The following is a 56,966-nucleotide window of genomic DNA, read 5'->3' as shown; positions in this document are numbered from 1 at the left end:
AAATCCAGGACGGCCCGCTGCAGTCTCCTTGTCTTTAACCTCCACCAGTGTTACCTGTTCCTTGACTTCCTTACCGTCCCGCTGCAGCACGACTTCTACCTGATCGCCAACCTTGCTTGAGGAGAGCAGTTTAGAGAGCGCAGTGGGATCAGGCACAGATTGCCCCTGAACACGGATGATTTTGTCGCCTATTTGAAATTGCTCCTGGCTGCTTTCCTCCGGAATCGAGAATACATACAGATAGTCTACAACATCCTCATAAGGAATGCCCGCAGCATGATAGGCCGCCTGAACGGAAGAAGACTGGGAGCTGCTCATATAATATACCTGCTCAGCCGCATATTCCTGCTCACTCTTATCCCCTAGCCTTGCCTCTTTCAATACGACTTCCGCATTGGAATTAAACGCAGAAGCCACTAATAGGGCAACATTGGCGTAGCTCGCAGATACGGTCGTCATCATGAATGTGCCCTGCTCCTGCGGATCAGCATTCTCCACCTTGATCATCGGCGCCACCTCTGAGGCACTGCCCGGCTGATACACGAGATATGGAGTATTCATAAATACTGCCACATAGAGTATAACCACAAAAGTAAACAAGTAGGCTATGGCGCGAACGCCTACCCGGCGTTTCAGTTGCCTCAATGCAATTCCCTTCTTTCCCCGCGGCTCTATGCTTATGTCTCCAAATAAACTTCGGAGCTGTATCCTCTCCGCTGTGGCATGATGGTTGTCTGCCCTGCATAAATTGATAACAGTCTCAGCCCATGTCCTAAGTTATGAAGAGGTGATGCTCATAATGAATAACTTTAAAATACGCCGGTTCACTTCAGCCTCGGTTCCCTTTCTGTCCGGGGCCGTTGCCATTGTGCTCGCCATTGCGATTATCTTATCGCCGGAGTCCTCCTTCCAGGCTTCCCTTCAGGGTCTGAAGCTCTGGTGGACACTTGTCTTCCCGGCGCTTCTACCCTTTCTGATGTTATCAGAAATGCTCACAGCCACGGGATTCGTGCATGGACTCGGAGTACTGCTGGAGCCGGTGATGACCAGGATTTTCCGCCTTCCGGGGTCCGGAGGCTGGACACTCGCACTCGGAATGACCGCCGGTTTCCCGGCTGGAGCAGGCGGTGTGCAATTGCTGCATAAGCAGGGCAGCATTACGGACAAGGAGGCCGGACGCCTGGCTTCCATCGCCCACTTCGCCAGTCCGGTTACACTGCTCATTGTAGTCGGCGTTGCTTTTCTGCACAGTCCTGCCGCCGGATATACCCTGCTGGCCATCCACTGGATTTCGGGACTTGCCGCAGGCGTAACCGCGACCCTGCTCACAGGTCAGCCGAAAACCGAAGCTCCGACGGTAGTTCCATCACAGCGCAAAACGGCTTCATTGCCCAGACGGATTCATCAGGCTGTATCAGAAGCCCGGGCAAGAGATGGCCGCGGATTTGGCAGGCTGCTCGGGGAATCCGTCTCAACTGCCGTTCAGAACCTGATGGTCATCGGCGGGTACATGATTATGTTTGCTGTTGTCATAAATATTGCTATTTCTCTAATACCGCAGCTGCCTCCTGCTTTGGCGGCAAGTTTTCTGGAGATTCATCTCGGAGCAAATGCTCTGACCTCAGAACTGACAGCACCTCACGACTTTAGTTCCATGGGGATCACAGGCCTGGCCCTGCTATCAGCCGCTCTCGGCTGGAGCGGAATTTGCGGCCAGCTCCAAGCACTTACCTTGCTAAAAAGGGCGAAAATCTCTTTCCTGCCTTATGCCGCCGTCCGCTTGCTGCATGGAGTATTTGCCTTTGCTTTTACCCTATTATTATGGAACCCGCTGATGAATCTCCGTGAAACCGTACTGCCGGCAGTGGCGGTTCCCGAGGTTGCCGAATCGACCGCAACACTGGGAGCATTGAACGTATGGAGCGTTGTCCCCCAGCTGCTTGGCCTGCAATCGCTGCTGCTGATGATGATCATCGCTCTGTCTGCCGCTGTATCTGCTGTTACTTGGCTCCGCCGTCTAAACGGCTGAATTTAAGCTTCATTGCCTGTTCTACCTCAGGGGTCACAAAATCCGACACATTCCCGCCAAAGTGGGCGATTTCCTTGACCACACTTGAGCTAAGGTAGGAATATTTCGGATTGGTCATCATAAAGATCGTTTCCGCTTCAGGGTCCAAATTATGATTAATGGATGCATTCTGCAATTCATATTCAAAGTCGGTAACCGTGCGGATGCCGCGGACAATGACCTGAGCATCCTTTTGGCGAAGATAATTTACCAGCAGATCGCGGAAACTGTCAACCTCCACATTCGGAATATCCGCAGTGGCCTGCCGCAGCAGCTCCGTACGCTCTTCTACCGAAAACATCGGATTCTTACTTAGGTTGTTAAGCACGGTAACAATCAGTCTGTCGAATTGTTTGGCTGCACGCCGGATAATATCCATATGTCCCATCGTAACCGGATCAAAGCTCCCGGGATAGATGGCAACACGTTCTTTTCTAATTTGCAGACTCATCATTACCCTCCTTACCACTCACAGCCTCTTCACGCAGAGCGGATTCATACTGATAAATTGAAATTGTCGTCTCGCCGTATACGGCCTGTCTGGTTCTATAGAACCCCGGAATATCCTCCGGATAGGCATAGCTTGATTCATGCTCCAGCACGATGACCGCGTCTGATCTGAGCAGACCTTTTTGCACCATCGCCATCATCAGCTCATCCCCATGCTTCAGCCTGTACGGCGGGTCCAGGAACACAAGATCAAACGAACGTCCCCGCTTCTCCAGCGCGCTAAGGGCTCTGCCGGCATCATTGCGGTAAACCTCAGCTTGCGCTTCCAGCTTAGCCGCCTTCAGATTGGCACGCACTGTGTCGATGCTTTTCTGCTCCATATCCACAAATACCGCACTGTCCATCCCTCTGCTCAAGGCTTCAATACCTAGACCGCCAGTACCTGCAAACAAATCAAGCGCTGCTCCACCCTCGAAATAAGGACCGATCATACTGAACAACGCTTCTTTTACCTTGTCGGTTGTAGGCCGCGTTCCGCTGCCCGGAACACTCTTCAGGGGCCTCCCCTTTGCACTTCCCGATACAACTCTCACCGATTATCCACCTGCTCTATGTCTCTATTTATTATGCCGATTGAGGCACAAGTCCAAGCCTATAGTACCACAATTGTCTATTGAAATAAAAAGATTGTCTACCGTTGTCACATGAGGCCGGCAGATTTTTTTAACGTACACAGGTATAAGACTGGAGCAACCGGGACATCATGTAACTATCGACATCACAAAATGTCGTAGACAACCGCGGAGCAGGCTTACGTTTCCCCATAAGCTCTTCGTCCGGTTTCTCCTCTCCCATGAAAGAGGCTCCCGAAAGGGAGCCTCGATTTTTGTTTTATGAACCCCATACCTACGCGATTTTCATGATCAACACATAACTATAATTTTAGGCTTACCGCATCAATAATGCGAAAGGGTGGTAAACGGGGTGGTAAATATCAGAATTCTGTGCAGCGGGGCAAGATATTGTATCACACTGTTTTTTCTATTATAGAAGCCACCGGTCTGTTTCATAAATAAACCCCTGCTGGCCATTACGGCCAGTAGGGGCTTTTTGCTCATATCATCTGCTCTTTTAAGACATCGCCGAGATCAGCTGTGTATCGAGTGAGCCTTAAGCTGATCTCAGTACGCATTACGTCACGAGTCATGCCAAAACGCTCTTGATAGCCGCGAAAGTAGATCATACTATATGTAATGAAATCATCCTGGGTATCCTCGATCACTTTGATGTTCCGGCGTTTAAGTTCTTGCCTCAGTCGGTAGACATCCTGCACAACTCGCTTCTGAACATAGCGGCCAGCCAATAGGTATGATCGGCTAAGGATGTTACCCGAGTGTTGAATTTCTTTCATGCTCTTGCTGACCATCGTATCTATGTAAGGGAGCAATATTAAGTCCCGAACCATTTCCCTCTCTTCATTCGTGAGCATCTTTTCGCCAGTGTTCACGCCCATAACTATCGCCTCCATGAGCTTATTTTATGCGAACACACGTTCTTTTATCCACAAAAAAAGCCCGCCGACAAGTTTTAGATTGACGGGCTTTTGAAACTCAATCGATACTCCAGAATAGGTAACAGGACCAAATTACGTGGAGTACGCAGAGTTATAGATCGCCTTTAGTCTCTTTGCTCTTGTTTTTTCAGTACATTTATCCAAGTCAACGAAAATTGAACTATAATTAAGATAGGAATAGCCATCACTAGATGTGTAAACAATTCTAGTACTACGCCAGCGCCAACTCCGACACCAGAACAACCAGGTGATCGAGCTATACTGGTGATTACGATGACAAATGGAGTAGAAAAGGAATACGATCTCCCGATCGCTGAAGTAGATGCATTCTTAACCTGGTATGATGCCCGTGATGCAGGTAGAGGCCCTGGGATGTATGCAATTGATAAACATACCAACAACAAAGGCCCCTTCAAAAAGCGTAAAGATTATGTCGTATTTGATAAAATACTTACCTATGAAGTAAGTGAATATACAGCATCAGAATAATCCTTACCATCACTTACCTCCTCTTTCCCTTATAGCCAAGCGCTATAATTGGATAGAGGAGGTTTTTTATGTTTATTTCCCCTATGTTATTACAAACTGCTGCTGGTCCTTTTAGCCACAGTGAATATATATTCGAACCAAAGATAGACGGGCATCGGCTGATCTATTCCCAACAAGGCGACAAAGTACGGCTATACACTAGACATGATAACGACTGCACCCGGCAGTACCCGGAACTGCAGCTTCCGTTTGATGACGATATAATCTTAGACGGTGAGGTCGCCTGCATAGATCCGGCAACCGGCGTATCTGATTTTGAGTCCGTCATGAGTCGATTTCAGTCACGGCGGGCAGACAAGATTCAGCAACTCACGGCCACGCTTCCGGCTTATTACGCTATCTTTGATATCCTGCAATACAAAGGTAAGGATCTGCGCGGACTACCGCTGCTGCACCGCAAGGAGATACTAACAAGCTTATCCCTCCCCTCTGGGAGTTACGGCGTTGTGCCGCATATAAACGGTGCTGGCGAGGCTCTGTTTAAGGAGATCAAGGCACGAGGTATGGAGGGTGTGGTGGGCAAGCGAAAGAACAGCACCTATGAGGCTGGACGCCGATCCCACGCATGGCAGAAGGTCATTAACTGGACCTATGCAGAGGTTTATATCACTGGCTACCGCAAACAGGAGTTTGGCTGGCTTGCCGCGGTCCCGTCCGGCACGTCCGGTAAACTGCGCCCGGCGGGGATTATTGAGTTCGGAGCATCCCCGCTTCACAAGCAAGCATTTCGTGGAGTAGCCCAGCAGCTTGTGAAAGGCGAAGACAAAGAGTTTATTCATCTGGAACCGCGACTGCGGGCAAAAGTTAGAATGAGGAACTGGACCAAATCAGGAATGTTGCGAAGTCCAGTATTTACGGAGTTTATCATATAAGCAAAGACACACTGACCTTAAGCCCTTTTTTCTTTCCTCCTGTCGCTTATTAGTTTGTTTCATCATAACGTGATGATAAGACACACCGAAACTAGGAGGAATGCTGGGTGCCAAGGATATCTGTAATTATGCCTGTCTACAATAGCGCTATGTATTTACAAGAAGCAGTTACCACAATCTTATTGCAAACGCTAAACGACCTAGAATTGATAATAATCGATGACGGATCGACAGATGGATCAGCGGGAATTATACATGAAATAATGGACACTAGAGTAAAAAAGATATTTCATAGTGAAAATATGGGGATTGTCACTTCGCTGAATCAAGGACTCGATCTGGCCCAAGGTGAGTACATCGCCCGTATGGACAGTGATGACATTGCCGCACTAAATCGCTTGGAAGTGCAGGCTTATTTTATGGACACTAATCCCACCATAGATATTTGCGGAACAGGATATACAACGAACTACCTCGGGCCCGTCAAGTTAAATCCTATGCATCACGAAGAAATTAAGGTCTGGCTGTTATTTTACAGTTGCATTCTACATCCTTCTGTTATGATGCGCCGAAGTTCTATAGATCAACTCGGGATTCGTTATGATTATAATTACCCTCATGCAGAGGATTACGAATTGTGGAACAGGCTTTCCTCAAGCGTGAAATTCGCAAATCTCCCTCACAATTTAATGTACTATCGGCCTCATGAAGGACAAGTGTCCAATAAACACCGGGTAATACAAGATGATTCTGCACGAAGAATCCGTCAGAGACAACTTTCTCAACTAGGCATTCAATTATCTGATGAGGAATACGCAATAATGATTAAATTAGCTGAATATGGGGTTAATTCTGAAGATTTCGCTAACTATCGAACAGCCGCAGGTTTTGCGAATTGGCTGCTTGATCAAAATCGACAATACCAAGTATTCGACCACGATATATTCAGAATGGCTCTATCCAGATTGATATCAGGAGTTCCATACTAATATGTTGCCAACTTCGTCAAATAGTTGATGCCTTCAAAAAAGGTGATGGCAAAAAAGAAAATCCCGCCGGCCCGGCGGGTTATTTTATGTATGCTCTAAATTCAAATCGTTCCCTAACGAAGTAAGCTCCGGCAATTTTAACAGACTCTGGTGAGTATCCCTCAACGATGCCGCCATAATCCATCAAATGGCCCGTTTGTCGCAACTTCCTTTTGCCAGTCCCTTTGTGTCATTGGGCTTCCTCCCCTACCCTAGTCTCCTCTTTGCTTAAAAAAGCTAAATTATGCCTATACACTGCAACTTGTGGCAATAATTAATCTGAGGTGATTTTGGTGTTATTAAATATACTTTTGGGATTCATTCTTCCTTGGTTGTTTGGGCTACATTTGCTTAAAAGGAATCAGCCTTTTGTAATACAAGCTAGCATAATTGGTGCACTACTCGCCTTCCTCTTCAATGATGTTGGATTCCATATGAATTGGTGGTACGTTACACCTAAAGATTACAGCACTATATCCTTTATTCCTTACAATTTCGGGATTTTCGCAGTGTTTTCTGTCTTCACGCTACACTTGACAAATAAAGTTGGAAGAGCCTGGATTGTTATCCCTGTAGTAACATTCGTAAAAACTGTCCTTGAAAGCGCTCTTGTTTTTACAGGGAAAGTTGTTTATCAAAATGACTGGAACATAGGCTTTACCTACGTTTCGTACCTCATTGCCTGTACAGCTAGTTATGTGATTTATTCATTCTTGAAAAACAGGACAACTTGATTATATTGATTCGCTAAATGCGTCTACTCTCCGGTACTCTCGTTCTACGCATTAACTGAATGTCGGAGCAATGACGCTATTGTTTTTAGCTTGGTCGGAGGTAATCACAAAATCATCCACAATGCTATCATCTTCATCAAGCAAATCAACTACTCAATCAGGCTCTCCCTGGTTCTCTGCAAGCTCCGCTTTGATCTGGTTAAATACCTTTCCGAGCCTTGGCTTCGGAACCATTGTTCAAAGCCAGTAATGTTTTAAATTCATTTTCTTCAGTATCGATTTTCACGAATTGTAATCCCCATGTGTTTTGGGTCATTTCATTCATCCCTTTCTTCGCTATATGAGTCTACCGCCAGTGTTTTCGCACTGCGCAACAATCACTATGTCTCTCCATGAAAAAGCTTCTTTAAGCTAGCGGGCAGGATAATATGGTAGCCACCTTGAAATAATTTTAGAGATAAATTTATGACAGGGGCTGAATAGTATGGTAAATGGGAGAATCTTAGGAATCGCCTACAATGTAATTCCGGTTAAAAATGCAAAAAAATCTGCAGAGTGGTTTGTCAGACACTTTGGTTTTAACATCAGAAACGATAGAGGGAATTATATAAGTTTATTTAGGGATAACCGTCCAATAATTGATTTAATTGAATCTGATAATGATACAAGAGCAGTTTTTGAAGTAAACGGACGGTCACGGTGGGTTGTAACATTTTTTACAGATGACATTGAATCATTACACATGAAACTAACATCTGAGGAGGTTACGACTAGACCTATTAGCAATGAAGGCATTTACGGCAAGTTTTTTGTTTTTGAGGACCTAGATGGAAACTTATTTGATGTATGGGAGCATAAGGATTGTCAGTTAATCTTTTAAAAAAACAATCTAAGCTAACGTGAAACGTTAGTTCAACAACACAAATGAGGAATTCAGCCCAAGGGGAGCGAAATGATAAACTTTCCGGAATGATGAACGAGGGCATAATCAAATGTTCCGACAAATGTACTGGGAATTAACAGGACATGAAATGACAGGAGTTAGCAGCGAAGTTCCTGAACATGTTAATTTGTATATTGCCGGGTTGCAAAAAGCCTTCCAAGGTGAGTTGTCTGCTGTTGAAAAATATCGAAAGATATGGTTCGGCCTTCCATACGGCGTTTATAAGGATGCTTTGTATTGAATTAACCTCGATGAGCAGAAGCATGCAGCGAAGTATAATAATCTATTACTACTAAATTCAGTCGCAACTCCGTACTAATTTTGATAGCCGTTTGCCAATACCGATCCATTCCCCCTCCTGTTGTTGTGCCTTTTCTAGAGCAGCCAGCAGGCACTATAGTGACTGCGGCGGCGACAAACAGGGCATTGTGGGCTCCAACAACCCCTTAAAATAACTGTAGCTGTAACCACCGCCATTTGTGTATCTCTCTATAATCGTATTAATTAAAGTTAGGAGGGATATTTATGAACAAACCAGAATTTATCTTACTCGATTACAATATGGTCTTGCTATAGCCGGATTGTTTTTCATACCTTTTGACTCCAACTTTTGACCATCGATTATTCTATTTGGCTTATCTACACTTGTTAGCACTTCCTGTTTTTTGTTAAAGATAAAAAAGAATAAATTAATAGTTGTCCAGATATTTTTTTGTTTGTACGGCTTTGATTCTTATATTCTATCCAGCTCTTTTATCGTTGTTATATGTAAAGGCCCTGGATATAGGGCCTCGATTTTTGTTCTACTTGGGAAAATTGGGTCGTCCGAGTTACGTCCTGCAGAAGAATTTATTCCTCGCCATCAAAAAGTGGTGTGGACAAGTAGCGTTCTCCCGTATCCGGCAGGATAATAACAATGTTCTTCCCTTGATTCCCGGGGCGTTTAGCTATTTGCGATGCGGCATAAACAGCTGCTCCGGAGGAAATCCCTACAAGAAGGCCTTCTGTTCTGGCCAGACTGCGCGCCGTTTCGTATGCCTCCTCGTTCTTAACCTGAAAAATTTCGTCCACCACGTCTTGGTCAAAATTATCGGGCACAAAATTGGCTCCAATGCCCTGGATCTGATGCCCTTTTGGCTTACCACCAGAAAGGACCGGCGAATCTGCCGGCTCAACAGCAATTACTTGCACGCCCGGTTTTCTTGCTTTTAATACTGCTCCGACACCAGAAATGGTTCCCCCAGTACCTACCCCAGCCACAAAAATGTCCACTTCCCCGCCGGTATCCTTCCAAATTTCTTCTGCAGTTGTGTCGCGGTGAATTTGTGGATTGGCCGGATTGCTGAACTGCTGCGGAATGAAAGAATTCGGGATTGTTGCAGCCAGCTCTTCCGCCTTGGTAACCGCGCCTAACATCCCATCAGCCGCCGGGGTCAAAATAAGCTCAGCTCCAAGTGCCTTCAGCAGTTTGCGGCGTTCCACGCTGAACGATTCAGGCAGCACGATCATCAGCCTGTAACCAAGTGCAGCAGCCGCAAAAGCCAGACCAATCCCAGTGTTGCCGCTGGTAGGTTCAATTAATACCGAATCCTTTTGGATCAGCCCTCTGGTTTCAGCATCTTTGATCATTGCAAAGCCGATACGGTCCTTTACACTACCAGCGGGGTTAAAGTACTCCAGTTTCCCGATAAGCTTAGCTTCAACCCCATGGGAACTGCTGTAATTTGCCAGCTCCAGCAGGGGTGTATTGCCAATCAGATCGGTTAGATTCTTATAAATAGTTGTCACAACAATTCCTCCAATAAATTAATGATACAGCGAATTGTACAAGAATGGGCATCTCACATCCCCATCATACATCTCGGGATAACCGTAGCATATCTCTGCACTGTATGCCATTCTCATAGATCTCTTCAGGATAATGTTTTGTAAAAAAATCCATATCCACGGCTACTATTCTGAAGCCGCATTTCTGGTACAGCGCAAGCTGCCCTATACTTGAATTACCGGTGCCCACTTCCATCACACTGTACCCGTCCCGTCTGGCAGTCTGTATGGCGTGCATCACCATTTGTTTACCTATTCCTCTGCCCTGCTGCTCTTCAGCAACCGCAATATTTACCAGTTCAACCGTAACAGGTCTTGTCGGCAGCAGCACATACACTCCCACAACGTCCTCTTTGTTAACTGCGAGATAACAAACACCTCTTTTTACATAATCCTCCACTTTCGGCAGAGAAGGATCAGCTGACAGCAGCAGCTCCAGCGGCAGACTTTCACCGTTTTTTATTTTCCTGAAATCCATAATGATCTCCTTGTTTCGCCATTATCCTCAAATATAAATGTTTTGGTGCTTTATGTAAATCGGACTAGACCAGAAAAAAGCGCGTCCCCGGCAAAAAGCCCGGGAACACGCCGATGTGCTATCCAGCTTAGATGAAACAGGCACTCAAAATAATGACCAACAGGATATAAAGAACAAGAATTGCACCTGTTGATGTAAAAGGACTTACCGGACAATGTTGAACGCCACCAACATTACCACCGTATCCGCAATCTGCACCCATGAGATTACCTCCTTCATAATGATTACTACAAGGTAGAATATGTATTGACTGGCTTAACAGATTGGGCGAAACGGTCTAAATTTAGGCCATAACAAAAAATAATGTTGAGGCATAGCTTCATCCATATATGGTGTGGCTCCCACCGGTTCTTTTGATATGCACTTCAAACAAAATCTACATCTTGTCATGCCCAATATTACAGGCATGACAAGACACAGTAACCTTAAATTAATCGGAGACCAGAATGCCGTCAAAACTCTCCGGACCGACACGAATCGTGCCGAGCAGGTTGGAACTAACGAAAGCAGTGTACGTCAATTGAGGAGTAATCGGCGGGTTAAAGTCTGCAGCTGAAAACGTGATGACTTGTGGCGCCAAGACGCTAAGGCTAAACGTAGAGGTAGCAGAATATACAACCGGATCGGTACTAAGTGTTCCTCTCACTATTGTAATTGTAATACCAGCAAGCGCCAGCGGAAGCGTCAAAGAGATGGTTCCTTTTAACAATACTCGCGGATTCGTTGTTGCACCTTCGGTGACTAAGCCAATTTGTCCGAACAGCTGCGGAGTATTCAGCAGCAGAATCGGAATCGCAATTGAGTTCGCTATGCTCGCATTCTGCGAGGTTCGAGCATCAAGATAAGTTCCCATGATGAGCACCCCCTTTCCTTTCTTGCATACCACATCATATTAAAAGAGCTTACCGATTGCTTGTACTTATCACCATTAGGTTCAATAATTAATAGTAAATCTTAAATAGATTCGGAAGAATCGTCAGGCAAAGATATTAATCTTTAGTTGTTCCATCCCTTTTGTTAAAAGCCAGTTCAAACAGGCCCGTGGCAGACAATCCTGCCAGTCCGCCTGCCCACAGACGCAGCACCAGATTCATATCTGTAAAAGGATAGGCAATGGCCCCGACTAATAATCCTATTGCCAGGCCAACCGCCGGTACAAGGTTGCGCGGAAGCTTCACGCTATTCTTCACAAGCTGAACAAGAGCCATTACAAACACGGCTAATACCGATGCGAAAGCAAGCACATTGTTAAGCGCATCGTTATACATGATGTTCATCCCTCCTTCAAGGATAACAGCAAACCCGCCGGATGCAGTACTGTTAGAACCCGGTAGAAATCCAAGCTGCCTCCGGTGGGCGTATCCAACAGCCCCGCCGTCACTGCAGCACTGAAAGCCGGCACTGCACATGCCGGTACATTCATCACCATCTGGCCTTCGATTAGGGAAAGGCGGTCAATCACACCTGTGATCGCCCGCCCCTGCTCCTGTACATCTGTCTTCAGCATATCTCTGCTGGCAGTAAGATCGGACAACAAAATCCGCAGCTCTTTCAGCTCTTTTTCCAGACTTGCAAGCTTTTGCTTATCTTCCGCCGACATCTCATCCTCCTCCTTAATTTCATCATATGCGTACAAGTTATAGGTATTCATTATCTGAAACAGCTTTGCCGCATACTTGGGATCAGTCGCATATCCCGCTGCCGCAATATGGCTGCGCTTCATATCTTCGGTTGCTAGGGTATAATTCTGGAAATGAATCCGGTCTCCGTCCTCTCATCACTTCCTCTCCTTATATTAAATGCGCATTCTGCCAAATAGTTTGTGCTTATTCCTATGAATTCAGGATAGCTGTTTAGCTATATGAATAAAGGGGTAATGAATTATCAATTGTTGATCCTACACCATACATAGAGTAACCAGTTTAAAGATAAACGGCCCTGATTTTACCAAAACTTTACCTGAAATTGATAGAAAAGCTATTGTTAGTTACTAAAAACTGGGGTAGTATATAGTGAAAATTAACTATTAAGGAGGGTCTATTGGACTATGCCATCATATTATTTTAAAGAGTTGTGGACACCCCTTAGATGGTTTGGCATTAAATTATTTCATGATGATGAAGGGAGCCTTTGGATCAAATGGTGGGCTTCCCCCCGAAAAAAATTGCGCTGAGGGTTTTACTTACAACTAAGAATCTCATTTGAATAGCAACACAAAAAAACCTTTCTTAGGATACAGCGGCAGGTTAACCGCTATATCTACACAGAAAGGTTTTTTGGGCGTACAGCGCCTATTAGCAAGCGGCTTCAAATGTAATCCGATTTTTCCCGCTGCGTTTAGAAATATATAAAGCCTCGTCTGCCAGCCGCAGAGTTTCGGCCGTGTCCAGACATTCTGGAGTCCATACGGCTGCTCCGACACTGCATCCGACCTGTATGGTATCGCCTCCAATGACGACCGGCAGATTGACTTTGCTGATGATGCGCGCTGCAACAACCTCCGATTCCTGCATGGGTTTGCTTGCAGAAGTATTCAGAATGATCACAAATTCATCTCCGCCCAGACGGGCAACGATTTCATTGTCACGGGTGCACTCCCGCAGCCGCACAGCCACCTGCTGGAGTAGAACATCTCCGGTAGCATGGCCGAAAGTATCATTCACTTTTTTGAATCCGTCCAGATCCATGTATAGAAAACTGAGGGTTGTCCGGTTCAATTTGGCCTTGTTCACCGCGTGAACCAAAAATTCGTTCAATCCGGCACGGTTCGGCAGCCCTGTTAGCACATCGTGCAGAGCCATATCCGACATATAGCTTAGCTTATTCTCTGTTTTGGTCAGATTGCTGACCAGATTCCGCAGTGAGGTTGACAAGATGGCCACATCCTTAAAGCGGGACAAGGCGGGGATTTCCACATTGGCACCCGAGCTGAGCAAATCTGCCGTTTTGGCAATTTGACTCAAGGGACGGGCAATCCACCCGGCAAGCAGCCAGCCCAGAATTCCGAAAATCACGGCAGCTGCCAATCCACTTAATATGATAAATCTTTCGAGCTGGTGTACCGTTGCGAAAGCAACATCTGTTGGCTGACGAACCAGAACTGACCAGCCCAAACCCGGATAATTCAAATAACCGTCCCCGTAAGCGTATCCGGTCAGATAAGCATCTTTTCCGCTGCCGCTGTCCACGATCCATGAATTCCCGCCGTTCCGGGCTTTCTGCAGCGTTTCATTCGGCATTTTCTTTCCCGCCAGCCCAGAAGGCCCAAGCAGTATAGTATCATCCTTCTGGCTGACTACGAAGATTTCCACATCTTTCATCCGTTCTTTGAGCGGGTCTAGAATAGAATTCTCTACCTCACGCGACCACTCCCAGCTCAAATGTGTTGCCAGTACACCATTAAGCATTCCTAACTTGTCGTAGACCGGGACACTCACGTCCACGAATTGCAAGGCTTCTCCGGTTGGATTAGGCAAGAGCTTTGCCAATAACACGGCATCATGCACATCACCCGTGAACAAACCCTTCCGGCCTTCCTGAAATACGGGTCTTTGGCTGATATCCTTTCCAAGGAGAATGTTGTCCGTTGCGGATAGCACAGTTCCCTTCGGGTCAAGGTAACCGACCCAGGTGAACACCGGCAAACTGCTCTTCAATTGATTCAGCAATCCGCTGATTTCTTGAGTGTCCAGCGGCTTCTGGAAAGCGTTAAGCTTGCTCAGCACTTCCACTTCCCCGGAACGCGACCACATGAAATGATCCAGCTTCTCCGACATCTGATATGCCTCTGCAGCAAGCGATCCCCCGATACTTACCTCCACAGATTTCGTAGCTTGATTCCCGATTACATAAATAAGCAGTGCAGTCAGCAAGATAATAATTACCGCAAAGGCACTGGCAAAAAAAGTCCGCAGGTTAAACGTCATGCACATTCTCCCCATATCTTTCGCAGAATAGTGTCGTTAATTTTTTTATCGGATAAAGCCGCAGAAATTATAAATCTTCAATCTTAAAAGCAGCGTAGTAGACAGAGAAACAGCTCCGCCCTTATCTTACAGAGTGGAGCTGTTCGCGTATCCAATATCAGCCGACTTTAGCCCCCAGCGAGCGTGCCAGCAGCACCGCCTGCTCCACATCGAGCCTAACTCCCTTTAAGTCCAGGCTTTTCAGATCAATCCCTTCGAGTTTAGCATCCCTTAGATCCGCTCCCGCAAGCTTGCACTGGGCCAGCTGTACCCGGCTTAAATCTGCACCGCGCAGATCGCTTTTTTGCAAATTGCAGCCAAGCATGTCCGCCTCAGCAAACCGGATGCCGCGCAGGTCCTGCCTGCTGAGGTTAATATGCCGCAAATTGGTGTAAGACCAATCCCCGCTGATCAGCGTAATGCCGTCCATATATGCATTGGAGAAATCGGAGCCGACCATTTTGCAATCCTCGAATTTAGACACAAACAGATTTGCTCCCGAGAACTTGCAATTGGTGAACGCCGCTCCTTTATGGAGCGAGGCATTCAGCAAAGCGCCGGTAAAATCACAATCCACAAAACGGCAGCCGCTGGAAGTCATTTCTTCCATAGAAGCTCCCTTGAAAGAACACCTATCAAAGGTACAGCTGTTCAGTTCTCCATCACGCAATTCGGCGTAATCAAAATTATGCCCGGTAAAATTTTCATTGTCATATTGATACACGGGGTATCTGCTCCTCTCTCGTTTCAACAAATAAGTAAAACTTTTCTTTTTTAAAAATAGCACTTTAGGAGATTGTTCAAATGATACCATTTCGTTATAATAGCAAATAAACTAGCGGAGGTGAACAATGGACGACTCCAGCAGAAAAGAACCGTTCCGATATGTAATGAACCAGCCCATCGAATGCTGGCTTGAACTTCCTGCTGGTAACAACGGTCCCGGGGCAGGCAAGCTTACGGAGGGCGTACTGCTTGACCTTAGCCATTCAGGGTGCAAAATCCGGACTTCGCTGAATCTCCGCTTCACTGCAGGCGATACGAAGATAATTATCCACTTTCAGCTGGCAGAAGACAAACTTCAGTTCGTAGGAAGTGTACGCTGGGGCTGGATGTTCGGACTTGGCCAATATCAATATGGGGTAAGACTGGATTTGCAGGAGGATGAAGAAGAGCAACTCCTCCGGGAGCTGGAAAGCTGGACTAACACGCGCAGCGCCCAGCAAAATGGATAATACGGCACAACCGAATGTCCTCTTTCAAGGACGTCTTTTGGTGTGCAAACACGAAAAGCAGGGCTAATAGCCCTGCTTTTGTTCAGCCAAATGCAGCATGATAAGTTAGTATCCTCTGCCTCCCTCACAAATGGAGTGGCGCTTTAAGCCTCAACCCTTTTCTTCAGCAGCACATTCATCGCATAGATTAGAATAACTGCAATTACCGCTTCAAATAACATCGGCCAGTAATTAAGATGTGGATAGGAGAATGTAATCCCGCTGCGAACCGAGTCCATTTCAAGAATATCAAACTCGAACATGCTCTCCACACTCGCGAGGGAGCTTTTAAACAATAGCTGTTCAAGATAAGATAGCCCATTCTGGAATACCACCAATACAGCAATAATAATCCATAACTTGCCCTTGACCCGCAGACTATTGGCCAACGTGATGGCAAACATAATGGAGATCAGCGTTAAACCGGAGAACCAGATAAGCTGCAGCATGCAGTTTAGGAATACCGGCCAGAAATTTCCCGGGAGGAAATCCGCCGAATATACGAGAATATAGATCCCAAGATGCAGGGTTGCGATGATAACAACGGATAATAGCAGCGCCCAGAGAAGCAGCAGCGGTGACAAGATAGTATACAGGGAACTCACTGGCAGAAGCCGGCGGTGATAGGATTTCAAATTGCGGCCATAGGTAATCGCGCTAGTGAGCAGGAGGCTGATTCCCACTACGACATAGGTGGTCAGATTGATTGCTACCAATTGAACCCCCATGTTTCTGTTCCAATACCATGTGGCGGCATGCACCAGAACTGCGATTACAAAGTACGCAAGAATCCGGTCACGGCTCCGTCTAAAATCGTATTTTATCAGCTTCAGCATTCCGCATACACCTCTCTGAACAACTCGTCAATGCTTTTTCCCCGTTGCAGCCTTAACTCCTCCACATCACTTTGCAGGACGATTTCTCCTTCTTTTATAAAAATAACTTCGTCAAAGATCCGTTCGATGTCTGTGACCAGATGCGTCGAGAGCAAAATGCTGCTGTCTTCCTCGTAAAATTCCATCAGCGCATTGAGAATTTTCGTCCGCGCCACAGGGTCCACTCCGCCAATAGGTTCATCCAGCATGTATAAACTCGCCCGCCGCGAGAGGACCATGGTCAGCTGCAGCCGTTCGTTCATCCCTTTGGAGAGCGTCTGCACCTTATCCCGTTCACTAAGCTTCATAAACTCCAGCATACGTTTGGCTTTGACCGGGTCAAAATCCGGATAGAAGTCGCGCTGGAATTTTATTGCATCTCCCACACTCATCCAAGGATCTGTCAGGGGCCGGTCCGGCATAAACGAAACCAATGCTTTGCTCTGTTCCCCTACCGGAACACCGAGCACAGACATACTGCCTGAGGTTGGCTGTGCCAGCCCGGCAATCAGCTTCATGAGTGTGCTTTTCCCGCTGCCGTTGCTGCCGAGCAGTCCGGTGATTCTTCCTGCACCGAGTTCAAAAGAAACCCCGCGCAGCGCCTGTTTCGAGCCGTATTTTTTAGTAACCTGATGTACTTGAAGTATACTGTCCACCCTGGCAATCCCCCTATTTACTATTCCTTTGCGCAATATTCTCCGCCACGACCGTCAAGATCTCTTCCCCCTGGAAACCCAGCTCCTCCATGCCGCGGATAAAACGGTCCAAGACGTCCTGGGCCATCTCTTTTTTTATGGTCATAATGGTCTCTTCCCTCCCCGTAACATATCTGCCCATTCCCCGCCGTGTTTCCACAATCTCTTCACGCTCCAATTCTTGAAAGGTTCTTTGCACCGTGTTTGGATTTATCTGCAATTCTGCGGCCAGTTCCCGCACCGAGGGGATTTTATCGCCGGGTTTCAGCTTGCCTGTGATAATCTCGCCTTTGATATAATTCATAATCTGAATATATATGGGCTGGTTGTTGTCAAATTCAATGGTCATCAAGCAACGTCCCTTCGTCTGAACACCACAAACCCCGCCAGCAGGAACGCAATTAGATAGACCGCCAGCATAACAATGGAAAAGCCAAGAGTCATTCCCGGCAACGGCGCTGCGTTGTTGTGGTAGACACTAAGATTTATATTCGGAAACAGAAAGTATTTGTAAAAATCACGGTAAATTACTACTTTATCCAAGGTCAGTGCAAACATCGTAATCCCGATGGTCACTCCCGTGGAGGTCGTCAGCACCCCGATCATAAACGCCAGCGTTACATATACGACCGTGTACACGCAGCCGTACAGCAGCGAAAGTAGTATATCTCTTATTCCCGACTCTCCCCCGCCAACGTCAAACCAAATGACACCCGAGAGATAGACAGCCACGGCGGCAACTGCAGTCAGACTCAGCGCGAACAGCAGCACCGTTACATACTTGGAGGCTAGAATAGCCATACGGCTGCGTGCGCGGATAAGCAGAAACTTGATCGTTCCTTGACTATACTCCTTGGATACAATCCCTGCTGTTCCAATGATGGCAAGTATTGCGACGACCTGGCCTATTCCGGTTGGCTGCAGCATCACCGCCGTAAACTCGGAAGCAGAGGCGAATGAAGCTTCGGAAAAAGCTTTGATCATGTAGCCTAACAGAAGCGGCAGCAGAATGAGCAGTACATGCGGCACGAAAAAAGAACGTTTCTTCGACAGCTTCAGCCACTCATTCAGCACCAGATAATTAAATTTACGCAATGCGGTTGCCCCCCGTCCATTTCAAGAAATCTTCCTCAAGGCTTTGTTTGTTCTCCGTAATCCGGTACACGCCAACATTGGCTCTTCCCAATGCCTCAACAAGCTCAGGCACCCTGATGTCCTGCAGCCGTATGTTTAGTTCAGAACGGGCCTCATCCACGCTGCCCAGCCCCACTCCCTGCATCTCTTGTATAACTCGTTGTGCGGCTTCCATCCCGCCTACCCGAACAGTGAGTGACACTTCTCCTTCCGTCTCATCCCTTGCACCCAGCCTGGTTACTGTCACCAGCTTCCCGTTCTGAATGACAACGGCCCGATGGCAGATTTGTTCAATCTCCGCCAGCATGTGGCTGGAAATGAGAATGGATATCCCTTCAACTTCAGCGATTGTCCGCATATAATCACGCATTTCGCGTATTCCCGCAGGGTCCAGACCATTCGTCGGCTCATCCAGAATCAGCAGCTTCGGCGAATGGAGCAGTGCCTGGGCAATACCTAGCCGCTGCCGCATCCCAAGCGAATAGGCTTTTACCCTCTTGCTCATCGCTTCCTGCAGTCCAACCAACTGCACAACCTCTTCAATCCGCGATTCCGGAACATCATCACTCATCCGTACATACTGCTTCAAATTATCCAGCCCGGTCATATGCGGGTAAAACTCAGGGTTCTCAATAATCGCTCCGATATGGGCTATTGCCCGGTTGAAATCATTACGGATGCTATGTCCTTGAACCAGCACATCCCCTTCGCTCATCTTGATCAAGCCGGTCATCATGCGGATCGTCGTTGTCTTTCCGGCACCGTTAGGTCCGAGCAGCCCGACAATTTCTCCTTTGCGGATGTCAAAAGACAGCTGATCTACTATCGCCTTTCCCTTGATAACCTTACTCACCTGATTCATCTGCAGCACAATGGAATCTTTCCCTTGTGTTGTAAGTCCCTGTGTATTCATTGACTGTTTCATAGCAACCTCCCTGAAAAAGTGAAAATATTGGAGAAAGAAATACTGTATCGGTGTGTTAGTTACATAGTACACTAGTATCACTGTGATGTAAAGCCATTTTTTAGGAATTGGGTTCCATTAAAAGGCGGCCCTATAGCCCCTCGTCCAAGACTTCCTCTCAAGCAAACATAGAATAGTAGTGGAATGAGCTTCAACACACGCTGATTTCACAGAGCTTAAACCCATGCTTCCGAAATCAGTTTTGTACGCTGAAGATTCTGGAAGCAATGCTCACAAAACTTTTAGGAGGAATGAAAATGAAACGAGAGGTTCATATTTCGCAGACTTACCCGCGGCTCACTGTATACTCGGAGGAGAACTACAGAGGACGGAGCAGAATTTATACCGGCAATCTCGGGATCCGTAATACAGACAACATTCTCGACGGGATCGAAAGCCTGCGCTTCTTCTCCACCAGCAGCAATGCTACGCTTGTATTGTTCAGCAGAACCCGCTTCAGAGGCATTTTCCGTGTACTGCGTGGAAATCACAGTATCCGTGATCTGGATGATTACATCAACGGCAACGACGTGGAATCAATCATCTCCACCAATCAAAGGCTGACGTTAGCGCAAATCCGCAATATCCGCGACAGCGGAGAGCTGCCTTCCGGATATCGTCTGATCTAGAGTTTATGGGCTGCCGTTATATCAAAAAGAGGGTACACCCCGGCCTAAGGTGTACCCTCTTTTACATGAATCAGCTATTCCCCTTCAACTAACTGCAGCAGCTCTTCAACCACCCGCTGAGGCTGATAGCTGTGAATATAATGGGAGCTGTCAGGCACGATGATTTGTTTGCCCTTAACGGACCATGCAGGAAGAACAGCTTGGCTGTCCATCCAGGCGGCATCATCGTCAAGCTTGCCGAAATAGTCTGCAGTTAAGACAGTGACGGGAACCGGAAGCGGTTTGCTGCCAGCCAGCACAACGCGGGCATTCTCTTGACTCTGGCGAATTTCATCGGTCATATTCCGGTTGCCCGCCAGCAGCAGTACCGCCTTGCGGTTTATTTCCTTTAGCTTCCCGGGCAGCAGCTTATCCCCATTGCTGTCACTCGCTACCCATTCTGCGAATCCATTCACATGATATAATGCCCGTAATATACCGGTCGCCCGAAGCCCCTTGTATATTCCGGACACAAGTTTAAGCTCCGGACTAGACTCATAGTATTCAGGACTTCCCCCGTCAATCAGCAGAATCCCCTTCACTTCTTCAGGGTACCGCTGGGCATAACGGATGGTTTCCAGCGCGCCTAGCGAATGGCCGACAAAAAGATAAGGCGGCTTCTGACCGGAAACTTGCAGCAGCTCGTGAACTTCATCGGTGATGGAGTCAATATCCCGCTTTCTGCCGGTTAAGTCACTATATCCGTAACCAAAGCGGTCATAGACCGCAATTTTCGCATGCTGCCTCAGACCCTCGTACAATGGAGAAAAATCGGCGTAAGGATTTGCTGTTCCCCACCCGGCTGCAAACACCACAGTCGTTGATCCCGCACCCTCAGTATATAGGTGCATTTTACCTCCTTTTACCTGATATAGACCTCCGGCGGGTGAATAATTCTTCCTGTCCTGTGTGGAACCATACCATTGGTATGCGGCTCCTAACCCGGCCAATACAATCAGTGCAACCAGCAGGCAGAGTGTAATTTTCACACCTCTTCTTTTTAACATACACTCCTCCAATTCCATGTTAGAAGCTGCTCTTCACCTCGACAACGATATATTCAGACGTTTCTCACTCCTAAGCCTTGAGCGATATTCGTAATTTTTTGATGGCATCCCACAAATCAAAGGTCCAACAATACACTAATTCAAAGGGGATACCGGTTTTTCTATTATTTCAGTTTTCTGAATTGGCTTGTTACAACCTCGGCCCAAGGGGCTTTTCATGTTAACGGTTATATGACCAGCCTGATTCTGGCCCACGAGTCCAAAGTAACTGCCTTACGTTACCTTCCGTCTTCCAGAAAAATCGTCAACCTCCGTACAGCGGAAAGCTGGCAGTAATTCTATATGGAGTTGAAGCTCGACGATTAAGATAATGCGCTTAACCGGGGGTGCTGGCTGTGGAGCGCAGACCCATGATCCATACCGGGAGACAGCTGCATCAAGCTCCGCCTTGCTCTTCCAGCAGATTTTCTTGAATTTGTACAGCTCCAACTGACAGCTGGGTTACCTCTGCGGATAACTGTTTCACTTGTTCATGAAGCACATGTGCTTCATCCGTGCCCTCCAGATAGCGGGTGACAAAGTGCAGGAACACATCAACTTTTCTAAGCAGCATCAGCACGGGAACGGCCTTGATTTCGGCTTCGGTAAGAAGGACCCTTGTGCTGAACCCCCGGCAAAAATCCCGGACCGCTGCTCTTTCCTCCGCATGACCCAATAGCCCCGACAGAATTACCGCAGGCTCCATCGCCCTCACATCAAAGGTGCAAAATTCAAAATCAAGCAGCGCAGCTACTTGCCGGTGATCGCTTGTCTCCACCAGCAGATTGGAAGCATTCAAATCTCCGTGCACCAGCTGATGCGGCAACCCCTTAAGTTCAGCCAGCGAACCCGCGATATTTTCATATGCGCTGTAAAGGATCTCCAATCCCTTGGCAAGTTCAGTAAAGGGAACTGGCGGTTGCAGACACAGCTCACGGATTACTTCTCCGGTACATAGCGGATAAGCCTGCCGCAGCTCATAATAAGGCCGGTAGACCGGAGCAAGTCCGGGACTTATCTCTGCTAGCACTACAGACAATGTACCTGCCGCCTCCCCGAAGGATTCGTAATAGCCAAACTCCTGCTCAGTGGGCGAATCTCCGTCTATGTATTCGAACAAGCAGCTAAATTTACCAGCCCCGTCCTCCAGCTGAACCAAAGTTTCTCCGGCCGGTGTCCCGATAGGAACAGGCACTTTGAAGGGTAAAGACAACATCCCCAGCTTTTGCAGTACGGCATGCTCGAATTCGATTTTCTCTCTATCTTTATGTGTATCATAGATTCGCAGCACGGCGCGGCGTGTGCTATTTTCTACAAAATAGGTTGTATTATTCCAACCCCCGCTCCGCTTCCTCAACGTTCCACTCCACTCCGGCCAAACTTGGCTTACAATAGTATCCGTAGGCTTATGCCCCTCTCTTAATTGTTTTGTAACGAATCTCCCGTGAGCGGGTCTTATATGTAAGGTGGTGAACATGTGACCGATGTAGAACAAATCTACGAGCAATATTTTCAGGACGTATACTTGTTTGCGCTATCCTTAAGCAGAAGTAAGCAGATTGCTGAGGAGATTACGCAAGAAACGTTTGTAAAAGCAGTGAAAAATATTAACCAGTTCAAAGGCAATTGTAAAATTAGTGTCTGGCTGTGTCAAATCGCCAAAAACACCTATTTCACTTATATGGACAAACAAAAGCGCTACGAACCGGGCGATCCGCAGGAAAAAATACACAAGAACAGTTTCACGATTGAACAAAAGCTGATCGACAAGACCGAAGCCCTGCGAATCCACAAGCTACTGCACAGTCTGAAAGAACCTTATAAGGAAGTCTTTACACTGAGGGTGTTTGGAGAGTTATCCTTTGACCATATCAGTCAGGTTTTTGGCAGAACGGAAAGCTGGGCCAGGGTTACATTTCACCGCGCTAGAAACATCATACAAGACTTATTAATGGAGGAAAATTGATGAACAAACTGTCCTGCGGAGTCGTCGGGGATTTGCTGCCGCTCTACTATGATGAGGTGTGCAGCGCAGATACCAGGGAATCGATTGAGGCTCACTTAGCTACCTGCGAGCAATGTACAACCGCGTTGCACAAGCTGCAAGAGAGTAGCCATCTGCCGTTTGAGGTCATAGTGAAGAACAAACAGGAAAGCACCGGTCTGGTCAGCTTCAAAGGCTACTGGCACCGCTCCAAAGCTGCGGCATTTCTCAAAGGTCTGCTTCTGGCCACAGCCCTGTGCGGTGTTATCATTCTAGGGTATGTTGGCTTATTCCGCTGGAATATTGCCGAAGTCCCCTCCAGTGTCATCGAGATCACTGATGTTAGCCGGCTCAAAGACGGAAAAATCGCTTATCATGTGAGAATGACCGATGGCTACCTGGTAAATCAGGTTATGGGTTTTTTGGAGGGGGACGGAATCTACTATATAACTCCAATGCGGCCTGTCATCAAAACCAAAAAGTCTGCTGCGATTGGGCTTGGCAACGGGTACGACTTTGTAAATTTCGAACAATTAAACGCTAACCGTACAGACCCTTCCACTCAGATTCAAGCCATCTATTATGGACCCAAGGATGACAACCCCATATTGATCTGGAAGCAAGGAATGCAGCTACCGCCAGCAAGCGATACCGTTGAAGCGCAGTTTATGGAGCGGGATTAGTATATTTGGAGCATATCTTGAGCACCCTCTGATTTTTTCCGCTATAATAAATTTCATATTGATATATGCAAAGGATGGGATTCATATGGACGCAACTGTTTCCAAACGATGGCTGCTGGCAAGGCTCTATGAGCCGGAGCAGACCATAGTAGACTGCCGGTTTACGCTCGGTAAACCTCAGGCTGGCCGGGAAAGCTATGAACAAGAGCATATTCCGGGTGCGGTCTATCTCGATTTGGAGCTGGATCTGTCAGGCCCTGTGGGAGAACATGGCGGACGCCACCCCCTCCCCGACCCGCAGGTACTTGCAGCACGCCTCTCGAAGCTGGGAATCGGAAATGATTCACGCATTGTCGCCTATGATGACGAAAGTGGCATGAATGCTGCGCGGCTCTGGTGGCTGCTGCGTTACCTGGGGCATGAACAGGTATTCATTCTGGAAGGCGGCTTCAGCGCATGGAAGGCAGAGAAATTCCCTGTAACGGAGCATCAGCCGGTGCGGGTGCCAAGCTCGTTTCAGGCAAATGTGCAGCTGCAGATGCTGGTTGACGTGAACAAAGTACATCAGGTATCTGCTAATATGGAGCCTTCGGCTTCTCCGGCCGGCCTCACTCCGGTCCTGATCGATTCCCGCGCCCGGGAACGCTTCCTGGGTCTGGAAGAAACCTTGGACAATAAAGCCGGACATATCCCTGGTGCGTTTAACTTCTTCTGGAAAGAAACGCAGAATGCTGATGGAAGCTACAAAAGTGCCGAGGAGCTGCAGGAGCATTTCTCCGAGCTGGACAAAGACGCTGAGATCATCGTCTACTGCGGCTCCGGCGTCACCGCCTGCCCGAATGTACTGGCACTGGAGCGTGCGGGATTCAATAATGTGAGGTTGTATCCCGGGAGCTGGAGTGATTGGATTTCGTATCAGGAGAATGCGGTGGCTACCGGGGAAGAGTAAAATTAGCACGATATATGTATAAGGAATTTGGAGGACTGAACCAGCAGTCTCACAGGTCTCTGGTTCAGTCCAATCATAGCATTAGATTGCCTTCTCTGGTTTCTTTACCTCTACTCCATTGAGGATTAAATGCAAGCGGATCTCTGCCTTGAGTGAATCAGAGACGGCACAATACTTCTCCTCAGCCATCAGGATGGCTTTCCAGAGCCGGTAATCGGGGACATCCCCATCGATATGAAAGAACAGATCAATTGCTGTGAATCCGGAAGGGTTCACTTCCTTGCGTGTTCCATCTGCTTCAATTTCAAGACGTGTGATCCCAGATAGGAATCGATCCAGAATCATCGTGATATCGATGCCCATACAGCCTCCCAAACCAGCCAGCAGCAATTCCATGGGAGTCATGCCTTCGCCGTTCCCGCCGTATTTGGGAGTTGCATCCATCTCTACAGAATAACCTGAAGGTCCTATAGAATTAAACATCCGTTTACCCTTCCAAATTGTCGAAACTTTCACTATATTTTTACCTTCTTCCTTAAATTTCGTTGATCTGGCGCAAGAATCTCCGCGTCCTTTCCTCTTTTGGATCTTCAAAAAACCGCTGCGGAGCCGCTTCTTCGATGATGTTCCCATCTGCCATCAAAATGATTTTGGTCGCCACTTCACGGGCAAACTTCATCTCATGCGACACGACCAGCATCGTCATGCCCTCCTGAGCTAGCTCACGCATCACACTCAGCACCTCACCCACAAGCTCGGGATCAAGCGCAGAAGTAGGTTCATCAAATAACATTACAGCGGGTTCCATAGCCAGAGAACGGGCAATCGCCACTCTTTGTTGTTGTCCGCCAGAGAGCCGGGAAGGATAATATGCTTCACGGTCCGCCAGTCCAACGCGATCCAGAAGCTTTCGCCCTATAGCTACAGCTTGATCCTTCGGCAGCTTCTTCACGGTGATCAGACCTTCGATCACATTGCCGAGCGCTGTTTTGTGCGGATATAGATTAAATTGCTGGAACACCATCCCGCTCTGCTTGCGGATATTCCTGGTGGCCTGCTGACGCAAACGTCTGGAAGCTGTGGCATCCACCACAATACCATTTACTTCAAAGCTGCCACCCGAGATGTCCTCCAGACCATTTAAGCAGCGAAGCAATGTGCTTTTGCCTGAACCGCTCGGTCCCAGGACGACGACAATATCTTGTGCTGCCACCTCTATATTAATGCTCTTCAGCACTTCATGATCCTGAAAATGCTTGGATAAGCCTGTAGTCGTTATCATGTTAACGTCATCTCCATGTTTAGTAAGCTTTGGCTAATCTCCGTTCGAACCGTTCCAGGATGAAGGCCAGCCCTGTACTCATAATCCAATACATCACTCCGATCCCCAGATAAAAAGGCATATATTGATAATATTGGGCAATGAGCAGCTGTGCTTGGCGCAGCAGTTCGCTGACCGTGATAACTGAAACGAGTGAGGTCTCCTTCAGCATACCAATAAACGTATTCCCCATAGGCGGAATGGCAATACGCATGGCCTGGGGCAGTACAATTCTGCGCATCGCCTGCCATGGCGTCATCCCGGTTGAATAAGCAGCCTCCAATTGTCCCTTCGGAACAGACAGAATGGCCCCGCGAAACGTCTCAGACAAGTAAGCCCCGGCATTCACACTAAGCGCAATATAGGCTGCTGTAAGGGAACCGAGTGTAATTCCATAATCCACAAGCCCATAATAAATGATTACAATCTGTACCAGGAGCGGTGTACCGCGAATGATAGACACATAGAAACGGGCGATCCACCGAATCGGCAGATTCCCTTTGAGGCGGGCGATAGCCACCACTAGTCCGATGATCAGACCGAAGAACATGGAGACAAGCGTCAGCAGTAAGGTAAAACCGGCTCCCTTCAACAAGAAGGGCAGGTTGTCGAACACGAGTTGCATAGATACTATCCCCTTCCCGCCATAGGGCGCGCGCTCCAACATTTATTTTGCGGGTGTCTCATTGAACCATTTTTGAAAAAGAGTATCGTAGGTGCCATCTGCCTTCATATCCGCCAAAGCTTTATTCATTGCATCCCGCAGTTCTGTATTCTCCTTGCGAAGAGCTACACCCGCCATATCGGATTTGATCGCTTCACCAACCGCTTTAATCTGAAAGCCATTCTCATCCACAACCGGTTTCAAGGCATACAGATTATTAATGGTAGCATCAATCCGTCCTGCATCCAGATCTTTCAGTGAGGTAATGACGTCATCATACGTCTTGATCTCGAAATCACCTACTTTTGGCAGCACTTCGGTACGCAGGTAGGTTTCATCGTTCGTTCCGAGTCCAACCCCAATCGTCTTCCCTTTGAAGTCTTCCAGCTTCGTGATATCTGTATTTTTAGTATTGACGATGATTTTGACATTGTTCGTGATGTAAGAATCCGTGAAATCAATTTGCTTCTTACGTTCATCTGTTATCGTAACCTGGCTAATCACGATGTCGAATTTCTTCGCTTGCAGACTTGGGATCAGCCCGGAGAAATCCTGAGTCGTGAATTCTGCTGTCACTCCAAGACGTTTGGCAATTTCCTTGGCGATATCAGGGTCAAAGCCATCTACTTCTTTCTTTTCATTCAAAAAGGTATACGGTGGATAGGTCCCCATTGTACCGACCTTGATCACACCCGCTTCTTTAATTTGTTCCAGTTCATTTGCAGCTTTAATTCCCGAGTCCGAGTTCCCCCCGCAAGCGCTTAAAACCAGGCCGAACACTGCTAGAGCTGTTATTGTAACCACAGCTAATTTACGTTTTATCATATCGTTTCTCTCCCTTTATCTATATTCTTCCCAACAATCCGTAAAATTCGAAATTGGCCAATTCAGTAGCTAATTGCTGTGCAGAGGCTTGCGCAACCTTTGTATGAATTTCTTCGGAGCCAAATAACCAGCGTGAAAGCAAACCGTCACACATACTCATCAACAAAGCAGCGCGAAGCTCAACCTCTATTCCCTCAGGTAGCATTTGAAGCTCTATCGCTCTTTCTATATTGTGGCGAAAAGCTTGCTCCATCGCATTTCGGGTAGCCGAAATACGGTTCCTTATTGTTTGGTCGGCCCCATTTCCCATCAGGAGGATCTCCATAAGATGGCGGTTATCTGCGGCGAAACTGAACAACCGGTGGAACAGAACTTCTGAAGCTTTTACCATATCTGTAATATCTCCGGGATCTTGACGATAACCTTGGGATATCACTTGCAGCAGCTGTTCCTTGCCTGTTTCGATAATCTCCAGTGCAATGGCTTCCTTACTCTTAAAGTGCCAGTAAAAGGTTCCTTGGGCTACGCCCGCTCCCTGAACGATGTCAGATATTTTCGTCTGATGATATCCGTGTCGGGCAAACTTTTCTAGCGCTATCTTCATCAGTTGAGTTCTACGATCTATGTTTCCGTTGTTTTCATCAATAGGCAATCCATCTCCTCCTCCCGATTGATTAGTCAGTCAGTTGTCTTTTTTAAATCCTATAGGATAACTTTGTTATTGTCAATGGATTGTTTATATTTCGTCCTACTACACGACATATTTTGCTACGGTGGACTAATTTACTAACCAACTTACGGTTCAATTGAATCTGGGGCTGCTTTGACAGTTAAGGATACAGTTCGAGCTGTTCCACAAGCATCACGATAACCAGCAAGGCTGCCGGTATAGGCAGGCGTTTTTTCTTTACACTCTCCCCTTTGGTTATGAAAATAATGGTTTTTACAGCTGTGAAGTCTGCTGAAGTTCCGGATTAAGAAATAGTATAATATATGGATAGAAAATAAACGTCCCGTTTTTTGTTTCAAATTTGAATGGAAAGTAGTGTGAAGCATGAAGCTCTCACCAGTAAACAGCAGCTATTCTGTTCAGCCAATCACTGGCTTCAACCGGGAAAAGGCTGCCTTATCCCGGTTGCTTGCGGCCTCAGATTCCGGGATCGGCCCGTTGATGCATAGCGGAAGGTGGTGCTAAGAATGAACAGTAAGGATGGCGTCCCGCCTGAAGGAACATTCGAACAGCTTGATCAGTTGTGGTTCAGACTTCGAAGCATCGCACAGAACAACAGACCCAATGGAGAGTGGTCACTTCGGCTGCAATTTCTTGAATCGCATATGCTCCTGATTCCAATAGTTGGCCGGGGTTGGATAACGGTAGATGGCAAGTATAGTGAACTCAGGGCGGGATTTGTATTTGTATGCCTGCCAGGGCAATTGATCGAAGCCCGTCTAGAGGGTACAGGAGACCAGAGATTATACATTCTGCGGTTTGATGTATTTGGTCAGCGTGATCTGCCTGAACTTCAGGAACAGACAAGCTCATCGGAGCTTCATATCCCCTTCCCCTTGGAAGGAGAAACAGCAATTGCTTCAACTATTACTTACAGCAAACACTGTGAGTCCATCGCCGCTTCCATGGGAAGCATAAACCCCTTGCAATGGCTGCATGCACAGAGCGGATTCTATGAGCTACTGTATAGTCTGCTGAACGATGCCAGCCAGCTGCATCTGAGCGATACTGATGCTGTTATGGAGCGGGTCAAGACATATATAGAGCAACACTACCGCGAAGATATCTCCATTCGTTTGCTGGCTGGCGAGGCAGGCACTAGCGAAAGGCATTTCATCAGACTGTTCAAGCAGAAATATGGTCTCAGCGCGATTGAATACCTGACCGAATACCGGATCAGACAAGCAAGGAGCCTTATGCTGCCGCAAACGAATTATGAATTGAAGGATATTGCCGCTTACGTCGGTTACAAGGACATTCCTTATTTCCGGCGCAAATTCAAGCAAATTACCGGTGTAGCTCCGGCAACATTCATGCGAAATGCCAAGCTGAAAATTGTTGCATACCACGGCAGCCTGATTGGGGCACTGCTTACCCTGAATATTATTCCCTGCGCAGCTCCGGCTGACCATCCTTGGACTGAATATTACCGCCGTAAATATGAGCCTGGTGCGGTACTGCCTCTTGCCCAAGATGACGATACCAGAATACAGCAACTCACCTCCCTCCATCCTGATTTTATTCTGGGGCTGGAGCAATCGCTAAGTCCGGACATACTGAAGCAGCTTCAAGAGCTTGCACCCACTTATTTCGTATCCTGGCTCCGAATGGATTGGCGGACGCAATTAAGATTCATCGGAAAATGTCTTAACAAGTCAAAGGAAACAGAGGCATGGTTAGACAAATATGAGCGCAAAGCCGAGGCTGTCCGGGCGGACTTAGATCATGAACTCGCCAAGGACAAGCTCCTTATTGCCCGAATATCCGGTCAGAAGATTACCGTGTTGTCTAATCGAAGCTTGGGTGAAGTACTCTACGATGATCTGCATTTACTCCCGGCGTCCGTTGTTAACCGCAAGCTTAGCTATCAGACATTGACGCTGGAAGAGCTGGGGTCTGCGGATGCGGACAGGCTCCTGTTGATTGTGGATGAGGATGTCCACTCGCAGGCCGTCTGGTCTGAGCTCCGGGACAAGAAGTCGTGGAAGCAGCCTGATCCCGCCGGATATTCGCGTATTGACCATCTCCCTCCCTTTCCCTGGACAGAGTATACATCGTTCACACAGGAGCTGATTCTCGACCTAGCGTTGTCTCTTTGGCGTAATCGAACATAAAATATTGGCGTGATTGTCAATAGTCGAATCTAAAAGATTGTTTTATACTCCTAACAGTGATATTGATTCTCACTCGCAAGTGAGATTTAAGGTATCGAAAATCAGGAGGTTACATAATAAATGATACAGTTAAGAACAGGAATGGCGTTCTGTATGACTATTGTGCTGGTATTGGTAATGGCAGCTTGCTCAAATAACAGTGGACAGGCCGAGATTGCCGCCTCAGCTGAAGCGGACACTCGTGTAGTGAAAAGTGAAAAGGGCGAGACTACGATCCCTGCCAATCCAACCAAAGTCATCGGACTCTCCGTAGTCTATCCGGAGTTTCTGCAAGCATTGGGCGTTACACCCATAGCAGTACAGAACTACCAAACGGATCTACCAACCTATCTGAGAGAACCGCTCAAGGATACCCTTAAAATGGGCATTGCAGAAACCCCAAATTTTGAAATGATATTGGCCTCTGAACCAGATCTTATCCTTGCTCCCGTCTGGTGGTCTGACAAGGACTATGACCAGTTATCCGGGATCGCACCGACGGTTCTGCTGCCACAGCGCGATGACTGGCGTGATGAACTGAAGGATATAGGCGAGGTCCTGGGCAAGAAGGACATTGCAGAGAAGGTCATTCAAGATCTGGCAGCCCAAGAAGCTGAAGCCAAGCGGAAGCTTGATGATCTGGTTGGCAATGAAACCGTGTTGTATATGATGGTTATGCCTAACAGCCTCATTCTCTATGGGGATCAGATCGATCGCGGAAAGTTTATTCATACCACGCTTGGGCTGGAGATGATTCCGAACTTCCCCGATAAAGATCTGTCATTATCCATATCACTTGAGAAATTGCCGGAGTATAATCCCGACCACCTCATTATTCAGCTGAATAATGAAGACAGTGCTGAGGTTAAGCAAACCTATGAAGACATGCTGGATAGTCCTCTGTGGAAGAACATGAACGCGGTCAAGAAGAATCAGGTGTATACGATGGCGGGCAAGGATTGGTTTAACGTGGGCATGTCTCCGCTGGCGAACCGCTATGCGATTGATTCGGTTCTCCAAGCCTTTGAAGGCAACACGGAATAAAGGGGATTTAAGGATGTGCGAAACCGAAAAATTGCAATTGGGAGAACGTTTTTTCATCCATTCGGAAGCTGCGGAGAATGCAGTGGTTACTTTATCGCTTACCGAATTAAGCCAGCCAGCAAATGCTGAGCATCTGCTCATAACTTATGCTTCCATGCTCGGAACAGATGACAAGCGTCTGGCAGCTGCTATCTTTTGCAGCTGGTATGCCGGAATTTGCGGAGCCAAATATGCACTGCTCACGGCTTCACCCCCGATGGCTCGTGCCTTGTGCCTGAGCAACATGTCTGTACAGCTCATCCGCACTGAGGGATTCCCCATATTCTCCTTTCCTGTCCATGAAAATCGGGACGATCTCTGCCAAAAACATAGTTCTGGGGAAGAATTACTAGATGAGCTTGGTTTGTTCTATAAGAATGATGTTAGACCGATTATTCTTGCTCTTGCCGAAGCCGCACAGACCAAGGCAGTGATGCTATGGAAGCATATTTATAATCAGCTATATACCTATATGGAAGAGGAAGCCCGGGACGCAGCAGGTGAGAGCCAACGCAACCTTATCATCGAGCAATTCAAATCTGTGACCTGGGAACTCGAACCGGAGGTATTCGGACTTCCCGTCAATCCGTTCCGCATCATGCCCAAATTCAGAACGGACCCCAACCCTCCGCACCGCATTATATCTATTAAGGCGACCTGCTGTCTGGCCTATCAGCTCAGAGCGGATCATGGATACTGCAGTAGCTGTCCTATACTGCCACCGGAGCAGCCAGAGATAACAAATTGAAGGGGTTGTCCCATAAGTAGAATTTCTATGACTTAGACACAGCTTTCTTCATTCTTAAGACCACAAAAAGTGAGCAAAGCAGCGATTCTCCCGTTATTGGAGGATCGCTGCTTTGCGTTTTTGGTCATGGGTGGCTTGCCTTAGCAGATTATGGGCAAGGGAAAGCCACCCGACTTCAATCGTCACTTTTTCGATGCCGCATCGGCAAAATCGCCGGATGCCCCGGTTATTCTCCAGTTGTCCAAACACACTCTCCGGTTCCGTCATCCGGCGCACGGCCAAGGCGCAACCTTCTTCACCCGTAGAATCTCACGAGCCTGGTTCTGGTACCGTATTCGTTCCAGACTAACGACGATTTCACGGTTTCCGGCGGCTTTTGTACAACGCTCCTTCAATGGGCAACCTTTGCAGCTTCTAGTCACAACATCAAGCACACCCTGCCTGCTTAACTGTAGAATTGCCAGAGTACAAGCTCCCCCACCAGAACTACCATCATCGCCACAGGCAGAATGGCCAACCACTTGACACGGGCAGTCGAAGCAAACCGATTCTTCATCCAGGATAGCAGCAGCGCCGCTAAGAACAATACAGCCAATCCGGTCAGAGCATAATTTACCAAAATCTGAGGATAGACTTCGTCATAGGCACGCTCATTGTTACTGAGCATCCGCAAGGCCAGAACCAGATTGTTCACCACAATTCCGGTTCCCGTTAAAGTCAGGCCAGCCTCCAGTTTGCGGCTGAACGCTCGAGGTGCAGGGCGTGTTCTGGTTCTTCGCTTATTCAAAATCGCCTTCACCAGCAATACTAACGGGGCGATAATGAAGTAGACGATGACCAGCACCGCCAACGCGGCACTCAAGAGCAGCACCGGCATTGATTTACTTGCAGGCAGCGGCAAATAATCAGTGGTATATACCGAGATCGCCTCTACCTTACCATTACTGACCTTGGCATGCAGCATTGGCCAGGCATCGAGTGCCGAGTCTCCGCTCACTTTCTCATAGAGGTAAGGTTGAACCTGCTTATAGCTTCCAGTCATGCCTGCAAGTGATACCTGGAGCTGGTCCACTCCCTGCGGCTCAAGCTTCATCAGCGTAAGATAGGGGAATAGAGTCATGAAGCCATGTCCAGGGCGGCGCGCAGCCATGAACTCACCTTGAACCTCAGACGTATCCGGCAGATCAACAGCATCCGCCTGCTCACGTGTGCCCACTATCGCTTTGGCTAGACCATGTACAATTTTAGATTCACTGGCCTGATTAGTCATAATTACGAGCGCAAACCGGTCTTCAGGCACGATCTGCAGATTGGTGGCAAAAGCAATCGTATTCCCGCCATGTCCCAACGTCCGGTGCATTCCGGGATATTCCCAGAATCCATGTGCAATGCCCGGCATTCCTTCAGCTGAGGCATAACTCTGGGTCAGCATCGTGCCCAGCGTCTCCGGCTTCTCGAACAGAGGGGATTGTTCCCCGGCTGCAGGCATGAATGCCCTTGCAAACTTAGCCAAATCTTCCGCAGTGCCGTTATTACCACCGTTGGGGTACATGGACATATAATTCCATGATCCCAGCGTAAAGGACCCTTCTCCATCGAAGAAATAACCTTTAGCTTTATGCTCCAGCAGCTCCGGGCGGTCCTCTACGACGGAATGAGCAATAGAATCCCTCATGCCCAGTGTGTCAAAAATATGCTGCTGAACGTATTCATGATAAGGCTGACCACTGATTCTCTCCACAATATATGCAGCCAGTGAGTTGCCATAGTTCGAATAGGCTACAACCTCACCTGGTCTGTAAATCTGTGACGGCTGGGCTAGCTGCAGCCCCTCTTCCAGCGAACGCACTTCCTCAGGGGACTGATAGGCCATATCGAACATATACTCTTCGAATCCGGCATTATGGTTCATCAGATTGAGCATCGTTATGGGATCATCATACTTTAGTTTGGTTAGGAAATTCTCCGGCAAATAGCTGCGGATATCTACATTCAGGTCAATTTCCCCTTGTTCTTCCAGCTGCATCACAGATGTCCAAACTGCAAGCTTGCTGATCGAACCCCACTCCATTACTGTATCCGGTGAGACAGGGATCTGCTGCTCCACATCGGCGTAGCCGTAACCCTTGGACAGTACCACCTGGCCATTCTTCACCATAACAATAGACGCACCTACGGATTGTTGCCCTATGTACTCTTTTACATAATCATCGACAAAAGCTTCCAAACCTGCCAGCGGAATCCCGGAAGGGGTTGCTCCCCCTGCTCCGCCGCTACCTATCTCCGCAGCAAATGCTGTAATACTACCGGATAGTAACAATAGTATTGAGAACACAAGTGTAAATCCTCTTCTTAACAATAAGACCTCTCCTTTAGTCAAGTAAACTCCTGCAGTTCTCCTATTCTAACAAATATCTTCACACATAACCGCATAATATTGTAAAAGTAAACTAAGGCCGGGTATAGGATGGTGAAGTTATATGCGGGGAGCTGGAGTGACTGGATTAGTTATGAGGGGAACCCGATAGCTGTCGGAGATGAAGAACAACCGGACAAGGCATAGCAGTATGCGTATCTTGAATACATCGCCATATGGGCAACTTGCTTTAGGCGATGTATTTTTTATGCTCGAAGTCAACACGAAATTAACATGCGCGCTCTGTAAATATTTTCAGGAAACCACGCGCTGAGCGCTTGTTGGTATGCTCCTTCATGTACCTTTTAACCCCTCGCACACGTACGTCCTCGCCGCTGTACACACATAAAGAAGACCGATCAGCCCCTCCTCGTGGGAATGGCTAATCGGCCCTTAACTACTCGTTGTTTACTTTACGGCTCCTTTTGAATGAACACTAAGTCAACAACGAATTCAACTTGTAATACGATCAACAGAAAAAGAGCGATCCGTACGGCTTGACCCAGCTATGTTGTATACTTCGCCTTAGCTCAAACCGTATTATTTAGTCAGACCCGTCCTCCACGGGCTTCTTGCTCCACAAGTCCTCTCAAGTGTAGCCAAGGAAGATCGTTGCACAATCTCTTATGAGGAGAATCCGATTGCAACGGGAGAAGAGTAAGATCTGAAAGGTCGCGTTGGTCGCGGGTTTGGGGGTTGTGGCAGGTTGCCACAGCCCTTTCGGTCTTCTCTGCAAACAGCTTGCCAACAAGCAGTTGCAGCAGCTACTCAAAAACTAGCTATAGCTAGGTGGTCGAGTCAGAAGGCTGGTGAACAATAGCCGGTTTTTCTGGCTCTCCTCGGTGAGCGGCGCTGTTCATAATCGCTGTAGAATCTGATAGGCAGTGTACTCACATCAGGGATGCCAGATCGATAGACAGCCGGTGAATCGGCTGCTGAACAGGCTGTCCCAGCCGGTACAGGAAGGAAGGTCGCGGTTCTTCGGACACTTGCTTGTGAATAAGACCGGCGTCATGAAAATCATGCAGACGCAAGGATAGTTGGCGAGGCGTTATGCCGGTGAGCGACTGGCGGATATCCTGGAACCGCTCGTGATTATAGTTCAGCGTTAGCAGAACAGACAAGCCCCAGGCCTTGTCTGATAGTCTGCCATGTCCAATCTGCTCTTCGCTGAGTTGGACGGCACGGGCTGCTTCGCGGTGGAGCCGTCCTTTGTCGGTCAGCACATACTCGGGGAGGAGCGGATGCCGCCGTTCTTGCGGAGATAGATGAACGAGCAAACCATCCGCTATCATCTTCTTCAAATTAGCGGTTAGCCGGGAAGGCGCGATACCGAGCTTGTTCTGCAGCGGGGTGAAGCGACCGCCACGTTCGTCAAGCGAAAGCAGGATGGGCAATGTCCATTGCCCGGTTAGCTCCCGACTCAGCTTTAGCACTTCTTCTTTCTTGCTCAAGACTCTGTAAGCGGTTCGGATAACATCAGATTATGCCCGTCGGGGTCCACGAAAGTGGCCAGCTTGGTCAACTCAGGAATATGTTCGACTTCACCAATAAAAGTTACCCCTTTACTCTCGAGCTGCTGTATCGCTTCCTCGATATTCCATACTTCAAATACGGTCGAAGAAGTAGCTGGTTCTACGGTCTCTGCCACTGAAAAACCAATTACGCAGTCCTTGGTGTTGGTATTCACCATGGCCATGCCACTCTCCGCATCATGAAAGATAACTTCGAAACCAAGCTTGCCTGAGTAAAACGCTATTGTTTGCTCTAAGTTGGATACGCTGTACCATACGGTTAGACCTGATCTGTACATAAATTAGCCTCCTATGATAAATCTGAATTTTACTACCGATAATATACCACGTATAATAACGGTAGTAAAGTGATCAAGGTTCCTCGTTCATACTCCAGAATGAAATTATATATGGGGGTAATGCGAGCGAATCTATTAGTTATGAGGGGAATTCAATTGCGGTGGGGGACGAGGAGAAGGAGTAATCAGCATAATAGTATGTAATCTGGAGTACATCGCTCGAACAGCGATGTACTTCTTTACGTTGTGCTCAGGCGTTCAAGAATATGCAATGACGTTGATGATCGGTTTTGATGCGTTTATCCCACTATTGCATCGTATTTGGCGGCCTCGACCGCGGAAAAAATTCGCGCTAAAGTGGTGGATCTCGCGGAACACAGCGATTGTCATCGGCCACGATCGGCTACTTTCTGGCCGAATGCAAGTGGGACGAAGAAGTGCTTTAAACCAAAGTCGTGCAGATGTCTGAAAGGATTGAGGAGCCGTTGTTCGTTATCGATGATAATAGGATCACCCGGAAGACAAAGCCATCGTCACAGGCACAGTCTCAAATAGAACCTACCGGTTTTTATCATTTTCATCCCGCTTGCCCCTCACCAGCAGGACATTCCACTGTCAACTTCTAAGCATTATTTATTAGCAGCAGCATACGGCTTGATTCATACAGGAAGTCTTAACTTGACATGTATTTGTCAAGTTTTATAGTTATACTGAAACCAAGAGGTGAGCGGATGCAAAGCAGCAGATTATTTCAAATGATTTATATTTTATTGGAAAAGGCGACTGTTACGGCACCCGAGTTGGCTGAGCGGTTCGCTCCGTTCTCTCCGAGCCAATGGCGCTGGCGTACCACAAACCAGGCTCTTGGTCTTGGCGGTGGAAGCAACGACCCTCGATCATCGTAGGCGGCAATGCAATGACGCTGGCGGATCACAAGTCTCTGTACATGCCCAACGTTCCTGATCTGAAACCATTTTCAGCGTATATCCGACAGCTGGAGTGACTGGATTAGGGGAATGCCAGATTTAACGTGTTGCCGTCTTCTTTTGGCTTTTATATGACTAAGATGGCTTCCAAAATGCAATATAGTGTTTACATTTTACAATACATAAGTTACAATCACTCCCAACCAATAACTGGAAAGGAACTCTCGTGTGCTTGTTAACAACGTTCGTGAACTGAGGGCCCGCTTCAGATAGTTGCAGCAGGACCTAGCGGATGACATCAGAGCCACTCGCCAGACAGTAGGGTTAATCGAGAAAGGAGATTGCTCCCCTTCGATTACGCTCTCTCTTAAAATTGCCGCAGCTTTCAAGTTACCCGTCGGGGAAGTATTTTATAAAAGATGTTAAAACGGATTATGTGTTCGCCATTACTTTCAACCCCATTGTTTCCCGGCATCATCGTAAATATTGTACAGAAATAAGCGTATTTCTACCGAGGGGAGAGCAAAATAATATGAATATAGCCGTCAAGTTGATGCAAAAATTCAAAGACCTCGATAACCAGAAAAAGCTGAAAGTTTACCAGGGCAAAGCGGAGCTTATCAGGAAACGGAATTTGGAAGCATGGGACGATGGGCAGTTTCAAGCGGAATCCCTCCGGCTGCAAGAAGAAGCAAAATCAGGTACGCCTTTGGACGAGCTGCTTGTCGATGCCTATGCACTAGTTTGTGAGGCAGCGAAGAGAACGCTCGGATTACAGCCTTACGATGTCCAGATCATGGCTGCCATAGCTCTACATGAGAGATTTCTGATCGAGCAGCATACCGGTGAAGGAAAAACACTCTCTGCTGTTATGCCTGCATATCTAAATGCACTGACCGGCAAAGGCGTTCATGTACTGACTTTTAACGATTATTTGGCCAAGCGGGATGCGGAGTGGATGGGCCCGATCTATCGTTTCCTCGGGTTAACGGTATACTCGGTTCAAGCGGGCATGAAATTGCCTGAGAAACGGGAAGCGTACGCCGCGGATATAACTTACGTTACGGCTAAAGAGGCCGGATTCGATTATTTGCGCGACACAATCGCACTAAGCGAAGCCGATACCGTGCATCGTCCCTTCCACTACGTTATCGTGGACGAAGCGGATTCGCTGCTGCTCGACGAGGCGCGGGTGCCGCTGGTCATCAGCGGCGATTCGGCCTCTTCCAGAAGCGACAGCTTTCGTTTCGCAGAAGTGGCTCGGCAGCTCAAGCAAGCAGAGCATTACGACTTTGACGAGTTCCAGCGGAACGTTTACTTAAATGAAGCAGGCGCTGCAAAAGCGGAATCACTGCTGGGATGCGGCAATTTGTACGATAGCCATAACGGTCACTTGCTAACGTCATTAAATTGCGCGCTGCATGTGGAATCGTTATTAAAAAAAGACGTCGATTACATCGTCCGGGACGGCAAAATCGAGCTGATCGAAGAATATACCGGCCGCGTGGCGGAGAACCGGTATTTGCCGGACGGGCTGCAAGCCGCGCTTACGGCCAAAGAAGGGCTGTACTCCATAGCCAGCGGGAAAATTCTCGGGACGATCACCATTCAACACTTCATCAGCCTGTATCCGCAGATTTGTGGGATGACGGCTACCGCGCATGCTTCTGCAATAGAATTCGAAGATATTTATGCAATGCAGGTCATGCAAATCCCGCCGAACCGGCCAAACATCCGGATCGACCACCGGCACCGGATTTATACCCATAAAGAAGCCAAGCTTAAGGCACTGGTACAAGAGATCTCATCAGTCCATGAGACGGGACGTCCAATTCTCATTGGTACATCAAGCGTCGAAGAGTCTGCTATGCTGGCAGAGGCGTTAGCCGTTACCGGCGTACCTTGCCATGTTCTGAATGCGAAAAATGACGCTGAAGAAGCTGGCATCATCGCCAAAGCTGGAGAACCCGGCGCAGTGACGGTGTCTACAAATATGGCGGGACGCGGCGTCGACATCCGGCTCGGCGGCGGCGCCCCCGCACAAGCAGAGGTAGTCGCCAAGCTTGGCGGGTTGTACGTGATTGGCACCCATGTGAACGAAAGCGTGCGGATCGACGACCAGTTACACGGGCGTTCCGGCCGCCAAGGCGACCCGGGAGCTTCCGTTTTTTATGTAAGCTTGGAGGACGAGTTGCTGCTTCGCTTCGGCATCCATAAAGCGGTTCGCGCTCCCAGGCAGGATGAGGCTCTTGAAGCACCGGGGCTCAGCAGCAAGATCACCAGTATTCAGCGTATTGTTATGGGCCAAAACTTCGATATCCACAAGGAACTGAACTGTTATTCGGATATGGTGGAGGATCAGAGGCGGCTTTTATACGAGGAGCGGCTCCGAATTTTGACAGGTGAGAAGCCGATGAGTCCTTCGGAGCAGCGAGTCAGGCTTTATTATATCGACGAGTTCTGGGCTGAACATCTTGCATATGTGTCTTACCTTCGCGAAGGGATTCACCTGGAGAGCCTTGCCAGCCGCAATCCGATCGACGAATTTCATGCGCAAATCACCGAAGTCTACGAGCAAATTCCTTCTAAAATAAATAGCGCGTCGGAGAATATGCTTGAAAGGCTCGGAGGTTCAAATGACCCTGCTGAGTGGGAAAAGTTCGGTCTTAAGAGCCCGGCTTCCACCCGGACTTATATTATCAATGATCAATACCTACAGAATAAGCGAACCTCATGGACAGGAACGACTGTATTTGCTTATTGGATTCGCATGATTATTAGGCCGATATTCAAGCTCTCAAAATATTGATGCAGCGTAGCTTTCAAGGATAATCGCGTTGCCGCCCATTTGCTGCACGAAATAACGGCTGATCTGAGCTATTCCCGGAAGATTTGGAAGCAGGTCGATGATGGTTCAGAACAACAGGTGAATTCCGGTATGAGACGCAAGCTCGGCTTGCCCTTCCCGGGACAGCAAATCATGATTGCCGATAAGCCCAGCACCGTACTGAACTTTTTGCGGAATGCCAATAGAATGGAAGCCATTCATCTGAGATCCCTTGGCCGCCCGCCGCAGCACTGACATAAGGAATTTGCTCGAGCGGCTCTTCGGCAATACTTACGATCTTAAGCACTGCTCTGCCTGTTTTTCCTGCTTTTCTCTTGCTCACGCTTTGCCTTCACACCTCGCCTCTTGCCAAGCTTCCAGTATAGGAATTGGCGCTTTGCGGCTAAATTGACCGCTACCTTCTTTAGTCCACAGCGGAGGATAATAGCCAAAGACCTGACCAGGTTGAAGCTTCAGGGCCGCCTCTTCCCATCCTTCCCAACGGAATGTCTCATAGAACAGATCAAGATCCCCTTCCGCCAGCCAGCCGATGAACCCGGAATAGGCCAATTGGGTCGACTCCCATTCCAGCGTATCCGGGGCAAAGTAATATACATGCCCGCTCTGCCCGAACCGTCCCACATCAAGTCCAAAAAAACCGCCTGCAGCATCATAAGCCACAATCAGCAGGCCGGGCAATGCAGGAATATCTTGTGAGGCTGCAAGACCATTCCAGGAAGTAAGACTCCCATAGATGCCTTCGCCGCCAGCGCCAAGAAGTGTAATCCAACCATGCTCAAAAACGATCCCTCCGGTCTCGTAAGCAATCGCTCCCAGATAAGACTTGGTGCTTACCTGTAAGCGAACGAGCGTCTGTGCTGCTGTTTCCGGTTCCGCTGCTGTCAGCCGATAGGTGCGAGTACCTTGACTCAGCAGCTCTCTGACTTCTTCCCAAGCATGATTCTCCAAATCCACCAATTCTGCTACAGATAATGAGTGCATATTCTTCCGCCTCTCTCATTTATAATGTATCTCGTGATTGCGCCAATAATGCGGCTATATGTACTTCTACCAATATATACCCAAATCAAACACGTCAATAATCCCTAATGAATTTGTCCCCGATATGAGCCTACGAGGCCGATACAGCTTTACTTACATATTGAATCACATCATAAAGCGTCCGGTTGTGCCCTTTCCCGTTGATCTCCTCATCCAGTTCGAGCCGTGTGATGAAGCTATGGTCTGATTGTTGAAAATAAATACCTGCTACGGGGAATGGAGTTACACCCTCAGTGCCGTCCCCTGTTATGTACTCACCGATGATCGCAATGTCAGTGTATCCATCCAGATTCACATCCTTGAAAGATACTCCCTTGATCGCCTTCAGCGTTCCTCTGCTGTTTCCATTAAATACAGGAAACGAATACAAAATATGCTCTTCACTATCCAACAGGAAAAAATATGCCTGATCCATACCATTTGTGTTCCTTACGGTGGATACAAACTTCACTTTCCCCCAGCCTTTTAGATTGGTAGTAAAGGATTGGTCTTTGTCTACGGTGTATTGATTGATGTCTATTTTTTGCGGTTCTGCCCCATCAACATTAAATGATTTCAGTGCTTGCCGTACCTCAACACCTTTTCCAGAAAATTGTACGGTTACACTTGCATCTTTATCACTTGTAATTACAAATCCATTTGTATGCTCTGAGATCTCTATATTCATTCCTATATACTGCTGGTTTTCAACAATAAGTGTGTTATCTACAATACTCAGGTCCCAAAAATCATTAGAGCTAATTGTGTTAGTGAAACTATGTTTCTTCTCAGTCCATTTCTGATTGTCCAGCTCCCACGACGATACAAATACGGGCGTAGGTGAATACAAAGAAAGGTAACCTCCTAATAAAAGCTCTATCTTATCGTTATAAGTACGAATCACAAAATCTCTAACTATCTCTGAATCTTCATTCACAACTAATTGGGCATGTACATGCTGCTCATCATTCCACCACTGAATAACTGTATATTTATCCTCGAGCTTACCCTTTAGACCTAGAGGCGCCTGGAAATTAACAACTTTGATATTAAATTTTCCGCCTTCATGTACTACCGCTTTAGTCGATGCAAAAACTACTTCATCAAACTTGTTACTAAGTTCACTATCCTTTATTTTAATACTGTCCTGCATGTTTAATAGAGCAACTAACCCCGAAATAAACTGATCCAGATTACTTTGTCTTATCTCATTCTTTAAATCTTGATTTTTACTGTTACTTAGTTTAATTTTCAATTGTTCCAATTCACGTTGATAGGAACCGCTTGAGTCCGACTCGTTAATACGGGGCAAACCTATATCCGGTTTTGATTGGAAGTTAGTACATCCGTTCAACGTAATACACAACAGTAACAGTAGAAAAACATGTAATGTTCTCATTTAATCTATAGCCCCATTTTCACATAAATGTTCATTTGTCAGATCGAAAAAGCCGGCCCCTTTACGGGAGCCAGCCCTTATTTTTACTCAGGGTATCTTGTGATAATATAATCGCCTACAGCTTTTATATGTTCCAAAGTAAACATACGTCCCCAGTGAATAGATGAATTATAGTTCCCTTCCGCAAGGGTAATATTTGTGTCATCTATGCTGAGAATAATCACTGAATGGGTATCATTATTAATCCTCACAATATCTCCAACTTGAATATTGTTAAAATCCGTATGCTTGCGAGCGGGTAAGTTACCAAATGCCGCATCACTTAATATAAAAGCAAACCCCACACAGCCATAACCTCTACTATAAATGCCACCATTCCACGCGTAAACATTACCGTTTGTCCATGCCATTCCCTCAGGATATTGTTCCTTTAGGGCAATCATTTTTTCATAAGCAGCCTCTTCTGTAGGTACAGGTGTTGTTGTGTTAATTGAAGTATTTATTGAAGTATCTATTGATGTGTCTTCTATTAAATTGTCTTCTTTTGAAGTGTCAACAGGCTCAATAATAACCGTCCGTGAATCTGATCTATAACTTACGGCTCTGCCTAATGACTCTGCGATAACACGAACGGGCACTAATGTACGCCCATTTATCGATACTGGCGGGGAATCAATAGTCACTTTTCTATCATTTTTATAAATATATTCATTTCCTATTGAGAGCTTAACCACATCACCGTTTTTAGATAAGGCTGTAATCGATAGTGTAGCATCATCCCATTTAACAGTAGCATTTAATGCTTCAAAAATAACTCGCATCGGTATCATAACACGATTATTTATTACTTGGGGCGGAACATCAAATTGCAAATTCGTACCATCGAGCCTCACAGTAACTTCGTTACTTGCAGCATTTACACTTGTCACACTTACAAAACACATGAATATCATTAAAAGAATTGATAATTTAATTGTAATTGTCTTAAATATGTTGGTATTCCCCTTTATATATATTCTATGTAAACCGCAAAAGACAGAAAGAAATCCGTTCATCAAATATGGACGGGGGGATTCATATATAGAGTTTAATTCTTCGCAGCAACTTTATAATACGAATCCAGACCTTTTTTAATTCCTTGAACAATTTTGTCCTGATATTCATCCTCACTTAACTTCATGTCTTCTTTACGATTCGTCATGAATCCCATTTCGATAAGCACAACCGGTACGGTTGACCAGTTGAACCCGGTAAGATCACTCCTAGGAATTAATCCGCGCGATGCCGCCTGCGTTTCTTTCAGCACCGCTTTAGACAGAACCTTGGTGATCTCCAAACTTTGCGATGCAATCTTCTTCGTAGATGGGATCTCAGTAGAAGGATAGAGAAAGGACATGCCTTGAATCTCGCGATTAACGCTCCCATCTGCGTGTAGTCTAAGGGTCATATCGGCACCTGCCTGATTACATCTAATGGCACGCTCGCTGTTTGATATATCCACATTATTAGTGCGGCGAATCATTACCACCTTGTAATCCTTCTGAAGGGCTTGCTCCAATTTCAACGCCACTTCCAGTGTAAGTTTGTATTCGGTTTTACCAGTAGCTATGCCCTGCGTACCGCTTGACACCTTTGGTTTAACCGTTTTGCTTCCTGGCGCTACGGGCTCTTTAGAGTTATTACCTTTACTCTGGTGTCCCGCATCTATGCAGATAACCGTCTTTCCCATTGTACTGGCTAATGATGTTACATCTGCTGTTTTCGCCTCTACTGTATTTGGAAGGCTGCCTGACGTTAATAAAATCATAATAGCTAAGAGGATTGCATTCAATTTCGCGCGCATTTTTAACTCCTATCAGTTAGGCCAAGGATCACCACTATATAATTTGTTGACTCCGTAATGGAACATCCGCAACAGGTGGGACTTAGTACCTCCTTTCCTTATTCTCCCATTTTAATCTAAACTTAGTGGTATTATTATTTAATAGTTATACCGTAATACATAATTCGACATCATACAAAATATCCCTTCATATTCTGCACAAATGTAAATTTTCAATGAAGTCAAAACTACTTATGAACAAGAAAAATGGTTTCTAATCTGACGTTTGATAAATCCTTGATCATGCGTATATCCATAAATAAACTGTGCTTCAATTCAAAAAAATGAGAATTATTCTCTCCCCGAATCCGACTCTATCACCGGGAACACTAAAGTAGGTTTCTTTCAAATATTCACTTTCAGGGATTAGCAGCCGAAGAATATATTATGTTTAATACATAATATTAACTGTTTTGAGAGATTTGGAGGATAATAATCGTGAAGTCCCATGTTACACTGATTGCATCTTTAGTACTTATTAGCACCCTAATGACTTCCTGTTCAATGAGCAAGTCCGAACATGAAACAGGTGCGAATGGCAACAACTCCAAGGCAGCCGTGGAAACCGCGCAAGCTTCAAGCTCAGCGCCTGCCCCCACTGAGGCCATCGACGAGAAAGCCGCCAAGTTAGAACTCGAGGCCCAGGAATTGGCCAAATACAATGCCTATGTAGACCTGAACAACGCAATGACAGGACGGCTCCAGGATGTGCTGAATGATTATTTTGAAGAGTTCGGTTATGAGGCCAAGCCGGTGATTGACAAGTATTTCAGCGCCACAATGCTCTCTCTAAGCGAATCCGGTGAGAAGGCCATGCAGACTGCGTTCGCCGCCGCTACCGACAAGCCAAGCTTCGGGAAACTGGACGCCCAGGTCAGCCTGCTGGAGCCAATCCTGACAGAACTGCTTGCCGCACTGGCTGAAGCGCATGAGTATTACGAGATCAAAGGCTATGTCGATGATCAGTTTGCCGGAAGCAAGACGATGCATACCCGAATTGTCAAGGCAGAGGCTGCCTATGAAGAAGCTTCGAGCGAGTTTTTCTCGCTGCTTGGCGAGATGGAGGATGAACGCACAAGAAACAGTCTTCAAGAATACAAGGATAACGGTCAGGATCTGAATTACACCGTGATGCTCTTTTTACTGGATGCGGAAGGCCTGGCAACGGAGATGGATGACCAGGGAATTCTGGCGGACAACATTCTGAAGCTGGATATGGCGAAATTCAAAGCGAAATACGCTGTTCTGACGGAAGATCTCAAGCTGCTGATGGAATATGCGGCAGACGAGACAAGAGTCGTATCGGAAGGATTCTCTAGCCACTCGCTCGAAAGATATGTTGATGCAGCCAAGAAAGTCAAAGTTTCAGGTGCTGAAATTATCGAACGTGTCAACAAGAAGCAGCGTGTAGAAGATTTTTATTTGAAAAGCTCTTTCTTCCGCGAAAATCAGTCAGGCACACCCGAGAAATTCAGCAAGTCTTTAAGTGAATTAATCGCAGAATACAACCAATTGCAGTAAGCTACTCTATGCAGGGGCTGACCCAAAGCCATGAAATGGCTACTTGGATCAGCCCTTATGTTAGTAGGATCAACGTTAGGCTTGATGAAGAAGACACTCCGTGAACGGACAGTTGTTCCATTTGCTGTGCTTTCGCGCTCTCTGTTTCATTCACCCTTTAATCCCCCTATCTATTTGGTGTTATAATGATCTCCAAGTAATTTATCCCTTGAGTTCGAGTACGGAGGCATACAGAATGAATATTGAATTTTGGATTACAGCTTCGATCAGCGATTTGGTGTTTTATCCCGATGAGTGGGATGATAACTATGTGACACACCCGAATTTCCAGGCGATCTTGAATGAACTTGGTATAACCGTTCCTGTGGAGGAGATTCATGAACACTACTTCAGCAATCCTGTACATACTGGCGATATGCTGGTATTCCGCAATCAGGAACAACCCTCGGAATGCATTGTCCTGAATACCTATCGAGACCCGTTGGACCAACTTGATATGATACAGTTTGGCTGGAGCACCGTGAACAGAGGGGAGACTATACGGCAGTTGTCCAGGCACTTCTATGATGAATGCGAATATGCCGTTCGCTACGAGGAAGGTCAGAGTGTACTCTACCATATACTGAGAAAAGGCCCATATTCGCGAACTTTCCACTACAATACCGTCTTTGAACAGCAACTCAAATCCTACGACCTGTGACACTGGCTACCAGTGTTATTTAGCCATATTCAGCCAGAAGACACTCCACGCCGATATTCCGCACGGCAGAGCCGTTCGGCTCTGCGTCACAGCGCTGGTTACACGAGTTGATTGAGACTGATGTGACTTCACTCGCCACCAAAACTCACAAGGCCCCCTCCCTTCATTAGCTACGTTATCCTACAAGCATCAACCCGATAATTATTTATTAAGCTACAGCTTCTGGAAGCAAGGAGACTTACTTCGGGACCACTTAAACTTACACCTTCCTACACAGGGAATATTTACAAAAGCAAGCAGATCAGTTATATTGTACTGGTACATTAAGTACACTGTTCGCGGAAAGGAGGACTTTTTTGGAAATTATTATTAGCAGTAATAGGAATAAGCCCATTTATGAACAGATAACCTCGCAAATAAAAACAATGATTATGAGTGGAGAACTGCAAGCGGGAGACCCTATTCCCTCCATGCGGTCGTTAGCAAAATCTATTCAAGTCAGTGTCATTACTGTCCAAAAGGCGTATGAAGATTTGCTGCGGGATGGATTCATTGAAACAACTGTTGGACGTGGAAGTTTCGTATCTGCCTCCAATAAAGATGTCTTTCAAGAAGAGCAACAGAAGAAAATTGAAGAGCACTTAACTATTGCAGCTGAAATTGCCCGAACGAGCGGAATTAAATTGGAAAAGATGGTAGAAATGCTGACTGTCTTTTATGCGGAGGATAAAAAATGAATCATAGTCTAGAAATAGCAGGACTAACTAAAACCTATTCTAATTCTGATTTTCATTTAGATAATGTTTCGTTCTCTATTCCTTGTGGAACAATTATGGGATTTGTTGGTGAAAATGGAGCTGGAAAAACAACGACCATTAAATCCATATTGAACACAGTTAAAAAAGATAGTGGAACTATTAAAATTCTGGGTCAGGTTATGACAGACAAAGACATAGGAATTCGTGAAGACATAGGAGTTGTCTTTGATGCTGCGAGTTTTTCAGGTGTTGTGACACCCAATAAACTTGCAAAGGTTATGGGCGGAATTTACAAACAATGGAATCAGGGTTTCTTTTTAAATATCACGAGTAAGTTTGACCTTCCTATGGATAGAAAGATCAAGGAATTTTCACGAGGAATGACAATGAAGCTTGCTATTGCAGTCGCATTATCACATCATCCCAAGTTACTTATTTTAGATGAGGCAACTTCCGGTTTAGACCCCATTACCAGAGAAGAAATTTTGGAGGTTTTTCTGGAGTTCGTGGAGGATGAAAGCCATTCAATCCTTATGTCTTCCCATATCACAAGTGACTTGGAAAAAATCGCTGATTTTATAACCTTTATTCATCAAGGAAAAATTATCCTTACTGCGAAGAAAGATGATTTGATTTATGGATACGGAGTGGCCCGCTGCAAAATAGATCAGTTCAATCGTATTGATAAAGCCGATAGACTTGCGTACAGAGTAAAGAATTTTCAAACAGACGTTCTTGTAAAAGATAAAAAAGAGTTCGAGCGAAAATATGACGGTATTATTGTTGATAATGTATCTATTGATGAAATTATGCTGCTCCTGGTAAAGGGGGAGGAATAACGTGCAAGGGTTACTGTTGAACAATTTTTATTCCATGCAGAACAACATAAAGACATCCTTTGGAATAGCTTTATGTTTGTTGTTTGTTTCTTTTGTGGCAGGCGATACGTCTGTACTTAATGCGGTCATTGCTGCACAGATTATGGTTTTCCCTGTGAATGTAGGTTCTTCTCTGCAGATCGATGAAGCATCTAAATGGAGTAGGATAGAAATTACCTTGCCAATAAAAAGGAAAACTATTATCAATGCCAAATACATTTCATTTATCATGTTGATATTAATGGGTACTGCAATCAGCTTGTTTACTCCGGTTCTTTTCTATTTAAGAGATTTAGATACTACTAGTTATTTGAATTTGTCATCTGGGTATACTATGGGCCTGTCACTCTCTATTTCAACAATTTCCATTTTATATCCGGTTATTTTAAGATTCGGAGTTGAGAAAAGTGAGATGATGATTTTTGTGTCGTCAGGCTTGTCAGTGGTTATCCGAATTGTGGTGTGGGTTCTTCTAAGAATGGTATGGGATAATGTAAATTTTAATGGCAGCGAGGTAGGAATTGCCTCTTTAATTGTTGCGGTTGTAATGTTTGTGGCATCTTATCTCCTATCGGTACAGATACATAGGAATAAGGAATTTTAATTCTTTCGATAAGCTTGTTTGCTGGAATTTATATAAGTTTTTTAACCATTATATTTATCGGTATAACGAGCTCGCGTAGTACGCGGGCTCGTTGTGATGGAAATAAAACCGCACTTCAACTAAAATCGCGGAAATACGGTCTTATGCTGCTTTAGTACCGATAATACTCCGGCAACAGATTCCGGCCTTCTTTCACACTTTTGTTCACTATATCGATTAACTCTTCCGTCGTTCCGTAGATTTCCTCTGTAGGAATACCCTCACCAAAGTTTTCTTTGTATAGGGTATTCAGATCTCGAAACTCTTTCGTAGCCAAACTCATTAAGGCGTTGGTCCAGCCATAATACTTGGGTAACAGATTATAACCCTCAGTAATGCTTTCTCGTACCTTGTATCGGTATCCTCCAAGAGTTTCAGTTTTGGGAATGTCTATCTCATGCATGTAACCGTAATGTTTATTATATTCTTCTAGAATCTCCTTGTATTCTTTCGAATCCAGCATATCCCACACCAATTGATCTTCCGATGTCTGTATCAATTCATTCACTTTACGAAAATAAAAATCTATCTGTTTGTCCTTCGCTCTTAATGATTCCTCCAGTTCCTTACGTTCAGCCGCTTCCCCAGATAAACGAACTTCCTGCCTGGAGTGGCTATACCATAACCAACCGCTGCTTGTAATTAATACAATGAACACAATTATTCCACAATACTTCCATTTCCTCTTGGTCATGAGCTCCCTCCAGTAACTCTTCAAATCTCTTATAGAAGAATAAAAATAAAACCACACTTCCAGCAAAAATCACGGAAATATGGTCATGCGCTGCTTTAATATCGATAATACTCTGGCAGCAGATCCCTGCCTTCTTTCACACTTCTATTCACTATATCGATTAACTCTTCCATCGTTCCGGAGATCACCGCTGTAGGAATAACATCACCAAAATGTTCATTGTATAGGGTGTTCAAATCTCGAAACTCTTTCGTATCTATATTCATCACTGCTCTAGACCAACCATAATACTTGGGTAACAAATCATATCCATAATCAATACTTTCCTTAACTTTATAGCGCAGCCCTTCTATTGTCTCTGTCTCAGGGATATTCAATTCATCTAGAACGCCATAATACTCACTATACTCTTCCAAAATATTCTTGTATTCCTCTGATTCCAACATATCCCATACCAATTGGTCGTCTATGCTCATGTCTTTTCCTTTTGTAAGATCATCTCTTAATTTTTTCTGATTCAACTCGTGTATCAATTCATTCACTTCATGAAAATAAAAATCGATCTGTTTATCTTTCGCTCTTAACGATTCCTCCAGTTCCTTACGTTCAGCCGCTTCTCCAGATAAACGAACTTCCTGCCTGGAGTGGCTATACCATAACCAACCGCTAGTTGTTATTAAGACGATGAACACAATTATTCCACAATACTTCCATTTCCTCTTGGTCATGCACGCCCTCCAGCAACTCTTTCAATCTCTTATAGAATAAAATAAAACCGTATTTCCAGCTAAAGTTACGGAAATACGGTCTTACCTGCTTTTTAGAGTCCATAATACTCCGGCAGTAAATTCCGGCCTTCTTTTACACTTTTATTCACTATATCGATTAACTCTTCCATCGTTCCGTATATCTGCTCGGTAGGTATACCCTCTCCAAAATGTTCATCATATAGGGTGTTCAGATCTCGAAACTCTTTCGTATCCAAACTCATCAAGACGTTGGTCCAGCCATAATACTTGGGTAACAGATTATAACCCTCAGCAATGCTTTCTCGTACCTTGTATCGGTATCCTCCAAGAGTTTCAGTTTTGGGTATGCCGTCCTCGTCCATGTAGCCGTACTGTTTATTATATTCTTCTAGAATCTCCTTGTATTCTTCCGTATCCAGCATATCCCACACCAATTGATCTTTCGACGTATGTATCAATTCATTCACTTTACGAAAATAAAAATCTATCTGTTTATCCTTCGCTCTTAATGATTCCTCCAGTTCCTTACGTTCAGCCGCTTCCCCAGATAAACGAACTTCCTGCCTGGAGTGGCTATACCATAACCAACCGCTGGTTGTTATTAAGACGATGAACACAATTATTCCACAATACTTCCATTTTCTCTTAGTCATGAGCTCCCTCCAGTAACTCTCCGAATCTCTTGTAGAATAATAATAAGACCGTATCTCCAGCTAAAGTTACGGAAATACGGTCTCATCCTACTTTAGTACCGATAATACTCTGGCAGCAAATCCCTGCCTTCTTTCACACTTCTATTCACTATATCGATTAACTCTTCCATAGTTCCGAAGATCATCTCGGTAGGAATACCATCATCAAAATGTTCATTGTAAAGGGTGTTTAAATCTCGAAACTCTTTCGTATCTATATTATTCACAGCTTCAGTCCAGCCATAATACTTGGGTAACAAATTATAGCCATAATCACTACTTTCCTTAACCTTATAGTGCAGACCTTCTATTGTCTCTGTCTTAGGGATCTTATGTTCACTTAGAACACCATAATGTTCACTATATTCTTCCAAAATATTCTTATATTCCTCTGATTCCAACATATCCCATACCAATCGCCCGTCTATGCTCATTTCTTCTCCTCCTTTTGTAAGATCATCTCTTAATTTATCCTGATTCAATTCGTGTATCAATTCATTCACTTCATGAAAATAAAAATCCACCTGCTTTTCCTTCGCTCTTAGCGATTCCTCTAATTTCTTACGTTCTGCCGCTTCCCCAGATAAACGAACTTCCGGCCTGGAGTGGCTATACCATAACCAACCGCCAGTTGTAATTAAGACGATGAATACAATTACTCCACAAAGCTTCCATTTTCTCTTAGTCATGAGCTCCCTCCAGTAATTCTTCGAATCTCTTATAGGCAGTTGGGAAATACTTCCTAAAATTAGCGCGCCTAGTTGGATCAAATTGAGCTTCATAACAATGAGCAAGAGCTTCTATATATATTTTATCAGGATTTTCTGTCCAATATTTCACAGGATGCTGCCATTTCCCCAGGATTCTCTTGGTATTCTTATTTACCTTTACTATACTTAATCCACTATAAAGATCGGATACCGCAGAAAGGCTATTGGGCATTAATTCCTTACTTATTTTCTCGTATAATTTCTTGTAATCAATTAATGATTTCTCCTTCCCATTCCAATAATCCGGATTCATAATGTCTTCGAGTCTTATTTTTGTATTGCCTAGCTTCGATATTAGTTTAGGATCCAGCTCGCTTAAATACATTGCATTCGCACGAGATTCCATTATATTTTTAAAATCAGCTCTTAAATTCTCCCGGAAGGTCTTATCATCGGATAAATCGCCCGCAGCATGATCAATGTAATGGCCATACTCATGAAAGAAAACTACACCTGTACCTTTATCAGTAAAATCACCTCTAATATTCAGAAAAACTTTCTCCTTGGAATCACGATAATAAGAACCATCATCAACACCCGTGAGTTCTTTCATTGAGTCATCTTCCACATACTTCAAAAATACTTCCTGCGCAATAGGTGTGCCCTTCATATATCGTTTAATCACTTCTTTAAGATATGTATCATGATCTGCCATCCCGGAAAAGGTCCCCATCTTCTTAATGAACAAGGCTTCAATAAGCTCTTTTCTCGTAGGTGCGGCTCCCGAGGTTGCATCCACAGGTTCGGGTATCCTTATCTTCAGGAGATCATAATAAGCCGGGGGCTTCGGAGGAAATGCGTTAGGTAATAGTGGAGTAAACACTTTTGCAGCGTCTGCCTGTTCTTGCTCACCAAAATTGATCTTGCCCTGTTCACCCCGTTTTTGCCCTAAGGTTAAGTGGAAGCTGCCTGTACCGGTGTGGTTGTCATAATTCTCTTCATAATTAAGTACATAAGCTTTGGTAAAGTTTAATTCACGTACAATCTGTTCTCCTTTCTCATAGACAATAGACACCTTCCGGTAAAAGTCCGCTTCGGGAGCATAGGGTAAATACGCCCATTTGGTGAGTTCCAAAATACTTTTTTGAGTAGTCCGCTGTTCACTCTTAAGGGAAGGTTCTATTCTTCCGACTATTCTTAGGACATACCCCGTATCCCCGGTCCTTGCCATCGCATTCCCAATAGTATTGTGTAGATATTCGGTAGATACTAACGATTCTTCATACAATTCAATGATGTTGTCTTCCGTATCCAGCCCTTCAATTCTCATGGAAAGTCCCATCCATCCACCTCGATTCGCCAGTTTTCCAATTATATCCTCAAGACATAAGAACCATTTTTTCCTTTATTATGTATATCGGTTATAAAATATTTTTTCATTATATTCCATATAAACAATAAAATTCTTCCACAGCAATGGGAAAGCCCCCCGTTTGTGAGACTGGGATCAAAACACCTTACAAGTCAAAGAAGCCAGTCGCCGGAAGTGGCGACTGGCTATTTAGTTTCGCTTGAATCGCTTGATAAACTCTACCTCTCACTCGAAAAACCCCAAAAATTCTTCAATCGAATCCGCTAGAACACCGTTTGGATTTTCGTCATAAGTGTCAAAATAACCGTAACCGCAATCAATCCACTCAACCTTGCCTGTGTCATTATTAAGGAGGATACAAATATCGCCGATGTTGACAAACAAGGAACCGATCATCATCCGTTTGCCAAAATCATTGCCGCCGGTCCATTCACGAAACCCGTATGCAATAAAATCCGCAAGCTCTTTTTCCGAGCCGGGCATACTCAACATGACCTCGCAGTTTCCTTCACAATTGTTGAACGAAAACCAAGTATCCCAGCGAGTTCCTTGCGGTTTGATATGGACTTTCTCTCTGAGATTTAAAACACTGCTGTCCATCTCCCCAAATGAGCGAGTATACAAGCTTTTTATGCCCTCGCATAATGGAAATCCAACCTTCTGCTCGGCCTCCGTAAAGTCAATCGCCAGGCTCCCGCGTTCTTTTTTTGACAAATTAGTTAGGTTCATCATATTTCCTCCCCTGAGTAATTAATGCCTCTGCAGTACGCCCCCTCCCTTTACAAGCAAACCTTGTTCTCTTACACTTGAAGGTACTATGAAATAAAAGGAGGAAGCAGCTTGGAGCAACAATTTTTAATAATGGCACCTTTATCTGAACTGGCTTATTGGCCGGATGAAGATGCGGCAGAATATTTGGTACATCCTAACTTTCAGAACATCATGGACGCTCTGGACATTACAATCCCTTTCCATGACATCTATGAATATGCTCTGGAACAGCCTGTCCATACTGGTCATGTGCTTAAATATGTCCATAAGGATCAACCTGGAACTTACATTATCCTGGACACCTATCAAGATCCGATAGACCAGCTGGGCATGGTACAGTTCGGATGGCGTGCTACCCATAATCATAAGCTGATTCAGCAGTTGTCCCGAAAACTGTATGATGAGTGCGAACACAAAGTCTTTTACCATGAAGGCCAGTCTGTACTTTATAAGCTGACAAGACCTGAGCAATATCCCCTTACCCTCCGTTATGGAGACAGAATATTTCAACAGGAGCTTAAAATCTACCAGGTATAGACTACAGCCTCACAATCCGCCGGTAATGCAGCTGATCGAGCCAATCCATCCATTCCTGTTCGTCTTCATGATGGTCATGGTAATATACAGCCGTTGTCAAATAACTGAAAAACTCGCCCGGACCGCCGCTGTGAATAACCATACCGTCGCCTCCTTTGCCAATCGACCCACCGTCTCCAGTCCTGGTCAGCTCCTTCTGATATGGATCTCCCAGAAAGTAAAGCCCGAAAGCATTCGGCAGCTCAAGATGCATGGAATCGTTCATTCCGTCTCCCCATGGGAACAAGGTCCGGCAGCCAGCACCATACAAATACTCCCATTCGTCTTCAGTCGGAATGTCAAATTCCCGCTTCAATGTGTAATCGGCCCAATCCTCGAAATCCTCACTTTCATTGAACAGATAGATGCGGATCTGTTCACCATCACGATCCAGACGATAGGAAGGATAGTATTCGCGGTTTCCGTTAGAATTGTTCTTGAACGTATCCAACCGCTCGAACAGCTCGGCGTGTTTCTCTGCATCCAGCTCCCGGGCAGTCACTTCTGTCCAGCCAACAGACTGGGTATTACGTTCTACCAACATCGGCTGGATGACAGCGTTTCTGACTGGAGTCATTATTCCGCGCAGCCTCTCCTCCACCTTCTCGGACGCCACCCTGATTAGCGCAAAACTTTCTTCCATAACCCTGGAGGCTGTACTGTCCGGCTCCCCGGACCATCCGTCCCAGCCCAAGGTTACCTCGTTGCCGGGAACAAATACAAATTCGACCCCTTCATAGGCGCACACTCCCGTTTCCAAACTCTGCCCATAACGTTCAAAGCGCTCCAGCCGACAGAACGAGAAGCCTTTCGGCAGCCGTTCCTGCAGCATTTGTTGTTTTTCAGGCCCGGATAACCGGCTCCACGCCGCATGATTCAATGTAACCATCTGATTGTCCCCTCTCATAATAAATGCCAATCTGCTCTCAGGAAAACCCAGTTTATATACGTCGTCCAAATTTTTTCAAGTATTCCTCCACGTCATTATAGCAGCTCTCTCGCCAATAAAGAGATGTCATTCCCTCCATTTCAAGCCGCTAATGACCCAAAAAACACAGAGCAGCAGTTCTCCGGTAACAGGAGAATCGCTGCTCTGTGTTTTATTACAGTTTGGACTTATAGGCCAGCCTATTATTTAAACGAAACAGATTCCAAAATCTTATCCGTTTCAGCCTTCGACGCATCATCTACGTATGTAAGAATAAAGTTGAATGAATAGCCTTCAATTAATGTGCTGTAATATTCTTGTGTGACTACTCCCAAGTCTCCGTTATCAATGGTACCTTTCAACATGTCCATATCTTTGCCACCGACTTTTACCGTCGTGATTTCTGCAAATTCATACGGCAGCTGGCTTGCCTTCGCCTGCTTTATATAAGCTTCCAGATAGTCCTTACCGTCCTTAATACCTTGGAGCATGCTTAACTTCTCGGCAACAGAGACAATGGAAGGTCCGACTTTACCTGAGTCTAACGAAAATTTGGAAGCCATCAACAGGTTAAGTGTTTTGGTTTTTGCCAGATCCAACTTTTTCTTCTTGTCTGCATTATCACCGGCAACAATTTCCAAGCCAGCCTCCATAGTCTCTATCATCTCATCTTTGTTCTGGAAAACCCATTCTTTTGGGAAGTTAAGGGACACACCAAAGTAATCATTCTTATATGTACCACTTTCAGTCACACCTAAGCTTACTTCTTTATCTTTCCCCCCGCATGCCGTAACCATCATCAGCATTAAAACCATTACCATTGATAATAATCCAACTTTTTTCTTCATTATACCCTCCTGATGTCTCTCTCTTTTTTAAACACCAGATAATTTTAGCATGTTGCCCCATCATTTCCCACTATATAAAACTATAGGGAAGTGCTAAAACAATGACATCCGGGTCGCGACAGAAACAGCTTCTGAGCTGGATCGAACATCCAATTTATCAAAAATAATTTTCTTATGATGATTCACTGTACACTCTTTGATTTTTAATTCTGAAGCAATCGCTTTTCCTGTCAGTCCTTGAGAAATCAGTTCAAGTACGTTTAATTGACGTTCACTTAGTTGTGCTGAAAGCTGTTCAGCGGCCTGATTTACAAGCTGGTCCTGGTAATTGATCAACATATCTGCCGGAATCAGCTTGGCAATCGCGATCAATTCACTTTTCATATCCGAATTAATCGTGGAGACATCGAGATAACCAACAATTTCTTCATTAACAATTAAAGGAATCGAAAAACAATGCCAATCTTTAAAAAAAGGGT

65 protein-coding genes and 1 pseudogene (2 of these 66 running past the window's edge) are annotated in these 56,966 nt (G+C 45.9%); 23 read left to right on the top strand and 43 right to left on the bottom strand.

What is annotated here, in order from left to right; translation table 11 throughout:
- Positions 1 to 645, bottom strand: the 5' portion of a protein-coding gene (locus tag NST99_RS15120; protein WP_341092784.1) for a SepM family pheromone-processing serine protease. It extends 393 nt beyond the left edge of the window; only the first 645 of its 1,038 coding nucleotides appear in the window; its start codon is at positions 643 to 645; its stop codon lies off the left edge, out of view.
- 154 nt (positions 646 to 799) lie between these two features.
- Here NST99_RS15120 and NST99_RS15115 point away from each other — a divergent pair, with 154 nt between their 5' ends.
- Positions 800 to 2,029, top strand: coding sequence for a nucleoside recognition domain-containing protein (locus tag NST99_RS15115; RefSeq protein WP_341092783.1), 1,230 nt, complete (start codon positions 800 to 802; stop codon positions 2,027 to 2,029).
- On the opposite strand, the gene coaD is transcribed toward NST99_RS15115, so the two are convergent.
- The 4 genes from coaD to NST99_RS15095 form a co-directional block, all read right to left on the bottom strand.
- Positions 2,001 to 2,519, bottom strand: a complete 519-nt coding sequence (gene coaD / locus NST99_RS15110) for a pantetheine-phosphate adenylyltransferase (RefSeq protein ID WP_144024236.1) — start codon at positions 2,517 to 2,519, stop codon at positions 2,001 to 2,003. The genes NST99_RS15115 and coaD overlap by 29 nt on opposite strands.
- A complete protein-coding gene (gene rsmD / locus NST99_RS15105; protein WP_341092782.1) occupies positions 2,503 to 3,111 on the bottom strand; it encodes a 16S rRNA (guanine(966)-N(2))-methyltransferase RsmD in 609 nt (202 codons plus the stop codon). The genes coaD and rsmD overlap by 17 nt, the downstream gene beginning before the upstream one ends.
- Positions 3,112 to 3,241: 130 nt before the next feature.
- Complete coding sequence (locus NST99_RS15100) at positions 3,242 to 3,373, bottom strand: hypothetical protein (RefSeq protein WP_341092781.1); 132 nt, start codon at positions 3,371 to 3,373, stop codon at positions 3,242 to 3,244.
- 259 nt (positions 3,374 to 3,632) lie between these two features.
- Positions 3,633 to 4,031, bottom strand: coding sequence for a hypothetical protein (locus NST99_RS15095; protein WP_341092780.1), 399 nt, complete (start codon positions 4,029 to 4,031; stop codon positions 3,633 to 3,635).
- Between the two features lie 333 nt (positions 4,032 to 4,364).
- Between NST99_RS15095 and NST99_RS15090 the strand changes: the two genes are divergently transcribed.
- From NST99_RS15090 to NST99_RS15080, 3 genes are all read left to right on the top strand, one after another.
- Positions 4,365 to 4,580 (top strand): galactose oxidase, encoded by a 216-nt coding sequence (locus NST99_RS15090; protein ID WP_341097656.1) that lies wholly within the window; start codon positions 4,365 to 4,367, stop codon positions 4,578 to 4,580.
- A gap of 68 nt (positions 4,581 to 4,648) precedes the next feature.
- Positions 4,649 to 5,512 carry an ATP-dependent DNA ligase gene (locus NST99_RS15085; RefSeq protein ID WP_341092779.1) on the top strand — a complete coding sequence of 288 codons (864 nt, stop codon included), beginning with the start codon at positions 4,649 to 4,651 and terminating at the stop codon, positions 5,510 to 5,512.
- A gap of 107 nt (positions 5,513 to 5,619) precedes the next feature.
- Positions 5,620 to 6,501: a glycosyltransferase family 2 protein gene (locus NST99_RS15080; protein ID WP_341092777.1), complete on the top strand. Its 882-nt coding sequence runs from the start codon at positions 5,620 to 5,622 to the stop codon at positions 6,499 to 6,501.
- Positions 6,502 to 7,473: 972 nt separating this feature from the next.
- Here the strand turns inward: NST99_RS15080 and NST99_RS15075 are convergent.
- A complete protein-coding gene (locus NST99_RS15075; RefSeq protein WP_341092776.1) occupies positions 7,474 to 7,599 on the bottom strand; it encodes a hypothetical protein in 126 nt (41 codons plus the stop codon).
- A gap of 159 nt (positions 7,600 to 7,758) precedes the next feature.
- On the opposite strand from NST99_RS15075, the gene NST99_RS15070 reads away from it, so the two are divergent.
- On the top strand, positions 7,759 to 8,154 hold the full coding sequence (locus tag NST99_RS15070; protein ID WP_341092775.1) for a VOC family protein: 396 nt from the start codon (positions 7,759 to 7,761) through the stop codon (positions 8,152 to 8,154).
- A 112-nt stretch (positions 8,155 to 8,266) separates the two neighbouring features.
- Positions 8,267 to 8,458 carry a hypothetical protein gene (locus NST99_RS15065; protein ID WP_341092774.1) on the top strand — a complete coding sequence of 64 codons (192 nt, stop codon included), beginning with the start codon at positions 8,267 to 8,269 and terminating at the stop codon, positions 8,456 to 8,458.
- 608 nt (positions 8,459 to 9,066) lie between these two features.
- Here NST99_RS15065 and cysK read toward each other — a convergent pair.
- The 8 genes from cysK to NST99_RS15025 all read right to left on the bottom strand — a co-directional run bounded on the left by cysK (position 9,067) and on the right by NST99_RS15025 (position 15,271).
- Complete coding sequence (gene cysK, locus NST99_RS15060) at positions 9,067 to 10,005, bottom strand: cysteine synthase A (protein ID WP_341092772.1); 939 nt, start codon at positions 10,003 to 10,005, stop codon at positions 9,067 to 9,069.
- A 64-nt stretch (positions 10,006 to 10,069) separates the two neighbouring features.
- Positions 10,070 to 10,522 carry a GNAT family N-acetyltransferase gene (locus NST99_RS15055; RefSeq protein ID WP_341092771.1) on the bottom strand — a complete coding sequence of 151 codons (453 nt, stop codon included), beginning with the start codon at positions 10,520 to 10,522 and terminating at the stop codon, positions 10,070 to 10,072.
- 127 nt (positions 10,523 to 10,649) lie between these two features.
- Complete coding sequence (locus tag NST99_RS15050; protein WP_341092770.1) at positions 10,650 to 10,784, bottom strand: YjcZ family sporulation protein; 135 nt, start codon at positions 10,782 to 10,784, stop codon at positions 10,650 to 10,652.
- 228 nt (positions 10,785 to 11,012) lie between these two features.
- Positions 11,013 to 11,435, bottom strand: coding sequence for a hypothetical protein (locus NST99_RS15045; protein ID WP_341092769.1), 423 nt, complete (start codon positions 11,433 to 11,435; stop codon positions 11,013 to 11,015).
- A gap of 136 nt (positions 11,436 to 11,571) precedes the next feature.
- Positions 11,572 to 11,850 (bottom strand): holin, encoded by a 279-nt coding sequence (locus NST99_RS15040; protein WP_341097655.1) that lies wholly within the window; start codon positions 11,848 to 11,850, stop codon positions 11,572 to 11,574.
- A 5-nt stretch (positions 11,851 to 11,855) separates the two neighbouring features.
- A complete protein-coding gene (locus NST99_RS15035; RefSeq protein WP_341092767.1) occupies positions 11,856 to 12,305 on the bottom strand; it encodes a hypothetical protein in 450 nt (149 codons plus the stop codon).
- A gap of 571 nt (positions 12,306 to 12,876) precedes the next feature.
- Positions 12,877 to 14,508, bottom strand: coding sequence for a sensor domain-containing diguanylate cyclase (locus tag NST99_RS15030; protein WP_341092765.1), 1,632 nt, complete (start codon positions 14,506 to 14,508; stop codon positions 12,877 to 12,879).
- Between the two features lie 157 nt (positions 14,509 to 14,665).
- A complete protein-coding gene (locus tag NST99_RS15025) occupies positions 14,666 to 15,271 on the bottom strand; it encodes a pentapeptide repeat-containing protein (RefSeq protein WP_341092764.1) in 606 nt (201 codons plus the stop codon).
- Between the two features lie 127 nt (positions 15,272 to 15,398).
- Between NST99_RS15025 and NST99_RS15020 the strand changes: the two genes are divergently transcribed.
- Entirely contained in the window at positions 15,399 to 15,782 is a 384-nt protein-coding gene (locus tag NST99_RS15020) for a PilZ domain-containing protein (protein WP_341092762.1), read from the top strand.
- Between the two features lie 143 nt (positions 15,783 to 15,925).
- Here NST99_RS15020 and NST99_RS15015 read toward each other — a convergent pair whose 3' ends face one another.
- Genes NST99_RS15015 through NST99_RS14995 form a run of 5 tightly spaced genes read right to left on the bottom strand, consistent with a single transcriptional unit; the run spans position 15,926 to position 19,450 of the window.
- Positions 15,926 to 16,657, bottom strand: a complete 732-nt coding sequence (locus NST99_RS15015) for a hypothetical protein (protein WP_341092760.1) — start codon at positions 16,655 to 16,657, stop codon at positions 15,926 to 15,928.
- The gene (locus tag NST99_RS15010; protein ID WP_341092759.1) at positions 16,651 to 17,352 is read right to left on the bottom strand and encodes an ABC transporter ATP-binding protein; all 702 of its coding nucleotides are present in this window, start codon (positions 17,350 to 17,352) and stop codon (positions 16,651 to 16,653) included. Before NST99_RS15010 ends, NST99_RS15015 begins: the two co-directional genes overlap by 7 nt.
- A gap of 13 nt (positions 17,353 to 17,365) precedes the next feature.
- Positions 17,366 to 17,740 carry a GntR family transcriptional regulator gene (locus NST99_RS15005; RefSeq protein WP_341092758.1) on the bottom strand — a complete coding sequence of 125 codons (375 nt, stop codon included), beginning with the start codon at positions 17,738 to 17,740 and terminating at the stop codon, positions 17,366 to 17,368.
- Entirely contained in the window at positions 17,740 to 18,486 is a 747-nt protein-coding gene (locus NST99_RS15000) for an ABC transporter permease (RefSeq protein ID WP_341092756.1), read from the bottom strand. The genes NST99_RS15005 and NST99_RS15000 overlap by 1 nt, the downstream gene beginning before the upstream one ends.
- The gene (locus tag NST99_RS14995; protein ID WP_341092754.1) at positions 18,479 to 19,450 is read right to left on the bottom strand and encodes an ABC transporter ATP-binding protein; all 972 of its coding nucleotides are present in this window, start codon (positions 19,448 to 19,450) and stop codon (positions 18,479 to 18,481) included. The genes NST99_RS15000 and NST99_RS14995 overlap by 8 nt, the downstream gene beginning before the upstream one ends.
- Before the next feature lie 296 nt (positions 19,451 to 19,746).
- Here NST99_RS14995 and NST99_RS14990 point away from each other — a divergent pair, with 296 nt between their 5' ends.
- Positions 19,747 to 20,118 carry a hypothetical protein gene (locus NST99_RS14990; protein WP_341092752.1) on the top strand — a complete coding sequence of 124 codons (372 nt, stop codon included), beginning with the start codon at positions 19,747 to 19,749 and terminating at the stop codon, positions 20,116 to 20,118.
- 74 nt (positions 20,119 to 20,192) lie between these two features.
- Here NST99_RS14990 and NST99_RS14985 read toward each other — a convergent pair whose 3' ends face one another.
- Together NST99_RS14985 and NST99_RS14980 are read right to left on the bottom strand one after the other, a co-directional pair.
- Positions 20,193 to 21,164, bottom strand: a complete 972-nt coding sequence (locus NST99_RS14985) for an alpha/beta fold hydrolase (RefSeq protein WP_341092751.1) — start codon at positions 21,162 to 21,164, stop codon at positions 20,193 to 20,195.
- Positions 21,165 to 21,600: 436 nt separating this feature from the next.
- Positions 21,601 to 22,560: a phosphotransferase gene (locus NST99_RS14980; protein WP_341092750.1), complete on the bottom strand. Its 960-nt coding sequence runs from the start codon at positions 22,558 to 22,560 to the stop codon at positions 21,601 to 21,603.
- A gap of 120 nt (positions 22,561 to 22,680) precedes the next feature.
- On the opposite strand from NST99_RS14980, the gene NST99_RS14975 reads away from it, so the two are divergent.
- From NST99_RS14975 to NST99_RS14965, 3 genes are all read left to right on the top strand, one after another.
- A complete protein-coding gene (locus NST99_RS14975; protein ID WP_341092748.1) occupies positions 22,681 to 23,169 on the top strand; it encodes an RNA polymerase sigma factor in 489 nt (162 codons plus the stop codon).
- On the top strand, positions 23,169 to 23,870 hold the full coding sequence (locus NST99_RS14970) for a zf-HC2 domain-containing protein (RefSeq protein ID WP_341092746.1): 702 nt from the start codon (positions 23,169 to 23,171) through the stop codon (positions 23,868 to 23,870). The genes NST99_RS14975 and NST99_RS14970 overlap by 1 nt, the downstream gene beginning before the upstream one ends.
- An 85-nt stretch (positions 23,871 to 23,955) precedes the next feature.
- Complete coding sequence (locus NST99_RS14965) at positions 23,956 to 24,819, top strand: sulfurtransferase (protein ID WP_341092744.1); 864 nt, start codon at positions 23,956 to 23,958, stop codon at positions 24,817 to 24,819.
- Between the two features lie 81 nt (positions 24,820 to 24,900).
- On the opposite strand, the gene NST99_RS14960 is transcribed toward NST99_RS14965, so the two are convergent.
- Genes NST99_RS14960 through NST99_RS14940 form a run of 5 tightly spaced genes read right to left on the bottom strand, consistent with a single transcriptional unit; the run spans position 24,901 to position 28,233 of the window.
- Complete coding sequence (locus NST99_RS14960; RefSeq protein WP_215184439.1) at positions 24,901 to 25,335, bottom strand: OsmC family protein; 435 nt, start codon at positions 25,333 to 25,335, stop codon at positions 24,901 to 24,903.
- 19 nt (positions 25,336 to 25,354) lie between these two features.
- On the bottom strand, positions 25,355 to 26,101 hold the full coding sequence (locus NST99_RS14955; protein ID WP_341092740.1) for an amino acid ABC transporter ATP-binding protein: 747 nt from the start codon (positions 26,099 to 26,101) through the stop codon (positions 25,355 to 25,357).
- 19 nt (positions 26,102 to 26,120) lie between these two features.
- Positions 26,121 to 26,765 carry an amino acid ABC transporter permease gene (locus NST99_RS14950; protein ID WP_189022729.1) on the bottom strand — a complete coding sequence of 215 codons (645 nt, stop codon included), beginning with the start codon at positions 26,763 to 26,765 and terminating at the stop codon, positions 26,121 to 26,123.
- Positions 26,766 to 26,807: 42 nt separating this feature from the next.
- Positions 26,808 to 27,629, bottom strand: a complete 822-nt coding sequence (locus tag NST99_RS14945; RefSeq protein ID WP_341092735.1) for a substrate-binding periplasmic protein — start codon at positions 27,627 to 27,629, stop codon at positions 26,808 to 26,810.
- 19 nt (positions 27,630 to 27,648) lie between these two features.
- Positions 27,649 to 28,233, bottom strand: a complete 585-nt coding sequence (locus tag NST99_RS14940; RefSeq protein WP_341097654.1) for a TetR/AcrR family transcriptional regulator — start codon at positions 28,231 to 28,233, stop codon at positions 27,649 to 27,651.
- 593 nt (positions 28,234 to 28,826) lie between these two features.
- Here NST99_RS14940 and NST99_RS14935 point away from each other — a divergent pair.
- The 3 genes from NST99_RS14935 to NST99_RS14925 all read left to right on the top strand — a co-directional run bounded on the left by NST99_RS14935 (position 28,827) and on the right by NST99_RS14925 (position 32,343).
- Entirely contained in the window at positions 28,827 to 30,473 is a 1,647-nt protein-coding gene (locus tag NST99_RS14935; RefSeq protein ID WP_341092734.1) for an AraC family transcriptional regulator, read from the top strand.
- A 120-nt stretch (positions 30,474 to 30,593) separates the two neighbouring features.
- Positions 30,594 to 31,556 (top strand): ABC transporter substrate-binding protein, encoded by a 963-nt coding sequence (locus NST99_RS14930; protein WP_341092733.1) that lies wholly within the window; start codon positions 30,594 to 30,596, stop codon positions 31,554 to 31,556.
- Between the two features lie 13 nt (positions 31,557 to 31,569).
- Positions 31,570 to 32,343, top strand: coding sequence for a (2Fe-2S)-binding protein (locus NST99_RS14925; RefSeq protein ID WP_341092732.1), 774 nt, complete (start codon positions 31,570 to 31,572; stop codon positions 32,341 to 32,343).
- 93 nt (positions 32,344 to 32,436) lie between these two features.
- Here NST99_RS14925 and NST99_RS33725 read toward each other — a convergent pair.
- The 4 genes and pseudogenes from NST99_RS33725 to NST99_RS14900 all read right to left on the bottom strand — a co-directional run.
- Positions 32,437 to 32,762, bottom strand: a pseudogene (locus NST99_RS33725) (transposase); the annotation flags it as partial.
- A gap of 26 nt (positions 32,763 to 32,788) precedes the next feature.
- On the bottom strand, positions 32,789 to 34,702 hold the full coding sequence (locus NST99_RS14910; protein ID WP_341092729.1) for a serine hydrolase domain-containing protein: 1,914 nt from the start codon (positions 34,700 to 34,702) through the stop codon (positions 32,789 to 32,791).
- 947 nt (positions 34,703 to 35,649) lie between these two features.
- A complete protein-coding gene (locus NST99_RS14905) occupies positions 35,650 to 36,213 on the bottom strand; it encodes a winged helix-turn-helix transcriptional regulator (RefSeq protein WP_341092728.1) in 564 nt (187 codons plus the stop codon).
- The gene (locus tag NST99_RS14900) at positions 36,210 to 36,572 is read right to left on the bottom strand and encodes a VOC family protein (protein ID WP_341092727.1); all 363 of its coding nucleotides are present in this window, start codon (positions 36,570 to 36,572) and stop codon (positions 36,210 to 36,212) included. The genes NST99_RS14905 and NST99_RS14900 overlap by 4 nt, the downstream gene beginning before the upstream one ends.
- A 1,199-nt stretch (positions 36,573 to 37,771) precedes the next feature.
- On the opposite strand from NST99_RS14900, the gene NST99_RS14895 reads away from it, so the two are divergent.
- The 3 genes from NST99_RS14895 (at position 37,772) to NST99_RS14885 (ending at position 40,580) form a co-directional block, all read left to right on the top strand.
- The gene (locus NST99_RS14895) at positions 37,772 to 37,924 is read left to right on the top strand and encodes a helix-turn-helix transcriptional regulator (protein ID WP_341092726.1); all 153 of its coding nucleotides are present in this window, start codon (positions 37,772 to 37,774) and stop codon (positions 37,922 to 37,924) included.
- 106 nt (positions 37,925 to 38,030) lie between these two features.
- On the top strand, positions 38,031 to 40,307 hold the full coding sequence (locus NST99_RS14890; RefSeq protein ID WP_341092725.1) for a preprotein translocase subunit SecA: 2,277 nt from the start codon (positions 38,031 to 38,033) through the stop codon (positions 40,305 to 40,307).
- A gap of 39 nt (positions 40,308 to 40,346) precedes the next feature.
- On the top strand, positions 40,347 to 40,580 hold the full coding sequence (locus tag NST99_RS14885; RefSeq protein WP_341092724.1) for a hypothetical protein: 234 nt from the start codon (positions 40,347 to 40,349) through the stop codon (positions 40,578 to 40,580).
- 84 nt (positions 40,581 to 40,664) lie between these two features.
- On the opposite strand, the gene NST99_RS14880 is transcribed toward NST99_RS14885, so the two are convergent.
- From NST99_RS14880 to NST99_RS14865, 4 genes are all read right to left on the bottom strand, one after another.
- Positions 40,665 to 41,327, bottom strand: a complete 663-nt coding sequence (locus NST99_RS14880; RefSeq protein WP_341092723.1) for a DUF2625 family protein — start codon at positions 41,325 to 41,327, stop codon at positions 40,665 to 40,667.
- 130 nt (positions 41,328 to 41,457) lie between these two features.
- Positions 41,458 to 42,630, bottom strand: coding sequence for a hypothetical protein (locus NST99_RS14875; RefSeq protein WP_341092722.1), 1,173 nt, complete (start codon positions 42,628 to 42,630; stop codon positions 41,458 to 41,460).
- Positions 42,631 to 42,848: 218 nt separating this feature from the next.
- Complete coding sequence (locus NST99_RS14870) at positions 42,849 to 43,820, bottom strand: copper amine oxidase N-terminal domain-containing protein (protein ID WP_341092721.1); 972 nt, start codon at positions 43,818 to 43,820, stop codon at positions 42,849 to 42,851.
- 32 nt (positions 43,821 to 43,852) lie between these two features.
- On the bottom strand, positions 43,853 to 44,608 hold the full coding sequence (locus NST99_RS14865; protein WP_341092719.1) for an N-acetylmuramoyl-L-alanine amidase: 756 nt from the start codon (positions 44,606 to 44,608) through the stop codon (positions 43,853 to 43,855).
- Positions 44,609 to 45,151: 543 nt separating this feature from the next.
- Here NST99_RS14865 and NST99_RS14860 point away from each other — a divergent pair.
- From NST99_RS14860 to NST99_RS14840, 5 genes are all read left to right on the top strand, one after another.
- Positions 45,152 to 46,168: a YiiG family protein gene (locus NST99_RS14860; protein WP_341092718.1), complete on the top strand. Its 1,017-nt coding sequence runs from the start codon at positions 45,152 to 45,154 to the stop codon at positions 46,166 to 46,168.
- Between the two features lie 235 nt (positions 46,169 to 46,403).
- On the top strand, positions 46,404 to 46,868 hold the full coding sequence (locus NST99_RS14855; RefSeq protein ID WP_341092717.1) for a hypothetical protein: 465 nt from the start codon (positions 46,404 to 46,406) through the stop codon (positions 46,866 to 46,868).
- 356 nt (positions 46,869 to 47,224) lie between these two features.
- Positions 47,225 to 47,605, top strand: a complete 381-nt coding sequence (locus NST99_RS14850) for a GntR family transcriptional regulator (protein WP_341092715.1) — start codon at positions 47,225 to 47,227, stop codon at positions 47,603 to 47,605.
- Positions 47,602 to 48,465 carry an ABC transporter ATP-binding protein gene (locus NST99_RS14845; protein ID WP_341092712.1) on the top strand — a complete coding sequence of 288 codons (864 nt, stop codon included), beginning with the start codon at positions 47,602 to 47,604 and terminating at the stop codon, positions 48,463 to 48,465. The genes NST99_RS14850 and NST99_RS14845 overlap by 4 nt, the downstream gene beginning before the upstream one ends.
- A 1-nt stretch (position 48,466) precedes the next feature.
- The gene (locus NST99_RS14840; RefSeq protein ID WP_341092711.1) at positions 48,467 to 49,108 is read left to right on the top strand and encodes an ABC-2 transporter permease; all 642 of its coding nucleotides are present in this window, start codon (positions 48,467 to 48,469) and stop codon (positions 49,106 to 49,108) included.
- A 151-nt stretch (positions 49,109 to 49,259) separates the two neighbouring features.
- Here the strand turns inward: NST99_RS14840 and NST99_RS14835 are convergent, their stop codons facing one another.
- From NST99_RS14835 to NST99_RS14810, 6 genes are all read right to left on the bottom strand, one after another.
- Complete coding sequence (locus NST99_RS14835) at positions 49,260 to 49,841, bottom strand: hypothetical protein (protein WP_341092709.1); 582 nt, start codon at positions 49,839 to 49,841, stop codon at positions 49,260 to 49,262.
- 95 nt (positions 49,842 to 49,936) lie between these two features.
- Positions 49,937 to 50,569, bottom strand: coding sequence for a hypothetical protein (locus tag NST99_RS14830; protein WP_341092708.1), 633 nt, complete (start codon positions 50,567 to 50,569; stop codon positions 49,937 to 49,939).
- Between the two features lie 92 nt (positions 50,570 to 50,661).
- Positions 50,662 to 51,243, bottom strand: coding sequence for a hypothetical protein (locus tag NST99_RS14825; protein WP_341092706.1), 582 nt, complete (start codon positions 51,241 to 51,243; stop codon positions 50,662 to 50,664).
- 92 nt (positions 51,244 to 51,335) lie between these two features.
- On the bottom strand, positions 51,336 to 51,971 hold the full coding sequence (locus tag NST99_RS14820; RefSeq protein WP_341092705.1) for a hypothetical protein: 636 nt from the start codon (positions 51,969 to 51,971) through the stop codon (positions 51,336 to 51,338).
- A complete protein-coding gene (locus NST99_RS14815; protein ID WP_341092704.1) occupies positions 51,964 to 53,322 on the bottom strand; it encodes a hypothetical protein in 1,359 nt (452 codons plus the stop codon). Before NST99_RS14815 ends, NST99_RS14820 begins: the two co-directional genes overlap by 8 nt.
- Positions 53,323 to 53,589: 267 nt before the next feature.
- Entirely contained in the window at positions 53,590 to 54,093 is a 504-nt protein-coding gene (locus NST99_RS14810; protein ID WP_341092702.1) for a hypothetical protein, read from the bottom strand.
- 111 nt (positions 54,094 to 54,204) lie between these two features.
- On the opposite strand from NST99_RS14810, the gene NST99_RS14805 reads away from it, so the two are divergent.
- A complete protein-coding gene (locus NST99_RS14805) occupies positions 54,205 to 54,672 on the top strand; it encodes a hypothetical protein (RefSeq protein WP_341092700.1) in 468 nt (155 codons plus the stop codon).
- A 1-nt stretch (position 54,673) separates the two neighbouring features.
- Here the strand turns inward: NST99_RS14805 and NST99_RS14800 are convergent, their stop codons facing one another.
- From NST99_RS14800 to NST99_RS14790, 3 genes are all read right to left on the bottom strand, one after another.
- On the bottom strand, positions 54,674 to 55,600 hold the full coding sequence (locus NST99_RS14800) for a hypothetical protein (protein ID WP_341092699.1): 927 nt from the start codon (positions 55,598 to 55,600) through the stop codon (positions 54,674 to 54,676).
- A gap of 242 nt (positions 55,601 to 55,842) precedes the next feature.
- On the bottom strand, positions 55,843 to 56,487 hold the full coding sequence (locus tag NST99_RS14795; protein ID WP_341092697.1) for a hypothetical protein: 645 nt from the start codon (positions 56,485 to 56,487) through the stop codon (positions 55,843 to 55,845).
- 93 nt (positions 56,488 to 56,580) lie between these two features.
- Positions 56,581 to 56,966: the 3' portion of a helix-turn-helix transcriptional regulator gene (locus NST99_RS14790; RefSeq protein WP_341092694.1), read on the bottom strand. 349 nt of this gene lie beyond the right edge of the window; 386 of the gene's 735 nt are visible here — the last part of the coding sequence; the start codon falls outside the window, past its right edge; the stop codon is at positions 56,581 to 56,583.

The organism is Paenibacillus sp. FSL L8-0470 (assembly GCF_038008625.1).
Lineage (GTDB): Bacteria > Bacillota > Bacilli > Paenibacillales > Paenibacillaceae > Paenibacillus_AQ.
This window is presented reverse-complemented; position numbering and strand designations above follow the sequence as displayed.

Bases quoted from the DNA above. Each gene is read 5' to 3' on its own strand.
- NST99_RS14865 (WP_341092719.1), bottom strand. From the start codon at position 44,608: ATGCGCGCGAAATTGAATGCAATCCTCTTAGCTATTATGATTTTATTA.
- NST99_RS14835 (WP_341092709.1), bottom strand. From the start codon at position 49,841: ATGACCAAGAGGAAATGGAAGTATTGTGGAATAATTGTGTTCATTGTA.
- NST99_RS15055 (WP_341092771.1), bottom strand. From the start codon at position 10,522: ATGGATTTCAGGAAAATAAAAAACGGTGAAAGTCTGCCGCTGGAGCTG.
- NST99_RS15095 (WP_341092780.1), bottom strand. From the start codon at position 4,031: ATGGGCGTGAACACTGGCGAAAAGATGCTCACGAATGAAGAGAGGGAA.
- NST99_RS15100 (WP_341092781.1), bottom strand. From the start codon at position 3,373: ATGGGAGAGGAGAAACCGGACGAAGAGCTTATGGGGAAACGTAAGCCT.
- NST99_RS14900 (WP_341092727.1), bottom strand. From the start codon at position 36,572: ATGTACAGATCAGGTCTAACCGTATGGTACAGCGTATCCAACTTAGAG.
- NST99_RS15015 (WP_341092760.1), bottom strand. From the start codon at position 16,657: ATGCTGAAGCTGATAAAATACGATTTTAGACGGAGCCGTGACCGGATT.
- NST99_RS14810 (WP_341092702.1), bottom strand. From the start codon at position 54,093: ATGAACCTAACTAATTTGTCAAAAAAAGAACGCGGGAGCCTGGCGATT.
- NST99_RS14825 (WP_341092706.1), bottom strand. From the start codon at position 51,243: ATGACTAAGAGAAAATGGAAGTATTGTGGAATAATTGTGTTCATCGTC.
- NST99_RS15035 (WP_341092767.1), bottom strand. From the start codon at position 12,305: ATGAAGCGCAGCCATATTGCGGCAGCGGGATATGCGACTGATCCCAAG.
- NST99_RS15050 (WP_341092770.1), bottom strand. From the start codon at position 10,784: ATGGGTGCAGATTGCGGATACGGTGGTAATGTTGGTGGCGTTCAACAT.
- NST99_RS14950 (WP_189022729.1), bottom strand. From the start codon at position 26,765: ATGCAACTCGTGTTCGACAACCTGCCCTTCTTGTTGAAGGGAGCCGGT.
- NST99_RS14930 (WP_341092733.1), top strand. From the start codon at position 30,594: ATGATACAGTTAAGAACAGGAATGGCGTTCTGTATGACTATTGTGCTG.
- NST99_RS14890 (WP_341092725.1), top strand. From the start codon at position 38,031: ATGAATATAGCCGTCAAGTTGATGCAAAAATTCAAAGACCTCGATAAC.
- NST99_RS15070 (WP_341092775.1), top strand. From the start codon at position 7,759: ATGGTAAATGGGAGAATCTTAGGAATCGCCTACAATGTAATTCCGGTT.
- NST99_RS14985 (WP_341092751.1), bottom strand. From the start codon at position 21,164: ATGTTAAAAAGAAGAGGTGTGAAAATTACACTCTGCCTGCTGGTTGCA.
- coaD (WP_144024236.1), bottom strand. From the start codon at position 2,519: ATGAGTCTGCAAATTAGAAAAGAACGTGTTGCCATCTATCCCGGGAGC.
- NST99_RS14860 (WP_341092718.1), top strand. From the start codon at position 45,152: ATGAGCAAGTCCGAACATGAAACAGGTGCGAATGGCAACAACTCCAAG.
- NST99_RS14815 (WP_341092704.1), bottom strand. From the start codon at position 53,322: ATGAGAATTGAAGGGCTGGATACGGAAGACAACATCATTGAATTGTAT.
- NST99_RS14955 (WP_341092740.1), bottom strand. From the start codon at position 26,101: ATGATAACGACTACAGGCTTATCCAAGCATTTTCAGGATCATGAAGTG.
- NST99_RS14830 (WP_341092708.1), bottom strand. From the start codon at position 50,569: ATGACCAAGAGGAAATGGAAGTATTGTGGAATAATTGTGTTCATCGTC.
- NST99_RS14820 (WP_341092705.1), bottom strand. From the start codon at position 51,971: ATGACTAAGAGAAAATGGAAGCTTTGTGGAGTAATTGTATTCATCGTC.
- NST99_RS14795 (WP_341092697.1), bottom strand. From the start codon at position 56,487: ATGAAGAAAAAAGTTGGATTATTATCAATGGTAATGGTTTTAATGCTG.
- NST99_RS14995 (WP_341092754.1), bottom strand. From the start codon at position 19,450: ATGAAACAGTCAATGAATACACAGGGACTTACAACACAAGGGAAAGAT.
- NST99_RS14965 (WP_341092744.1), top strand. From the start codon at position 23,956: ATGGACGCAACTGTTTCCAAACGATGGCTGCTGGCAAGGCTCTATGAG.
- NST99_RS15030 (WP_341092765.1), bottom strand. From the start codon at position 14,508: ATGACGTTTAACCTGCGGACTTTTTTTGCCAGTGCCTTTGCGGTAATT.
- NST99_RS14845 (WP_341092712.1), top strand. From the start codon at position 47,602: ATGAATCATAGTCTAGAAATAGCAGGACTAACTAAAACCTATTCTAAT.
- NST99_RS14935 (WP_341092734.1), top strand. From the start codon at position 28,827: ATGAACAGTAAGGATGGCGTCCCGCCTGAAGGAACATTCGAACAGCTT.
- NST99_RS14855 (WP_341092717.1), top strand. From the start codon at position 46,404: ATGAATATTGAATTTTGGATTACAGCTTCGATCAGCGATTTGGTGTTT.
- NST99_RS14880 (WP_341092723.1), bottom strand. From the start codon at position 41,327: ATGCACTCATTATCTGTAGCAGAATTGGTGGATTTGGAGAATCATGCT.
- NST99_RS15045 (WP_341092769.1), bottom strand. From the start codon at position 11,435: ATGGGAACTTATCTTGATGCTCGAACCTCGCAGAATGCGAGCATAGCG.
- NST99_RS15075 (WP_341092776.1), bottom strand. From the start codon at position 7,599: ATGAATGAAATGACCCAAAACACATGGGGATTACAATTCGTGAAAATC.
- NST99_RS15115 (WP_341092783.1), top strand. From the start codon at position 800: ATGAATAACTTTAAAATACGCCGGTTCACTTCAGCCTCGGTTCCCTTT.
- NST99_RS15005 (WP_341092758.1), bottom strand. From the start codon at position 17,740: ATGACCATTGAATTTGACAACAACCAGCCCATATATATTCAGATTATG.
- NST99_RS15020 (WP_341092762.1), top strand. From the start codon at position 15,399: ATGGACGACTCCAGCAGAAAAGAACCGTTCCGATATGTAATGAACCAG.
- NST99_RS15065 (WP_341092774.1), top strand. From the start codon at position 8,267: ATGTTCCGACAAATGTACTGGGAATTAACAGGACATGAAATGACAGGA.
- NST99_RS14970 (WP_341092746.1), top strand. From the start codon at position 23,169: ATGAACAAACTGTCCTGCGGAGTCGTCGGGGATTTGCTGCCGCTCTAC.
- NST99_RS14945 (WP_341092735.1), bottom strand. From the start codon at position 27,629: ATGATAAAACGTAAATTAGCTGTGGTTACAATAACAGCTCTAGCAGTG.
- NST99_RS14940 (WP_341097654.1), bottom strand. From the start codon at position 28,233: ATGAAGATAGCGCTAGAAAAGTTTGCCCGACACGGATATCATCAGACG.
- NST99_RS14800 (WP_341092699.1), bottom strand. From the start codon at position 55,600: ATGGTTACATTGAATCATGCGGCGTGGAGCCGGTTATCCGGGCCTGAA.
- NST99_RS14870 (WP_341092721.1), bottom strand. From the start codon at position 43,820: ATGAACGGATTTCTTTCTGTCTTTTGCGGTTTACATAGAATATATATA.
- NST99_RS14925 (WP_341092732.1), top strand. From the start codon at position 31,570: ATGTGCGAAACCGAAAAATTGCAATTGGGAGAACGTTTTTTCATCCAT.
- NST99_RS15040 (WP_341097655.1), bottom strand. From the start codon at position 11,850: ATGTATAACGATGCGCTTAACAATGTGCTTGCTTTCGCATCGGTATTA.
- NST99_RS15090 (WP_341097656.1), top strand. From the start codon at position 4,365: ATGACAAATGGAGTAGAAAAGGAATACGATCTCCCGATCGCTGAAGTA.
- NST99_RS15085 (WP_341092779.1), top strand. From the start codon at position 4,649: ATGTTTATTTCCCCTATGTTATTACAAACTGCTGCTGGTCCTTTTAGC.
- NST99_RS14990 (WP_341092752.1), top strand. From the start codon at position 19,747: ATGAAACGAGAGGTTCATATTTCGCAGACTTACCCGCGGCTCACTGTA.